The organism is Micromonospora sp. C31 (assembly GCF_018070575.1).
Classification (GTDB): domain Bacteria; phylum Actinomycetota; class Actinomycetes; order Mycobacteriales; family Micromonosporaceae; genus Micromonospora.
Genome location: NZ_JAGPXN010000015.1, coordinates 1 through 57,026, shown reverse-complemented (window position 1 = coordinate 57,026; position 57,026 = coordinate 1). Strand labels below are relative to the sequence as shown.

52 protein-coding genes and 1 pseudogene (1 of these 53 running past the window's edge) are annotated in these 57,026 nt (G+C 73.8%); 34 read left to right on the top strand and 19 right to left on the bottom strand.

Translation table 11 applies throughout. The features are described from left to right. The 5 genes from KBX06_RS19825 to KBX06_RS19805 all read right to left on the bottom strand — a co-directional run. A protein-coding gene (locus KBX06_RS19825) for an ABC transporter permease (RefSeq protein WP_210837261.1) crosses the window boundary here: on the bottom strand, nt 1–2,173 show its 5' portion. It extends 380 nt beyond the left edge of the window; the window shows 2,173 of its 2,553 coding nt (coding positions 1–2,173); it begins with the start codon at nt 2,171–2,173; the stop codon falls past the left edge of the window. Then, nucleotides 2,173–2,940: an ABC transporter ATP-binding protein gene (locus KBX06_RS19820; protein ID WP_210837259.1), complete on the bottom strand. Its 768-nt coding sequence runs from the start codon at nt 2,938–2,940 to the stop codon at nt 2,173–2,175. The genes KBX06_RS19825 and KBX06_RS19820 overlap by 1 nt, the downstream gene beginning before the upstream one ends. Before the next feature lie 342 nt (nt 2,941–3,282). Continuing rightward, the gene (locus tag KBX06_RS19815; RefSeq protein ID WP_210837257.1) at nt 3,283–3,969 is read right to left on the bottom strand and encodes a response regulator transcription factor; all 687 of its coding nucleotides are present in this window, start codon (nt 3,967–3,969) and stop codon (nt 3,283–3,285) included. A gap of 25 nt (nt 3,970–3,994) precedes the next feature. Further along, complete coding sequence (locus KBX06_RS19810) at nt 3,995–5,191, bottom strand: sensor histidine kinase (RefSeq protein WP_210837255.1); 1,197 nt, start codon at nt 5,189–5,191, stop codon at nt 3,995–3,997. A gap of 242 nt (nt 5,192–5,433) precedes the next feature. Then, on the bottom strand, nt 5,434–6,345 hold the full coding sequence (locus tag KBX06_RS19805) for a RecB family exonuclease (RefSeq protein ID WP_210837253.1): 912 nt from the start codon (nt 6,343–6,345) through the stop codon (nt 5,434–5,436). A 177-nt stretch (nt 6,346–6,522) separates the two neighbouring features. Between KBX06_RS19805 and KBX06_RS19800 the strand changes: the two genes are divergently transcribed. The 3 genes from KBX06_RS19800 to KBX06_RS19790 all read left to right on the top strand — a co-directional run bounded on the left by KBX06_RS19800 (nt 6,523) and on the right by KBX06_RS19790 (nt 9,224). Continuing rightward, nucleotides 6,523–7,581, top strand: coding sequence for a M50 family metallopeptidase (locus KBX06_RS19800; RefSeq protein ID WP_374225659.1), 1,059 nt, complete (start codon nt 6,523–6,525; stop codon nt 7,579–7,581). Beyond that, the gene (locus KBX06_RS19795; RefSeq protein ID WP_374225657.1) at nt 7,578–8,570 is read left to right on the top strand and encodes a tRNA (adenine-N1)-methyltransferase; all 993 of its coding nucleotides are present in this window, start codon (nt 7,578–7,580) and stop codon (nt 8,568–8,570) included. Before KBX06_RS19800 ends, KBX06_RS19795 begins: the two co-directional genes overlap by 4 nt. 81 nt (nt 8,571–8,651) lie before the next feature. Next, nucleotides 8,652–9,224, top strand: coding sequence for a hypothetical protein (locus KBX06_RS19790; RefSeq protein ID WP_210837249.1), 573 nt, complete (start codon nt 8,652–8,654; stop codon nt 9,222–9,224). Nucleotides 9,225–9,296: 72 nt separating this feature from the next. Here KBX06_RS19790 and KBX06_RS19785 read toward each other — a convergent pair whose 3' ends face one another. Continuing rightward, nucleotides 9,297–9,593 (bottom strand): ferredoxin, encoded by a 297-nt coding sequence (locus tag KBX06_RS19785; RefSeq protein ID WP_210837247.1) that lies wholly within the window; start codon nt 9,591–9,593, stop codon nt 9,297–9,299. A gap of 177 nt (nt 9,594–9,770) precedes the next feature. On the opposite strand from KBX06_RS19785, the gene arc reads away from it, so the two are divergent. The 9 genes from arc (at nt 9,771) to KBX06_RS19740 (ending at nt 18,532) form a co-directional block, all read left to right on the top strand. Further along, nucleotides 9,771–11,552, top strand: a complete 1,782-nt coding sequence (gene arc / locus KBX06_RS19780; RefSeq protein WP_210837244.1) for a proteasome ATPase — start codon at nt 9,771–9,773, stop codon at nt 11,550–11,552. A gap of 165 nt (nt 11,553–11,717) precedes the next feature. Beyond that, nucleotides 11,718–13,235 (top strand): depupylase/deamidase Dop, encoded by a 1,518-nt coding sequence (gene dop / locus KBX06_RS19775; protein ID WP_374225656.1) that lies wholly within the window; start codon nt 11,718–11,720, stop codon nt 13,233–13,235. A gap of 106 nt (nt 13,236–13,341) precedes the next feature. Beyond that, on the top strand, nt 13,342–13,557 hold the full coding sequence (locus KBX06_RS19770; protein ID WP_210837242.1) for a ubiquitin-like protein Pup: 216 nt from the start codon (nt 13,342–13,344) through the stop codon (nt 13,555–13,557). 248 nt (nt 13,558–13,805) lie between these two features. Continuing rightward, nucleotides 13,806–14,264, top strand: a complete 459-nt coding sequence (locus KBX06_RS19765; protein WP_307854687.1) for an endonuclease VII domain-containing protein — start codon at nt 13,806–13,808, stop codon at nt 14,262–14,264. Continuing rightward, the gene (gene prcB / locus KBX06_RS19760) at nt 14,183–15,022 is read left to right on the top strand and encodes a proteasome subunit beta (RefSeq protein WP_210837240.1); all 840 of its coding nucleotides are present in this window, start codon (nt 14,183–14,185) and stop codon (nt 15,020–15,022) included. Before KBX06_RS19765 ends, prcB begins: the two co-directional genes overlap by 82 nt. Before the next feature lie 61 nt (nt 15,023–15,083). Beyond that, on the top strand, nt 15,084–15,905 hold the full coding sequence (prcA, locus tag KBX06_RS19755) for a proteasome subunit alpha (protein ID WP_210837239.1): 822 nt from the start codon (nt 15,084–15,086) through the stop codon (nt 15,903–15,905). Nucleotides 15,906–16,176: 271 nt separating this feature from the next. Further along, the gene (pafA, locus tag KBX06_RS19750; RefSeq protein ID WP_210837237.1) at nt 16,177–17,535 is read left to right on the top strand and encodes a Pup--protein ligase; all 1,359 of its coding nucleotides are present in this window, start codon (nt 16,177–16,179) and stop codon (nt 17,533–17,535) included. Between the two features lie 68 nt (nt 17,536–17,603). Then, on the top strand, nt 17,604–17,789 hold the full coding sequence (locus tag KBX06_RS19745) for a hypothetical protein (RefSeq protein WP_210837230.1): 186 nt from the start codon (nt 17,604–17,606) through the stop codon (nt 17,787–17,789). A gap of 194 nt (nt 17,790–17,983) precedes the next feature. Next, complete coding sequence (locus tag KBX06_RS19740; protein ID WP_210837228.1) at nt 17,984–18,532, top strand: carboxymuconolactone decarboxylase family protein; 549 nt, start codon at nt 17,984–17,986, stop codon at nt 18,530–18,532. A gap of 78 nt (nt 18,533–18,610) precedes the next feature. Here the strand turns inward: KBX06_RS19740 and KBX06_RS19735 are convergent, their stop codons facing one another. Continuing rightward, nucleotides 18,611–19,696: a DUF3866 family protein gene (locus KBX06_RS19735; RefSeq protein ID WP_210837225.1), complete on the bottom strand. Its 1,086-nt coding sequence runs from the start codon at nt 19,694–19,696 to the stop codon at nt 18,611–18,613. Between the two features lie 248 nt (nt 19,697–19,944). Here KBX06_RS19735 and KBX06_RS19730 point away from each other — a divergent pair, with 248 nt between their 5' ends. The 7 genes from KBX06_RS19730 (at nt 19,945) to KBX06_RS19700 (ending at nt 25,788) form a co-directional block, all read left to right on the top strand. Then, entirely contained in the window at nt 19,945–20,943 is a 999-nt protein-coding gene (locus KBX06_RS19730) for a YafY family protein (protein WP_210837223.1), read from the top strand. Next, nucleotides 20,940–21,995, top strand: coding sequence for a YafY family protein (locus KBX06_RS19725; RefSeq protein ID WP_210837221.1), 1,056 nt, complete (start codon nt 20,940–20,942; stop codon nt 21,993–21,995). Before KBX06_RS19730 ends, KBX06_RS19725 begins: the two co-directional genes overlap by 4 nt. Before the next feature lie 10 nt (nt 21,996–22,005). Further along, on the top strand, nt 22,006–22,254 hold the full coding sequence (locus tag KBX06_RS19720) for a hypothetical protein (protein WP_210837214.1): 249 nt from the start codon (nt 22,006–22,008) through the stop codon (nt 22,252–22,254). Nucleotides 22,255–22,461: 207 nt separating this feature from the next. Continuing rightward, nucleotides 22,462–22,788 carry a Sec-independent protein translocase subunit TatA gene (gene tatA / locus KBX06_RS19715; RefSeq protein WP_210837212.1) on the top strand — a complete coding sequence of 109 codons (327 nt, stop codon included), beginning with the start codon at nt 22,462–22,464 and terminating at the stop codon, nt 22,786–22,788. An 18-nt stretch (nt 22,789–22,806) separates the two neighbouring features. Next, nucleotides 22,807–23,760: a twin-arginine translocase subunit TatC gene (gene tatC, locus KBX06_RS19710; RefSeq protein WP_210837210.1), complete on the top strand. Its 954-nt coding sequence runs from the start codon at nt 22,807–22,809 to the stop codon at nt 23,758–23,760. A 694-nt stretch (nt 23,761–24,454) separates the two neighbouring features. Further along, on the top strand, nt 24,455–25,060 hold the full coding sequence (locus KBX06_RS19705; protein WP_247686279.1) for a response regulator transcription factor: 606 nt from the start codon (nt 24,455–24,457) through the stop codon (nt 25,058–25,060). A gap of 149 nt (nt 25,061–25,209) precedes the next feature. After that, nucleotides 25,210–25,788 carry a response regulator transcription factor gene (locus KBX06_RS19700; RefSeq protein WP_210837205.1) on the top strand — a complete coding sequence of 193 codons (579 nt, stop codon included), beginning with the start codon at nt 25,210–25,212 and terminating at the stop codon, nt 25,786–25,788. Nucleotides 25,789–25,805: 17 nt separating this feature from the next. Here the strand turns inward: KBX06_RS19700 and KBX06_RS19695 are convergent, their stop codons facing one another. The 5 genes from KBX06_RS19695 to lanKC form a co-directional block, all read right to left on the bottom strand. Beyond that, the gene (locus KBX06_RS19695; protein ID WP_210837203.1) at nt 25,806–27,623 is read right to left on the bottom strand and encodes an ABC transporter ATP-binding protein; all 1,818 of its coding nucleotides are present in this window, start codon (nt 27,621–27,623) and stop codon (nt 25,806–25,808) included. Further along, nucleotides 27,620–29,350, bottom strand: a complete 1,731-nt coding sequence (locus KBX06_RS19690; protein WP_210837201.1) for an ABC transporter ATP-binding protein — start codon at nt 29,348–29,350, stop codon at nt 27,620–27,622. The genes KBX06_RS19695 and KBX06_RS19690 overlap by 4 nt, the downstream gene beginning before the upstream one ends. Nucleotides 29,351–29,424: 74 nt before the next feature. After that, nucleotides 29,425–29,544 (bottom strand): SapB/AmfS family lanthipeptide, encoded by a 120-nt coding sequence (locus KBX06_RS19685; protein ID WP_210837199.1) that lies wholly within the window; start codon nt 29,542–29,544, stop codon nt 29,425–29,427. 70 nt (nt 29,545–29,614) lie between these two features. Further along, the gene (locus tag KBX06_RS19680) at nt 29,615–29,734 is read right to left on the bottom strand and encodes a SapB/AmfS family lanthipeptide (RefSeq protein ID WP_210837191.1); all 120 of its coding nucleotides are present in this window, start codon (nt 29,732–29,734) and stop codon (nt 29,615–29,617) included. Between the two features lie 6 nt (nt 29,735–29,740). Next, on the bottom strand, nt 29,741–32,341 hold the full coding sequence (lanKC, locus tag KBX06_RS19675; RefSeq protein ID WP_307854686.1) for a class III lanthionine synthetase LanKC: 2,601 nt from the start codon (nt 32,339–32,341) through the stop codon (nt 29,741–29,743). A 223-nt stretch (nt 32,342–32,564) separates the two neighbouring features. On the opposite strand from lanKC, the gene KBX06_RS19670 reads away from it, so the two are divergent. After that, entirely contained in the window at nt 32,565–33,500 is a 936-nt protein-coding gene (locus KBX06_RS19670; RefSeq protein ID WP_307854685.1) for a diacylglycerol kinase, read from the top strand. A gap of 85 nt (nt 33,501–33,585) precedes the next feature. On the opposite strand, the gene KBX06_RS19665 is transcribed toward KBX06_RS19670, so the two are convergent. Next, nucleotides 33,586–34,293 (bottom strand): TetR/AcrR family transcriptional regulator, encoded by a 708-nt coding sequence (locus tag KBX06_RS19665; protein ID WP_247686278.1) that lies wholly within the window; start codon nt 34,291–34,293, stop codon nt 33,586–33,588. Between the two features lie 60 nt (nt 34,294–34,353). Continuing rightward, a complete protein-coding gene (locus KBX06_RS19660) occupies nt 34,354–35,127 on the bottom strand; it encodes an HAD family hydrolase (RefSeq protein ID WP_210837159.1) in 774 nt (257 codons plus the stop codon). Nucleotides 35,128–35,213: 86 nt separating this feature from the next. Here KBX06_RS19660 and KBX06_RS19655 point away from each other — a divergent pair, with 86 nt between their 5' ends. After that, nucleotides 35,214–38,069, top strand: a complete 2,856-nt coding sequence (locus KBX06_RS19655; protein ID WP_210837157.1) for an RNA helicase — start codon at nt 35,214–35,216, stop codon at nt 38,067–38,069. Nucleotides 38,070–38,269: 200 nt separating this feature from the next. On the opposite strand, the gene KBX06_RS19650 is transcribed toward KBX06_RS19655, so the two are convergent. Together KBX06_RS19650 and KBX06_RS19645 are read right to left on the bottom strand one after the other, a co-directional pair. Continuing rightward, entirely contained in the window at nt 38,270–39,211 is a 942-nt protein-coding gene (locus KBX06_RS19650) for a 5'-3' exonuclease (protein ID WP_210837149.1), read from the bottom strand. A gap of 51 nt (nt 39,212–39,262) precedes the next feature. Next, nucleotides 39,263–39,490, bottom strand: coding sequence for a hypothetical protein (locus KBX06_RS19645; protein WP_210837147.1), 228 nt, complete (start codon nt 39,488–39,490; stop codon nt 39,263–39,265). A gap of 114 nt (nt 39,491–39,604) precedes the next feature. On the opposite strand from KBX06_RS19645, the gene KBX06_RS19640 reads away from it, so the two are divergent. Continuing rightward, a complete protein-coding gene (locus KBX06_RS19640) occupies nt 39,605–40,693 on the top strand; it encodes a DUF4037 domain-containing protein (protein ID WP_210837146.1) in 1,089 nt (362 codons plus the stop codon). A 76-nt stretch (nt 40,694–40,769) separates the two neighbouring features. Here the strand turns inward: KBX06_RS19640 and KBX06_RS19635 are convergent, their stop codons facing one another. Further along, nucleotides 40,770–41,201, bottom strand: coding sequence for a glycosyl hydrolase family 18 protein (locus KBX06_RS19635; protein ID WP_210837144.1), 432 nt, complete (start codon nt 41,199–41,201; stop codon nt 40,770–40,772). 223 nt (nt 41,202–41,424) lie between these two features. On the opposite strand from KBX06_RS19635, the gene KBX06_RS19630 reads away from it, so the two are divergent. The 3 genes from KBX06_RS19630 (at nt 41,425) to KBX06_RS19620 (ending at nt 44,279) form a co-directional block, all read left to right on the top strand. Beyond that, nucleotides 41,425–42,540, top strand: a complete 1,116-nt coding sequence (locus KBX06_RS19630; protein WP_210837142.1) for a Xaa-Pro peptidase family protein — start codon at nt 41,425–41,427, stop codon at nt 42,538–42,540. After that, entirely contained in the window at nt 42,537–43,679 is a 1,143-nt protein-coding gene (locus KBX06_RS19625) for an acyl-CoA dehydrogenase family protein (protein WP_210837140.1), read from the top strand. The genes KBX06_RS19630 and KBX06_RS19625 overlap by 4 nt, the downstream gene beginning before the upstream one ends. Nucleotides 43,680–43,772: 93 nt before the next feature. Beyond that, the gene (locus KBX06_RS19620) at nt 43,773–44,279 is read left to right on the top strand and encodes an Lrp/AsnC family transcriptional regulator (RefSeq protein ID WP_210837138.1); all 507 of its coding nucleotides are present in this window, start codon (nt 43,773–43,775) and stop codon (nt 44,277–44,279) included. Here the strand turns inward: KBX06_RS19620 and KBX06_RS19615 are convergent. Both KBX06_RS19615 and KBX06_RS19610 read right to left on the bottom strand, forming a co-directional pair. Then, on the bottom strand, nt 44,209–44,820 hold the full coding sequence (locus tag KBX06_RS19615) for a histidine phosphatase family protein (RefSeq protein ID WP_210837438.1): 612 nt from the start codon (nt 44,818–44,820) through the stop codon (nt 44,209–44,211). The genes KBX06_RS19620 and KBX06_RS19615 overlap by 71 nt on opposite strands. Before the next feature lie 336 nt (nt 44,821–45,156). Next, nucleotides 45,157–46,563 carry a KamA family radical SAM protein gene (locus KBX06_RS19610; RefSeq protein ID WP_210837136.1) on the bottom strand — a complete coding sequence of 469 codons (1,407 nt, stop codon included), beginning with the start codon at nt 46,561–46,563 and terminating at the stop codon, nt 45,157–45,159. A 155-nt stretch (nt 46,564–46,718) separates the two neighbouring features. Here KBX06_RS19610 and KBX06_RS19605 point away from each other — a divergent pair, with 155 nt between their 5' ends. The 9 genes and pseudogenes from KBX06_RS19605 to KBX06_RS19565 all read left to right on the top strand — a co-directional run bounded on the left by KBX06_RS19605 (nt 46,719) and on the right by KBX06_RS19565 (nt 56,975). Continuing rightward, a complete protein-coding gene (locus KBX06_RS19605; protein ID WP_210837436.1) occupies nt 46,719–47,768 on the top strand; it encodes a zinc-binding alcohol dehydrogenase in 1,050 nt (349 codons plus the stop codon). 5 nt (nt 47,769–47,773) lie between these two features. Continuing rightward, a complete protein-coding gene (locus tag KBX06_RS19600) occupies nt 47,774–49,342 on the top strand; it encodes an amidohydrolase (protein ID WP_210837134.1) in 1,569 nt (522 codons plus the stop codon). Nucleotides 49,343–49,400: 58 nt separating this feature from the next. Continuing rightward, entirely contained in the window at nt 49,401–50,963 is a 1,563-nt protein-coding gene (locus KBX06_RS19595) for a lysine 5,6-aminomutase subunit alpha (protein ID WP_210837132.1), read from the top strand. Nucleotides 50,964–50,968: 5 nt separating this feature from the next. After that, entirely contained in the window at nt 50,969–51,733 is a 765-nt protein-coding gene (locus KBX06_RS19590) for an OAM dimerization domain-containing protein (RefSeq protein WP_374225658.1), read from the top strand. Further along, nucleotides 51,730–52,122: a hotdog domain-containing protein gene (locus tag KBX06_RS19585; protein WP_210837123.1), complete on the top strand. Its 393-nt coding sequence runs from the start codon at nt 51,730–51,732 to the stop codon at nt 52,120–52,122. Before KBX06_RS19590 ends, KBX06_RS19585 begins: the two co-directional genes overlap by 4 nt. Further along, nucleotides 52,119–53,459 carry a glutamate mutase L gene (locus tag KBX06_RS19580; protein WP_210837121.1) on the top strand — a complete coding sequence of 447 codons (1,341 nt, stop codon included), beginning with the start codon at nt 52,119–52,121 and terminating at the stop codon, nt 53,457–53,459. The genes KBX06_RS19585 and KBX06_RS19580 overlap by 4 nt, the downstream gene beginning before the upstream one ends. Nucleotides 53,460–53,867: 408 nt before the next feature. Next, nucleotides 53,868–55,545 (top strand): annotated as a pseudogene (gene lnt, locus KBX06_RS19575) (apolipoprotein N-acyltransferase); the annotation flags it as partial. A gap of 26 nt (nt 55,546–55,571) precedes the next feature. After that, the gene (locus KBX06_RS19570; RefSeq protein WP_210837432.1) at nt 55,572–56,360 is read left to right on the top strand and encodes a polyprenol monophosphomannose synthase; all 789 of its coding nucleotides are present in this window, start codon (nt 55,572–55,574) and stop codon (nt 56,358–56,360) included. Nucleotides 56,361–56,447: 87 nt separating this feature from the next. Further along, nucleotides 56,448–56,975 carry an FxsA family protein gene (locus KBX06_RS19565; RefSeq protein WP_210837118.1) on the top strand — a complete coding sequence of 176 codons (528 nt, stop codon included), beginning with the start codon at nt 56,448–56,450 and terminating at the stop codon, nt 56,973–56,975. Nucleotides 56,976–57,026: the final 51 nt, after the last annotated feature.

Genomic DNA, 57,026 nt, shown 5'->3' with positions numbered 1-57,026 from the left:
GGATCATCGTGAGCAGCCCGTCAAGCTGACCGGTCTGCTGCTCGATGAACGCCTCCCGGTCGGCCACCGACACCTCGGGGGAGTCGGCGAGCAGCGCCTCGATCCGCGGCTGCACGTCCGCCACCCGGGTGCCCGGCGCCAGCTGGATGAAGCCCTGGATCGGCTGCGGGATGGTGAAGCCACGCGCCGCCTCCGCCGGCAGCACCACCGGATTGGTGAGCTGGGAGGCGGCGTAGATGCCGGTCACGGTGTAGGTCCGCGCCTCGCCCCGGGACGTCTGCACCGGCACCTTCGACCCCACCGACAGGCCGCGGGCCGTCGCGGTGTCGGAGCTGACCAGCATCTCGTCGGGCGCCAGCCGGTCGATGTCGCCCGCCGTGGGCTCGGCCCCGAAGATCTGCCGCAGCGCGGCGATGTCACTGCTCGCCGCCACCCAGGTGCGTTGGCCGCCGACCATCGCCAGGTCGCCGTACTCGCCGTCGACCAGGCGCACCCCCGGGATCGCGGCTGCCTTCTCCAGCACCGCCGGGTCGAAACTCGGCGGCCGGGGGCCGCTCTGCGCCCCGGCGATCACCAGCTCCGCCTTCAGGTTGTCCTGGGCGAGCCCGCCGATGCTGCTCTTCGCCGAATCCAGGATCACCGTCACCCCGGTGACCAGGGCGATGCCGACCATCAGCGCGGCGGCGGTGATGGCGGTGCGGCGCGGGTTGCGCCCCGAGTTGAGCCGGCCCAGCTTGCCCGGCACCGACCAGGCGAAGACCGCGCCGAGCAGGCCCACCACCGGCCGGCTGATCAGCGGCGTCAGCAGGGCCACGCCGATGAAGGCGAACAGCACCCCGCCGAGGATGGTGGCCAGGGTGTTGCCCCCGGCGTTGCCGGTGAGCCCCAGGGCCAGCAGCGCGCCGCCCACGGCGGTGACGACCGCGCCGGCCACGGTGACCCTGGTCAGCGGGCGGTCGGGGGTGGCCACGTCCTGCATCGCGGCGATCGGCGGGATCCGCGACGCCCGCAGCGCCGGCAGCAGCGCCGCCACCACGGTGATCACGAGGCCGACGGCGAACGCGCCGACCACGGCGGAGAGCGGCACGCCGATCCCCGCCAGGGTCAGTCCGCCGGCGAAGGTGCTGAACAGGTACGCCAGCAGCGCGCCGATGCCGATGCCCGCGCCGAGGCCGAGCACCGAGGCGACCAGCCCCACCGCGACGGCCTCCAGCACCACCGAGCCGATGACCTGGCGCCGGCTCGCCCCGACGGCGCGCATCAGCGCCAGTTCCCGGGTGCGCTGCGCCACGATGATCGAGAACGTGTTGAGGATCAGGAAGGTGCCCACCAGCAGCGCCACCGCCGCGAAGCCGAGCAGGATCCGGTTGAAGAAGGACAGCGCCTCCTTCATGCCGGCCGCCGCCTCCTCCGACAGCTGCGTACCCGTCCTGACCTCGAAGTCGGCGCCCACCGCGGCGGCCACGGAGTCGCGCAGCGCCGCGTCCGACACCCCGCCGGCGGCGGTGACCGAGATGTTGCTGAAGGTGCCCGGCGTGCCGAGCATCAGCCGCTGCGCGACCGGCGTGGTGAACATGATCTCGTTGGCGCCACCGATGGAGTCCCGGCCGCCGCTGTAGCCGAACACGCCGACGATGGTGAACTCCTGCTTGGGCTGCAGGGTCAGCACACCGACCCGGTCGCCGACCTTCACCTTGCCGGCCGTCGCGAGCGCCCGGTTGACGACGATCTCGTCGTCGGCCTGCGGGGCCCGCCCCTCGCGCAGCTGCACCAGCTCGCTCTCGCCGGTCCAGTTCTCGCCCAGCTGGGGCGGACCGAACGAGGCGACCACCTTGCCGTTGGCGCCGATCAGCCGCGCCCCGTCGACGGCGACCAGGCCCGTGGCCTCGGCCACGCCGGGCACCGCCCGGATCTTCTCCAGGACGGCCGCCGGCACCGGCTCGGGCACCACCGGCATGCCCTCCGTCTCGCCGACGTCGATCTTCGGTCTGGCGGCGACGTTGACGTCCACCCCCTCGTACGCGTCGGCGAAGATCGCGTCGAACGAGCGGCCGAGGGTGTCGGTGAGCACGAACGCGCCGGAGACGAACATGACGCCCAGCACCACGGCCAGGCCGGAGAGGATCAGCCGGACCTTGCGGGCCAGCAGGCTCTTCAGGGTCGCGCGGAACATCAGCGCGTCACCTCGGCGGGGGTGTCGAGCTTCTTCATGGTGTCCAGCACCGTCTCGGCGGTCGGCTCGATCAGCTCCGAGACGATCTGCCCGTCGGCGAGGAAGACCACCCGGTCGGCGTACGCGGCGGCGGTCGGGTCGTGCGTGACCATCACGATGGTCTGCCCGTGCTCGCGCACCGAGTTGCGCAGGAAGCCGAGCACCTCCGCGCCGGCACGCGAGTCCAGGTTGCCGGTCGGCTCGTCGGCGAAGATCACCTCGGGGCGGGCGACCAGCGCGCGGGCGCACGCCACCCGCTGCTGCTGACCGCCGGAGAGCTGCGCCGGCCGGTGGTCCAGCCGGTCACGCAGCCCGACCGTGGCGATCACCGTGTCGTACCAGGCCTGGTCCGGCCTGCGCCCGGCGATCGACAGCGGCAGCAGGATGTTCTCCTTCGCCGTCAGCGTCGGCAGCAGGTTGAACTGCTGGAAGATGAAACCGACCCGGTCGCGGCGCAGCTTGGTCAGGCCCGAGTCGTTCAGGCCGGTGACCTTCGTCTCGCCGATCGACACCGTGCCACGGGTCACCGAGTCGAGGCCCGCGAGGCAGTGCATCAACGTCGACTTGCCCGACCCCGAGGGCCCCATGATCGCTGTGAACCGGCCGCGCTCGAACTCCGCGCTGACCCCCCGCAGCGCGACGACCTGCGCCTCGCCGCTGCCGTACACCTTCCACACGTCGCTCGCCCGGGCCGCGGCCTGCGCATGCTGGCCCACCGTCGCGGTCACGTCATCTACCTCTTCCGTCTGTCTTCGATCCGCGCCGCCCCCGCTGGTCCGGCGCGGCAGTCCCATCATCTGTGCTCGCCCGACCTGATCCGTCCGACTCCGGTCGGAGCCGTGGCGGACTTCGCGCTGCGGGTGTCCCCCATTGCCCACTCAGGGTTGCCCCTGAGTGAGGGGGCGGTCGGAAGCTTTTCCCACCGGCCCGGACCGATCCTGCACAGTGACGCCGCGCCAGGGTCAACCACGCGACGACGTCTGCGGTCACGGTAGGTGACGGCGGCAACAGTGCGGCCGTGCCAAGGCGCATCCGACGGTACGCCGCACCCCGCCACCGGCGACGAGGCGCTACGCCCGGGGGCGCACCAGCCCCGACTCGTACGCCAGCACCACGGCCTGCACCCGGTCGCGCAGCCCCAGCTTCGTCAGCACGTGCCCGACGTGGGTCTTGATGGTGGTCTCGCTGACCGACAACGCCCGGGCGATCTCGGCGTTGGACAGCCCTCGGGCCATCTGCACGAGCACCTCCCGCTCCCGCTCGGTCAGGGCGCTCAGCGCCCGGGGCGGCGCGGCGGCGGGATCGGGCAGCGCGTCGGCGAAGCGGTCCAGCAGACGCCGGAGGATCCGCGGCGCCACCACCGCGTCCCCGGCGGCCACCGTCCGGATCGCGGCCACCAGGTCGTCGGCCGGCACGTCCTTGGCCAGGAAGCCGCTCGCCCCGGCCCGCAGCGCCCCCACCACGTACTCGTCCAGGTCGAACGTGGTCAGGATCAGCACCCGCACCGGCAGCCGGGCGTCGACGATCGCCCGGGTCGCGGCGACCCCGTCCATCCGCGGCATCCGGATGTCCATCAGCACCACGTCGGGCAGCAGCCGGCGGGACAGCTGCACCGCCTCCAGACCGTCGGCGGCCTCGGCCACGATGTCGAGGTCGTCCTCGGTGCCCAGCACCATCCGGAACCCGGTACGCAGCAGCGGCTGGTCGTCGGCGAGCAGGATCCGTACCGGCCGTGCCGGCACCGTCGGGTCGCTCATCCGATTCCCCCGTCCCGATCCCCGGTCACGTCGCCGCCCCGCTCCGGGGTTCCACCGGGATCCTCGCCGACACCCGGAATCCGCCGCCCGGGCGGGCCCCGGTGCGCAGGACACCACCGTAGAGGGCCACCCGCTCCCGCATGCCGACCAGGCCGTGCCCGATCCGGTCACCGCCCGTCCCGGGGCCGCGCCCGGTGTCGGTGATCTCCACGTCGACCGTGCCCCCGTCGAAGGTCAGCCGCACCTGGGCGGTGGCCGCCCCGGCGTGCTTGAGCGCGTTGGTCAGCGCCTCCTGCGTGATCCGGTAGAGAGTCAGCGCCACCCCCTCCTCCAACGTCCCCGGAGTGCCGGCGACCCGCAGCGTCACCGGCAGACCGGCGTCACGTACCTGCTCCACCAGCGCCTCGATGCCGGCGAGGCCCGGTTGCGGAGCCAGGTCGGCGGCCGGCTCGGCGTCGGTACGCAGCACGTCGAGCAGCCGGCGCATCTCCCGCAGCGTCGCCCGGCTGGTCTCCTCGATGGTGGTGAGCGCCCCGTCGGCCGCGCCCGGGTCCCGGGGCAGAACGCGCCGGGCGCCCGTCGCCAGCACCCCCATCACGCTGACGTGGTGCGCGACCACGTCGTGCAGCTCCCGGGCGATGCGCCTGCGTTCGTCGGCGACCGCCCGCTCGGCCAGCGAGCGCTGGTTCTCCTCGGCCGCCCGGGCCCGCTCCCGCAGCGCCTCGGTGGAGGCCCGGCGGGCGTGCACGGCGCGTCCCACCGAGTACGACACCACCCCGACCAGCAGGTTGTCCAGCACCAGGTAGGCGGAGTCGACGTTCGCCAGCTCGCCAGGCGGCGGCGCGAGGACGCTGGTGACGCCGAGCGGGACCCACAGCACCAGCGCCGCCGCGATCGCCGTCCGTAGTGGCCCGGCGGCGGCTGCCGTGTAGGTGAGCACCATGAAGGTCATGCCCTGCGTGGCCGGCGTGGGACCGAGCAGCAGGGGCACCGCCAGCGTCGCCACCGCCGTCGCGACCGCCGGCCACGGCGCCACCCGCCGCCACGCCACCGGCACGGCGCACACCACGCTCCAGCCCAGCAGCGCCGGCAGGCTCCCCGGCCGGTACTCGCGGGGGGTCAGCGCGGCGAGCACCACCTCCGCCACGAAGAGCCCGCAGGCGAGGAGCGTGTCCGCGGCGAAAGGGTGCCGGCGCAACCACGCCCGGGGGCCCGAAGTCATACCGCGACGCTATCCGCCGGCACGCCCGATTGATCGTCGCCGGTGGTGAGCCCGGCCGCCTCCTCCCTCAGGAGGAGGAGAGCCACTCGTCCCCGCCTGGTGCCGGCCGCCTTCGGCGGTCCCGCTGCTCGCCGCGGCGGTGCCGGGGGCCGCGACGGTCCTGCTGCTCGCCGCGGCCGTGCCGGGGGCCGCGACCGCGGGGCGGGCCGACGGCGTGGCGCCGGCCGGGCGGACCCACCGGGTCACCCGTCGGCGCCCGGGGGCGTCGGGCGGGACCGGGCGTCGCGCAGCGGATCCGGTGCCGCCAGGGTCGGAAACGGCGGCGGTGTGCCCCCGAACGTCGGGCAGAACGCCTGGTGGCTGCACCAGTCGCACAGCCGGCTCGGCCGGGGGCGGAAGTCCTGCTGGGCGGTCGCCTGCTCGATCGCCCGCCACAACGCCACCACCGTGCGCTCGAAGCGCAGCAGCTCGTCGGCGTCCGGGGCGTAGTCGCAGACCTCGGAGTCCTTGAGGTAGAGCAGCCGCAGCACCCGGGGAACCACGCCCCGGGTGCGCCAGAGCACCAGCGCGTAGAACTTGAGCTGGAACAACGCCCGGGCCTCGAACGCCTCCCGCGGCGCGCCGCCGGTCTTGTAGTCGACCACCCGCAGCGCCCCGTCGGGCGCCACGTCGAGCCGGTCGACGTAGCCCCGGATCAGCAGCTCCTCGTCGACCACCGCCGAGATGAGGCTCTCCCGCTCGGCCGGCTCCAGCCGGCGCGGATCCTCCACCGCGAAGTAGCCCTCCAGCAACCCGGCGGCGGAGCGCAGGAACTCGGCCGCCCCGGGGGAGTCGCCGTCGGCGAACAGCGCCGCGAGCTCCGGCTGCTCGGTGACCAGCCGGTCCCACTGGGGGGCCACCAGATCGCCCGCCGCCGCCGGGGTGCGCCCGGTGGCCGGCAGGTCGAACAACCGTTCCAGCACCGCGTGCACCAGCGTGCCCCGGGCCTGCTCGACGGTCGGCCGCTCGGGCAGCCGGTCGATGCTGCGGAACCGGTAGAGCAGCGGGCAGGTCTTGAAATCCGCCGCCCGCGACGGCGACAGCGAGGCCCGCACCGTCGCGGGGACCTCGGCCGGGATCGAGGACTGCTGCGTGCTCACCGGTTGTGCCGTCATGCCCGGAAGGTTAGGGCACCGGTGTGACACCACCGCCGTCGCCGCACCGACCCATGATCCCCGCCGCGTAGCATCGATCCGATGGAGCAGACGAGGCGACCGCGCCGCCGGCCCGACGCGCGGGGCGGCCTGAGGGTGGGCCGGGTGTTCGGGGTGCCGCTGCACCTCAACAGCTCGATGGTGCTGCTCACCGTGCTGGTGACCGTGCTGTACGCCGAGTTCGCCCGCCGCCAGCTCGACCTGTCGCAGCTCGCCGGCTACCTCATCGGTTTCGGCTTCGTGGTCTCCCTGCTCGGCTCGGTGCTGCTGCACGAGCTCGGCCACGCCCTCACCGCCCGCCGCTACGGCATCGGTGTGCGCGGCATCACCCTGGAGCTGCTCGGCGGCTACACCGAGATGGACCGCGACGCCCCGACGCCCCGGATCGACCTGCTGGTCTCGCTCGCCGGCCCGGCCGTCTCCGCCGTGCTCGGCGTGCTCGCGGTCGCCGCCACCCTCGCCCTGCCCGACCGCACCCTGGCCAACCAGCTCGCGTTCCAGCTCGCCGTGAGCAACGTCATCGTCGCGCTGTTCAACAGCCTGCCCGGGCTGCCGCTCGACGGCGGCCGGGCGCTGCGGGCGGCGGTCTGGGCGCTGACCCAGGACCGGCACCGCGGCACCGAGGTCGCCGGCTGGGTGGGGCGTGCCGTCGCCGTCGGCACCGCCGCGCTGGTCGTCCTGCTCACCCTCACCCGCGACCTGGCGCCGCTGGCGTTGCCGCTGATGCTGCTCGTCGCGTTCACCCTGTGGCGTGGCGCCGGCCAGTCGATCCGGATGGCCCGGATCAGCCGCCGATTCCCGCTGATCGACCTGTCCCGGCTGGCCCGGCCCGTGCTCACGGTGCCCACCGGCACGCCGCTGGCCGAGGCGCACCGCCGCCGCGCCGACGGGGCCACCCCGGGCGCCGCCCTCGTGGTCACCGACACCGCCGGGCGGCCGGTCGCCCTGGTCGACCCCGCCGCCGCGCAGGCCGTACCCGTGGAACGCCGCCCGTGGCTGGCCGTCGACGCGGTGGCCCGCTCCCTGGCCAACCTGCCGGCGATGCCGGTCGGGCTCGACGGGGAACGCGTCATGGAGACCGTGCAGACCCACCCGGGCGCGCAGTACGTGGTGACCTCAGGCGAAGATGTCGTGGGCGTTCTGCACATCGCGGATCTCGCTCAGCTCCTCGAACCTAAACGGAAGATGAACACGTGACCGCAACTCCCCCCGCCGTCCCGGCCGACCCCGGCACCCCGGCGCTGCCCCCCGTGCACCGCGGCCCGTTCCGGCCCGGCGACCGGGTGCAGCTGACCGACCCCAAGGGGCGGATGCACACGGTCACCCTGGAGCCCGGCAAGGCCTTCCACACCCACCGCGGCATCCTCGAGCACGACGCGCTGATCGGCCTGCCGGACGGCAGTGTGGTCACCACCACCGGCGGCGGCACCGCGTTCCTGGCCCTGCGGCCGCTGCTGTCGGACTACGTGCTCTCCATGCCGCGCGGCGCCCAGGTGATCTACCCGAAGGACTCCGCCCAGATCGTCGCCATGGGCGACGTCTTTCCCGGGGCCAAGGTCCTCGAGGCCGGCGCCGGCTCCGGCGCGCTGTCCTGCTCGCTGCTGCGCGCGGTCGGCACCGGGGGCGAGCTGCACTCGTTCGAGGTGCGCGACGACTTCGCCCAGATCGCCCGGCGCAACGTCGAGGCGTTCTTCAACGGGCCGCACCCCGCATGGCACCTGCACGTCGGTGACGTCGCCGGCTGCGCCGAGACCGGCTTCGACCGGATCATCCTCGACATGCTCACCCCGTGGGAGACCCTCGACATGGTCGAGCGGGCCCTGGTGCCCGGCGGCGTGTTCATCGGCTACGTCGCCACCACCCCTCAGCTGTCCGAGCTGGTCGAGGCGCTGCGCGAGCGCGGCGGCTGGACCGAGCCGCGAGCCTGGGAGTCGCTGGTGCGTGACTGGCACGCCGAGGGCCTGGCCGTGCGACCGGACCACCGCATGATCGCGCACACCGCGTTCCTGGTCTCCGCGCGTAAGCTCGCCCCCGGCGTCACCGCACCGCCGCGGCGGCGCAAGCCCAGCAAGGGCGCCGAGGCGTACGCCGAACGTCGCCAGGTGCTGCGCGAGGCGGAGGCCGCCAGGCAGGCGGCGGTCGCCTCGGCCCAGCAGGCGGCGGCCGAGGACACGGAACGGTCGTGACGGTGCGGCGGGGCGACGAGGAGTGAACGGACGGATTCGGCCCGCCGGCGCGCGCCGGCGGGCCGGGCACGGGGAGGTGGAATGAGCCGGCCCGGCTTCGGCGGGGGCGACCTGCCGGCGGTGTTCCCGGACTGGTCGCCCTACCAGGACCTCGAGTCGGCGGCGCGGGCCTACCTGCGGGACCCCGACGTCGCGCTGGAGGCGCTCGGCGGGGTGCTGCGCGGCGCGTCGGTGCTCGGCTTCACCCTGGAACGCTTCGTCAACGAGGTCAACGGGGTGTGGCAGGAGGTCGTGGTCTGCGACGGCAGCCGCCTCGTCCTCTGGCACGGCGAGGACGTGCCGCCGGGGGAGGGACCACCGGGATCGATGACCTCGTCGCTGCGGGTGGTGCCGGTCTCCACCGTGACGGAGGTCGGCTGCCGACGCCGGCTGACCCGCGACGAGGACGGCGGGATCCGGGTCGACAGCATCGACGTCTATCTGCTGCTCACCTCGCTGGACGAGGCGCCGCCCACCGACGAGGCGACGGGTGGGCCCCGGCACGACGCGCTGCGCTTCGGCAAGACGCTCGACGACGGCGGCGCCGGACAGATCGCCCGGCTGGAGGAGTTCGCCCGCCTGGTCGCCTCGGTGGTCGGCCGCCCGATGCTCTGAGCCGTACGCCCGGCGTCTCCGCCGGTGGGTCGCGCGCCGGCTCGTCCTCCCGGCGAGGCGGAGGCCGGGCCCTCAGCCCTCCTCGGCCTCCGGGCCGGCCACCTCGACGCCGTCGCTGCCGCGCACCACGTGGATGCACTCGCCCGGGCACTCCTTCGCCGAGTCGATGACCTCGAGGCGCAGGTGCTCCGGCACGTCGACCCGGCTGCCCGGCGCCACCCGCAGCTCGCCGTCGGAGCCCTTGACGTAGGCCAGCCCGTCGACGTCGAACTCGAAGACCTCGGGCGCGTACTGCACGCAGAGCCCGTCGCCCGTGCAGAGATCCTGGTCAACCCAGACCTTCAGCTGATCCGTCACGACCTCCGCCACGGCGCACCCCCCATGTTCTCCCGTGCCACGCACCGACGGTACCCGAACGCGCGGACCGGCCCTCGGGGCCACCCTTCGCGATCAAGGTTCGGTGACGAGGGCGTTGCGTGGGACCGAATCGGCCTCATAGCGGCTAGTGTTAGGGCAGAACGTTCAAGCCCCCCGGGGAGGTGGGACGTGGCACGCAGCGACGACGCGGACTCGCGCGCCGCACGGTGGGAGAAGGAGGCCCACGATCTCTCCACGCAGGTCGCGTTCCTTCAAGAGGAACTCGCTCTGGTGCGGCGCAAGTTGACCGAAAGCCCCCGACACGTCCGGCAGCTCGAAGAGCGGCTGGCGGCCACCCAGGCACAGTTGGCGCGGCTGACCGAGAACAACGACCGGCTCGTGAGCACCCTCAAGGAGGCTCGCGCGCAGATCGTGACGCTCAAGGAGGAGATCGACCGCCTCGCGCAACCGCCGAGTGGTTACGGCGTCTTCCTCGCGCGGCACGACGACGGCACGGTGGACGTCTTCACCGGCGGACGCAAGCTCCGCGTCGCCGTCTCGCCCTCGCTGGACGTCGCCGAGCTGCGGCGCGGCCAGGAGGTCCTGCTCAACGACGCGCTCAACATCGTCGACGCGTTCGGTTTCGAGCGGGTCGGCGAGGTGGCGATGCTCAAGGAGATCCTCGCGGGTCCCGACGGCAGCCCGGGCGACCGGGCCCTGGTGGTCTCGCACGCCGACGAGGAGCGCATCGTGCACCTCGCCGACACCCTGATCGGCGCGCCGATCAGGGCCGGCGACTCGCTCATGATCGAGCCCCGTTCGGCGTACGCGTACGAGCGGATCCCGAAGAGCGAGGTCGAGGAACTGGTCCTGGAGGAGGTGCCCGACGTCGACTACACCGACATCGGTGGCCTGCACTCGCAGATCGAGCAGATCCGCGACGCGGTGGAACTGCCCTTCCTGCACGCCGACCTGTTCCGCGAGCACCAGCTCCGCCCGCCGAAGGGCATCCTGCTCTACGGTCCGCCCGGCTGCGGCAAGACGCTGATCGCCAAGGCGGTGGCCAACTCGCTGGCGAAGAAGATCGCCGAGCGGGAGGGCAAGGAGAAGCACACCAGCTTCTTCCTCAACATCAAGGGCCCGGAGCTGCTCAACAAGTACGTCGGCGAGACCGAGCGGCACATCCGGTTGATCTTCCAGCGCGCCCGTGAGAAGGCGGGCGAGGGCACCCCGGTCATCGTGTTCTTCGACGAGATGGACTCGATCTTCCGCACCCGCGGCTCCGGCGTCTCCTCCGACGTCGAGAACACCATCGTCCCGCAGCTGCTCAGTGAGATCGACGGTGTCGAGGGGCTGGAGAACGTCATCGTCATCGGCGCCTCCAACCGGGAAGACATGATCGACCCGGCGATCCTGCGCCCCGGCCGACTCGACGTGAAGATCAAGATCGAGCGACCGGACGCCGAGGCGGCCAAGGACATCTTCTCCAAGTACATCCTCTCCGGGCTGCCCCTGCACCCGGACGACCTGGCCGAGCACGGCGGCGACCCCCAGGCCACCGTCGCGGCGATGATCGACGCGGTCGTGCTGCGGATGTACTCGGAGACCGAGGAGAACCGCTTCCTCGAGGTCACCTACGCCAACGGCGACAAGGAAGTCCTCTACTTCAAGGACTTCAACTCCGGCGCGATGATCCAGAACATCGTCGACCGGGGCAAGAAGATGGCCATCAAGGAGTTCCTCACCTCCGGACGCAAGGGCCTGCGCCTGCAGCACCTCCTCGACGCCTGCGTCGACGAGTTCCGCGAGAACGAGGACCTGCCCAACACCACCAACCCCGACGACTGGGCCCGCATCTCCGGCAAGAAGGGCGAGCGGATCGTCTACATCCGCACGCTCGTCTCCGGCGGAAAGGGCACCGATGCCGGCCGGTCCATCGAGACCGCCAGCAACACCGGCCAGTACCTCTGACGGACACCGGCACTGGGCCCGTGACGCGACGCGTCACGGGCCCAGTGCCGTCCCGCGCCTGCCGCCGGGCCCCGTCGCCCGGTCCGCCGCGCCCCCTTCCGCCGCGCGGCCGACTACGCTCGACGTGACGGGGGACCGGGTCGGGCGAGCGAAGCGGGTAGGTCGATGAGCGTAAGACGGATCATGGGCACCGAGGTCGAGTACGGCATCTCCGTTCCCGGCCAGGCCGGGGCCAACCCCATGGTCACCTCCTCGCAGGTGGTCAACGCCTACGGGGCACGCCCGGAACTCAACCGGGGCGGCCGCGCCCGCTGGGACTACGAGGAGGAGTCGCCGCTGCGGGACGCGCGCGGCTTCACCTACTCCGGCGCCGCGTACGACCCGGCCGAGGCGCTCGCCGACGAGGACCTCGGGCTGGCCAACGTGATACTCACCAACGGGGCGCGGCTCTACGTCGACCACGCCCACCCGGAATACTCCACGCCCGAGGTGACCAACCCCCTGGACGTGGTGCGCTGGGACAAGGCGGGGGAGCGGGTGATGGCCGAGGCGGCCCGCCGCGCCGCCACGATCCCCGGCACCCAGCCGATCCACCTCTACAAGAACAACACCGACAACAAGGGCGCCAGCTACGGCTCGCACGAGAACTACCTGATGCGCCGCCAGACGCCGTTCGCCGACATCGTCGCGTACCTGACGCCGTTCTTCGTGACCCGGCAGATCGTCTGCGGCGCCGGCCGGGTCGGCATCGGCCAGGACGGCGGGCAGAACGGCTTCCAGATCTCCCAGCGTGCGGACTTCTTCGAGGTCGAGGTCGGCCTGGAGACCACCCTCAAGCGGCCGATCATCAACACCCGCGACGAGCCGCACGCCGACGCCGACAAGTACCGCCGGCTGCACGTCATCATCGGCGACGCGAACCTGTCGGAGATCTCCACGTACCTCAAGGTCGGCACCACGGCGCTGATCCTCACAATGATCGAGGAGAAGGCGCTCGGCGCCGACCTCGGCATCGCCGACCCGGTCAGCGAACTGCGCGCCGTCAGCCACGATCCGAGCCTGACGCACCGGATGCGGCTGCGTGACGGACGGCGACTGACCGCCCTGGACGTGCAGTGGGCCTACTACGAGCGGGTCCGGTCCTTCGTGGACGACCGCTACGGCACCGACGCCGACGAGCAGACTCTCGACGTGCTCGCCCGCTGGGAGCACGTGCTGGACAGGCTGGGCCGCGACGTCATGCTCTGCGCCGACGAGCTGGACTGGGTGGCCAAGCTGCGGCTGCTGGAGGGCTACCGGGAGCGCGAGCAGCTCGGCTGGGGCTCGCACAAGCTCCAGCTGGTCGACCTGCAATACTCCGACGTCCGCCCCGAGAAGGGCCTCTACCATCGGCTGGTCTCCCGGGGCGCGATGAAGACGCTGCTCGACGACGAGCAGACCCGTACCGCGATGACCGAGCCGCCGGAGGACACCCGGGCCTACTTCCGCGGCCGTTGCCTGGCCCAGTACGCCTCCGAGGTCGTCGCGGCGAGCTGGGACTCGGTGATCTTCGACGTCGGCCGGGAGTCGCTGGTGCGGGTGCCGATGATGGAGCCGGAGCGCGGCACCCGCAAGCACGTGGGTGCGCTCTTCGACCGCTGCCCCAGCGCGAAGGACCTGTTGGAGACCCTCACCGGCGGCTGAGGCGTCGTTGCCGATTGCCCGCCGTGTGCCGAAGCCGGCGCGCGGCGGGCTTTTCGTCGCCTGCGCGAGGTAAGTTGATCGCAGGGCGATCGTGGAGGAGGCAGCAATGGCCACTCGTGACAGCGGCGGGCAGTCGCAGTCGGGCAAGTCGCGTCAGGGCGAGGAGATCGAGGACGCCACCACCGAGGCGAACCCGGAGGTGGCGGAACGGCACGCCGAGATCACCGAGGACGTCGACGACCTGCTCGACGAGATCGACTCCGTCCTGGAGGAGAACGCCGAGGAATTCGTGCGCGGTTACGTACAGAAAGGGGGTGAATAGGTTCTACCTGGCATTTCGGGCATGTCTGGGCAGTGGGATGACCGAAACGGTGAGCGTCCCTGCCGCGACTGCGGCATGTGGAAGCCCTTAGCGGACTTCTGCGCCAACAGCAGGAGACCAGACGGTCGAGGCAGCTACTGCAAACCGTGCTTCAATGCGCGTTCGAAGGCCAGCTACGCGAAGCGCGCCCGGGAACGGGATGGGCGTGAGGTGCGTCAGCTATCGGCGGTGCCAGCGGGGTACCGCCGGTGTCCGGCTTGCGATGCGGTCAAGGTGCTGGCGGACTTTCCCCGCAACCGATCCGGGCGGGTGGCCACGGCCGATACTGCAAGCCCTGCCACAACGAGAAGGGCAGGGAGTCGCGGACGCGGCTCCACGGCGGCAGTCGTGAATACCACCTGCGGCGGCGCTACGGCATCGGGGAGAAGGAGTTCCAGGAGCTCCTGGCCGAGCAGGGCGGGGTCTGCGCGATCTGTGGCGGTGCGGACCCGCAACATCTCGACCACGACCATCGCACCGGGTGGGTGCGCGGGATATTGTGCTTCAACTGCAACGGTGGTCTCGGCCAGTTCCGTGACGATCAGTCGCGGCTGGCGGAGGCGATCACATATCTGAGAGGAACCACGTGGCAGCGGGTTTTGATCCATCCGGGCGTCTACCAGATGTGTTCACCAACGCGGGGACGTCCTCCTTCACCTCGTTCCTGAGCAGGGTGGCCCCCGAGATGCTGCCCGGCCGCCGGCCCCTGCCGCCGGGGATGGCCGCGGACATGGCGCCGCACGCGACGACCATCGTGGCGATCTCGGCAGCCGGCGGCGTCGTGATGGCCGGCGACCGGCGGGCCACCATGGGCAACCTGATCGCCCAGCGCGACATCGAGAAGGTGCACCCGGCCGACGCGCACTCCCTGGTCGGCATCGCCGGCACGGCGGGGATCGGCATCGAGCTGATGCGACTGTTCCAGGTGGAGTTGGAGCACTACGAGAAGATCGAGGGCGCGATGCTCTCGCTCGACGGCAAGGCCAACCGCCTCGCCTCGATGATCCGCGGCAACCTGGGCGCCGCGATGCAGGGTCTCGCGGTGATCCCGCTCTTCGCCGGGTTCGACCTGGCCGCGAAGGATCCGGCGCGCGCCGGGCGGATCTTCAGCTTCGACGTCACCGGTGGCCCCTACGAGGAGACCGGCTACGACGCGATCGGCTCCGGCTCGCTGTTCGCCCGGTCGGCGTTGAAGAAGCGCTTCCAGCCGGGGCTCTCCATCGACGAGGCGGTCCGGCTCGCGGTGGAGGCGCTCTACGACGCGGCCGACGACGACACCGCGACCGGCGGCCCGGACCTGATCCGGCGCATCTATCCGGTGGTCATGACGGCGACGGCGGAGGGTACCCACCGGCTCACCGACGAGGAGATGTCGGCGATCGCCGAGAGCGTGGTCTCCGGCCGGATGGAGAATCCGGGCGGTTGACCCGCTCGCGCCCGCACCAGTCAGCAGCCGTCAGCACAGCGCCCTAAGGAGAACCGCCGCCGTGGCCATGCAGTTCTACGCCTCGCCCGAGCAGATCATGCGCGACCGCTCCGAGCTGGCCCGCAAGGGCATCGCCCGGGGCCGCAGCGCGGTGGTCCTGAGCTACGAGGGTGGGGTGCTCTTCGTCGCGGAGAACCTCTCCAGCGCCCTGCACAAGGTCAGTGAGATCTACGACCGGATCGGCTTCGCCGCCGTCGGCCGCTACAACGAGTTCGAGAACCTGCGCCGCGCCGGGGTGCGGATGGCCGACCTGAACGGCCTGAGCTACGACCGGCGCGACGTCACCGGTCGGGCCCTGGCGAACGCGTTCGCGCAGACCCTGGGCGCCATCTTCACCGAGCAGTCGAAGCCGTTCGAGGTGGAGATCTGCGTGGCCGAGGTCGGCGCGACCGCCGAGGACGACGAGCTCTACCGGCTCACCTACGACGGCTCCGTCAACGACGAGCCGGGCCGGATGGCCATGGGTGGGCAGGCCGAGGCGATCACCGGTGTGCTGAAGTCGCACCACCGCCCGGACATGTCGCTGGGCGAGGCCGTCAAGGTCGCGATGCAGGCGCTGAGCAGCGTCGGGGGAGAGGGCGGCGCCGCCCGCACCATCGCCGCGAACCAACTGGAGGTGGCGGTCCTGGACCGGCGCCGGGTGGGGCGGACGTTCCGCCGTGTCACCGGGGCCGCGTTGACCGCGCTGCTCAACGGCGACAAGGCCGAGGAGCCGGTGTCGGCCCGCCCGGAGACGCCGACGTCGCCGAGCGAGGAGGCGAAGAAGCCCACCACGTCGGCCGGCTCGGCGGACCTGGAGGGCCAGGAGACCCCCGAGGCGTAGCGGAAGCGCGTGCCGGGCGGGCAGCCGGGGCGTCGACACGCCCGAACGACCGCCCGCCCGGATCCGCGCCCGCCGCCTGACCCTGCTCCGCCTCGCCCGCGTTCCGCCCTGGGCCGACAAGGGGCCGGCGGTAACCGGGGAGGCCTGGGCGTACGGAATTCAGGAGCGAGCCCGGGCGATCGGCCGCGCGGCGGGCTCTGCGGGACGGCCGGCGTGAGACGGGCGCGGTGTGCGCTGCCCATCTGGGGCCTCGGGCGGCTAATGTCTATTCATGGAGCGGCGAATCTTCGGCCTCGAGACCGAGTACGGCGTCACCTGCACCTACCGTGGGCAGCGGCGGCTGTCCCCCGACGAGGTCGCCCGGTACCTCTTCCGCCGCGTGGTGTCGTGGGGCCGGTCGAGCAACGTCTTCCTGCGCAACGGCGCCCGGCTCTACCTGGACGTCGGTTCGCACCCGGAGTACGCCACCCCGGAATGCGACTCGGTGGTGGACCTGGTCGCGCACGACCGGGCTGGCGAGCGGATCCTGGAGGGCCTGCTCATCGACGCGGAGAAGCGGCTGCACGACGAGGGCATCGCGGGTGACATCTACCTGTTCAAGAACAACACCGACTCGGCCGGCAACTCGTACGGCTGCCACGAGAACTACCTGGTGTCGCGGCACGGGGAGTTCGGCCGGCTGGCCGACGTGTTGATCCCGTTCCTGGTCACCCGGCAGTTGATCTGCGGGGCGGGCAAGGTGTTGCAGACGCCGCGCGGAGCGGTCTACTGCCTCTCGCAGCGCGCCGAGCACATCTGGGAGGGCGTGTCGTCGGCGACGACCCGGAGCCGGCCGATCATCAACACCCGCGACGAGCCGCACGCCGACGCGGAGCGCTACCGCCGGCTGCACGTCATCGTCGGCGACTCCAACATGAACGAGGTCACCACGCTGCTCAAGGTCGGCACCGCCGACATCGTGCTGCGGATGATCGAGGCGGGGGTGGTGATGCGCGACCTGACGCTGGAGAACCCGATCCGGGCGATCCGCGAGGTCTCGCACGACATCACCGGCCGGCGTAAGGTGCGGCTCTCCTCCGGCAAGGAGGTCAGCGCGTTGGAGATCCAGCAGGAATACCTGGCCAAGGCAACCGAGTTCGTGGAGCGGCGCGGCGGCGACCAGACCGCCAAGCGGGTGGTCGAGCTGTGGGGCCGGGTGCTGCGCGCCGTGGAGACCGGCGACCTGGAGCCGGTGTCGCGGGAGATCGACTGGGTGACCAAGCTGCGGCTCATCGAGCGCTACCAACGCAAGCACGACCTGCCGCTGTCGCACCCGCGGGTGGCGCAGATGGACCTCGCCTACCACGACCTGCGCCGGGGCCGGGGCCTGTACGGGCTGCTGGAGCGGCGCGGGGAGGTGGACCGGGTGGCGACCGACCCGGAGATCTACGAGGCCAAGGAGACGCCGCCGCAGACGACCCGGGCCCGGTTGCGCGGGGAGTTCATCCGGCACGCCCAGGAGAAGCGGCGGGACTTCACCGTCGACTGGGTGCACCTGAAGCTCAACGACCAGGCGCAGCGCACCGTGCTCTGCAAGGACCCGTTCCGGGCGTACGACGAGCGGGTGGAGCGGCTGATCGCCAGCATGTGACGGCGGACCCGGCCCGGTGCGGTGCCCAGCGCCGTCCGGGCCGGCGGGGCCGGTAGGCTGACCGCGCCATGACGACTTCCGAACCTCCCGAGAGCGGCCGGCAGAAGCAGAACTGGGCCGAGCGCCGCCGCGAGAAGATCCGCGCCGAGATCGAGCGCAACCGGCGCGGCGAGTACACGGTGCCCACCTGGGTGCTGGCGCTCGCGCTGGCGTTGATCGTGGGTGCCTGGCTGGCCCTGATCTTCCTGGTCTGAGCCGCTCCTGACGCGAGGCCGGCCCGGTCTGCCGACGCCAGTGGTGGCCGAGCCGGCGCGGTGGCCGGGCCGGCCCGGTGCTGCCGCAATCTCGAAGTTGTGCCGGCTCCGGTGCAGCTGGAACCGTCATGCCCGTCCGGCGTTTCCGGTGACCGGTCACGCACCCGCGTGACCGCGGCAGGGAGGGTGGCGGCATGGCGCACATCGACCTCGGTCTCGACGAGCGGGCGCATCCGGGCATCAGCGGCCCGATGCGGTTCCGCCCCGAGACGGCCAAGCCGCTCAACGAGCTGGCGGAGACGCTGCTGCGCGCCCCGCACCCGACGCTGACGCCCGGCGAGCGGGAGCTGATCGCGGCGTACGTGTCGGGGCTGAACGAGTGCCGGTTCTGCTGCGCGTCGCACTCGGCGTTCGCGGCGGCGCAGCTGCCCTCGGGCATGCGGCTGGTCGACCAGGTACGTGCCGATCCGGCGACCGCCGAGGTCAGCGACAAGCTGCGGGCGCTACTGGAGATCGCCGCAGCCGTGCAGCGCACCGGTCGGGACGTGACGCCGGAGCTGGTCAAGGCCGCCCGGGGCGCTGGCGCGACGGACCTGGAGATCCACGACACGGTCCTGATCGCGGCGGCGTTCTGCATGTTCAACCGGTACGTCGACGGGCTCGGCACGCTGGCCCCGGAGGACCCGGTGGTCTACGAGCGGACCGCCGAGCACATCGTGCGCTACGGCTACGGCACGAGCTGACCGGCGAAGGGCGGCGAGCCGACCCCGCTCCGCCCGCCGAGGAGCCGCTCTTCCCCCTCCCCGCGGGGCCGGGCGGGATCAGGGCAGCAGGCGTGCGGCGTGCCGGCCGGCCGCGGCGGCGGCCAGGAAGTAGGCGTGGTCGGCGTCGAGTCCCCGGCCCATGGTGGACAGCGGCGCGGGTGCGGCCCGCAGCGCGGCGTCGAGCCCGTCGGTCGGCACCCGGACGAGGGTGTGCCGTGCCGCGAGGGGCGCCAGCGCCGCGTCCACCTCGCCGGCCAGCGCCGGGGCCAGGCCGTCGGGCACGACCAGCTCGGCGGGGGCGAGGGCCACCCGGCCGTACGCGGTGAGGCTGTGGTGCGACACGCCCCGGTGCCGGGGCCGGGGGTCGACCTCGGAGATGCGCAGCGATCCGACCGGGCGTCCGCCCAGCGTGGCGACGGCGTTGACGGCCTCGCCGACGGCCACCCCCGAGAAGCCCCACCGGGTGCCGGTGCCCAGGTTGCCCGGCCCCTGGGCGACGATCGCGAGGTCGGCGCGCAGTACGTGCCGGGCGGCCAGCAGTCCGCTGTGCAGGGTGCTCGCCTCCAGGTCCCCGCCGAAGGACTGGCCGACGCTGACCGTGCCGACGAGGTGCTCGCGCAACCGGGCGAGGGTGCGGGAGAACCAGGCCGGCAGTGCCCCGCCGTCGGTCAGCAGGTACGCCACCCGGGCAGCGGGGGCGTCGGCGTGGATGCCGGCCAGGACGGCGGGCAGCGCCGAGTGCAGGTCGGCGGTGACGACGGGCAGGCCGGCCAGGTCGTCGGCGGCGGCCATGACCTCCCGGTGCGGGGACGCCTCCTCGTCGACGCCGAGCAGGATCGGCTGCAACGGGGTGTAGCGGGCCTTGACCAGGTGCCCGGCGTCGCGGCTGTCGAGGGCCTGCGGCGGGTCCGGCGGCAGCCGGTCGGGCAGCGCCACGACGAGGGCGTACCCGCCGGTGCCGAGGCCCATCAGCAGCGCGCCGGCGTTGAGCAGCACCCGGTCGCCGGGCTCGGGCCGGCCGACGAGCGCGGGGTAGGCCAGGGCCCGTACGGTGCCTCCGTCGGCCAGGTCGACGTCCAGTTCCACCGCCCCGGCCCACTCTCGCCGCAGCGCCGTCACCGTTCCCGACCGCCATCGCACCATGTCCGGCACGCTAGCGTCGCCGCCGCGGGCCGGCACGCCCGGGGCGGTCGGCCGCCGGGGCCGCCCTGCTCCGGGCCGTCGCCGTGGGGCCGGTGGTGCGAGTCGGGGGAGGACGTGGCGCACGTACGGTGGCGGGCGGTGCGCCGCGTGCCGATCCGCCGGACGCCGGGCCGGCCGGTCGCGACGGGCGGCCCGTCCTGCCCGCGTGGGTGCACGGGCGCGGCGGGTGGGCTGCTAGCGTCTACCGCGTGTCGCGGACCCGCACCGAACGCCTGGTCAACCTGGTTATCTGCCTGCTGTCCACGCGGCGGTTCCTGACCGCCGCGCAGATCGCCGCGACCGTGCCCGGCTACGAGCACGATCCGGACGACGCGCGTGACCACGAGGCCTTCCAGCGCAAGTTCGAGCGGGACAAGGCCGAGCTGCGCGAGCTGGGGGTGCCGCTGGAGACCGGGACGGCGAGCGTCTTCGACGCGGAGCCCGGTTACCGGATCGCCCACCGGGAGTACGCGCTGCCCGACATCCCCCTCGAGCCGGACGAGGCCGCCGCGGTCGGCATCGCCGCCCGGCTGTGGCAGCACGCCGGCCTGGCCGCTGCCGCCTCCTCGGGGTTGGCGAAGCTGCGCGCGGCCGGCGTCGACGTGGATCCGCAGGCCACGCTGGGTCTGGAGCCGATGGTGACGGTGGACCCGGCGTTCGCGCCGCTCACCGCGGCCGCCCGGGACCGGCGCGAGGTCAGCTTCGACTACCGGGTTCCCGACCGCGACGAACCCACCCGCCGCCGCCTCCAGCCGTGGGGGGTGGTCTGCTGGCGGGGCCGCTGGTACGTGGTCGGGCACGACCTCGACCGGGCGGCGACCCGCTGCTTCCGGCTGTCCCGGGTGGTCGGCACGGTCCGGGCGACGGGGGTCCCGGGGGGGTACGAGCCGCCGGCCGGGGTGGACCTGATCAGCCACGTGGCCCGTTGGTCGGGTCCGGCGGAACGCACCGGGCGGGCCATGGTGCTGGTGGCCGCCGGTCGCGCCGCCGGGCTGCGCCGCTGGGCGGTCGGCGTCACCGCCGGGCCCGACGGCGACCGGCTCGTCCTGCCGTACGCCGACGTGGACGTGCTCGCCGGGCAGCTTGTCGGCTACGGCCCGGACGCGCGGGTGCTCGATCCGCCGGAGGTGCGCGACGCGGTGATCCAGCGGCTCAAGGAGATCGCCGCGCGGCACGACGACCTCGCGGTCGCCGGGGGTGTCCGGTGACCCGCCCGGCTGCCCGTGGCGGCTCCCGCGCGTCTGCCGACCGGCTGGCCCGGCTGCTGAACCTGGTGCCCTACCTGCTGGCCCGGCCCGGCATCGAACTGGCCGAGGCGGCCGGTGACCTGGGCGTCACGGAGCGGCAGCTGCGCGAGGACCTGGAGCTGTTGTGGGTGTGCGGGTTGCCCGGTTACGGCCCGGGTGACCTGATCGACATGGCCTTCGACGGCGACCGGGTGACGATCACCTACGACGCCGGCATCGACCGGCCGCTGCGGCTCACCCCGGACGAGGCCCTCGCGTTGGTGGTGGCGTTGCGGATGCTCGCCGAGACGCCCGGGGTGACCAACCGGGATGCCGTCGAGCGGGCCCTCGCCAAGATCGAGCACGCGGCCGGTGACCTGGTGGCGGCGCCGGTGGAGGTCCGACTGCCCGCCGACACCCGGCGGGTGGAGGAGCTGCGGTCGGCCGTCGAGAGCGGCCGGGCGCTGCGCATCACCTACTACACGGCCGCCCGGGACGAGACCACCGAGCGGGTCGTCGATCCGCTGCGGATGCTGATGGTCGGCGGGCGGGCCTACGTGGAGGCGTGGTGCCGTCGGGCGGAGGCGGTGCGGCTGTTCCGGGCCGACCGCATCGACGCGGTCACCGAGCTGGGCGAGCGGGCCGTGGTGCCGCCGCAGGCCCGCCCGCACGACCTCACCGCGGGCGTGTTCCGCCCGTCGCCGGACCTGCCACTGATCACTCTGCGGATCGGTCGGGGGGAGCGGTGGCTCACCGAGTACTACCCGTGCGAGCGGGTCGAGGCCGGCGGCGGTGACCACTGGCTGGTGTCGTTGCGGGTCACCGACCTGGGTTGGGCCCGCCGCTTCGTGCTGGGTCTGGGCCCGGGTGTGACCGTGGTCGCCCCGGCCGAGCTGGCCGAGCAGGTCCGGTCCTCGGCGGTCGCGGCCCTCGACGCGTACGCCTCGCCGGTGCCGGCCGCACCCCGGGGGCCGGACACCCCGCTGGCGGTGGTGTCCCCGGTCGACCCGGCGGTGCCGGCGGGCACCCAGTAGGCTGGCTGCCGTGGTGAAGTGGATCGTGCTGGCGGTGGTGCTGTTCGCGCTCGTCGTGTTCGTCCTGGCCCTGCGGCCGGTGCTGACGCGGCTGCCCCGGCTGCGTCGCGCGGCCGTGGCTCTGCAACGCCGGGCGGGCGAGGCGGAGTCGCTGCGGGCGACCGCCGAGACCCTCCAGGCGCGGGCGGAGGCCCTCCAGGAGCAGCTCGACACCACCCAGCGGCGGCTGACCGTGATCAAGGCGAAGCGCGGCGGGTGATCGTCGGTGCCCGGTTCCTGCGCGAACCGGCCCGGTGGCACGCGGCAGTGATCCTGCGGCCGGTGGTTGACGGGACGTCCCGCGTTGGTCAAGACTTCACCGGCCGGGACGAACCACCACCGCCCGGCGGGTGGCAACGGCCGTCGGCGCACGTACGATGGGCTGCGGTACACCCCTCACGACGACACAGAGCGACTGGAGCTTCCCATGGGTGCCCTCAAGCCGTGGCACATCGCCGTACTCGTGGTCGTGCTGATCCTGCTCTTCGGCGCGAAGCGGCTCCCCGACGCGGCCCGCTCGCTGGGCCGGTCGCTGCGGATCATCAAGGCTGAGACCAAGAGCCTGCACGACGACGACCGCGACCTCGCCGAGAAGGCCGACGCGCAGTCCGGCTACCAGCCGCTCCCGCCGCAGACCGTCCAGGGCCAGCCGTACGCACCGCCGCCCGCCGGACAGCAGCCGCACGTCGCCCCGCACCAGCAGCCGTACGCTCCCCCGGTCAACGACCCGGTGCAGCGCGTCCGCGACAACTGACCGAAGGGCCCGAGACCCGTGGCCTTCGCCCTCAAGAAGCGCGGCCCGAGCAACTTCGCCCGGGCCGCCGACGGCTCGATGACGCTTGTCGAGCACGTCCGCGAGCTGCGCACCCGGCTGTTCAAGGCGTCCCTGGCGATCCTGGTCGGCTTCGGCGTCGGCATCTGGCTCGCCGGGCCAGTCCGGATCCTGCTCTCGAAGCCGTACTGCGACCTGCCGGCGTCGATCGATCCCGTCAGCGGCAAGTGCAAGTTCGTGCAGCTCGGTGTCGCGGACGTCTTCCTGCTCAATCTGAAGATCGGGCTCTGGGTGGGCTTGATCATCGCGGCCCCGGTCTGGCTCTACCAGCTCTGGGCGTTCATCGCGCCCGGCCTGCACCGGCACGAGCGGCGTTACGCCTACGTCTTCACCGCGCTGGCCGCGCCGCTGTTCGCGGCGGGTGCCGTGCTGGCGTTCTTCGTCACTACCAAGGGCCTTGAGTTTCTGCTCGACATCTCCGGTGACGACATCGCCACGAACCTCGAGGTCACCCGCTACATCTCGTTCGTCACCAACCTGATCCTGCTGTTCGGGGTGGCGTTCGAGTTCCCGCTGCTGGTGTTGATGCTGAACTTCGTCGGCATCGCCAGCGCGAAGCGGCTGCTCAGCTGGTGGCGGATCGCGGTGTTCGTGTTCTTTGCGTTCTCCGCCGTGGTCACGCCGACCCCCGATCCGTTCGGGATGACCGCGCTGGCGCTCTGCCTCTGCGCGCTCTACTTCGCTGCGGTCGGTGTCGCGTTCCTCAACGACAAGCGCAAGGGACGCGGCAAGGAGGTCTACGCCGGCATCGACGACGACGAGGTCTCGCCGCTGGAGTTCGATCCGGAGCCGGTGGAGGCCGGGCAGCGGGTGGACGCGAGCGCGCCGATCATCGCCCCGGAGCCGGTCGCCGCGCCGGCGCCGATCGACCGCCGCTACGACGACATGACCTGACCGCCGGTCGTCCTCGTGCCGCACGGAACAAGCCCTCCCTCGCCGGGGGGCTTGTTCCGTTGGCACCCCCGGTTGCCACCGTGACGCCCTTAACGCACGCCGCGCCAGCCGTCAGCCCTCAGTCGGCAATCCGTCACGGGGCATCCACGAGTCGCAATCGGGTAAGCGCATCTTTACGATGTGTCGACGTGTCCGACGAGGGAGGTCGCTATCCAGTGCGTCGCCCGACGTTCTGTCGTCCACCCGTCGCCGTGGCGGGGGACACCGCCCGGCGGCACGGTGTCCCCGACGCCTCCGGCCCGCCAGGCGCCCGGACCGATCCGACGCCGTGCGGCGGCCATCCGGCCGCAGCCGTGGCACCCGACCGTCGCGCCGCACAGGGTGAGGCCGTCCTCGCGGCCACTGCGGACGGCGGCCCGGCGCCGCACGGGCGCCGGGCCGAGGCGGGCGCCGACGGCGCTCCGCTGGCCGCTCCGGGCGGCCGGTTTCGTGGGGTGAGTGCCGGCCCCGGCTGAGCCCGGCGGGCCCGCCCGCGCGGTCGGCCGGTCCCTGCGGCTGCACCGCCCCGATATCCCTGACCGTCCGATCGTCGTTGTCGCGCTTCAAGATCCAGATGACCCCTCCGGCCGGCCTCCGTAGTCCCGTCAACGGGACTCAACCGCCGTCCCGCACCCCCCAGAACGGAGCAAACGCATTGATTCGCGTCGTCGTTGTCGAGGAGATGGGACTACTGCGCACCGCCCTGTGCGCGGCACTGTCGAGCGAGCGGGACATCGAGGTCGTCGCCGAGGTGACCGGGGTGGCGGAGCTGATCACCCTGGTGCGTCGGCACCGGCCGGACGTGGTGCTGGTGGACCTGGCGCCGGACGCCCCGCACCCGGTCGAGGTCGTCGCCGAGATCACCGAGGCGATGCCCGACACCGCCGTGCTGGCGATGGGCCGGCAGTGGAGCCAGCGGATCGTCGGGGACCTCCTGGCCGCCGGCGTACGGGGCCTGGTCGGCAAGGACGCCTCCCTGGAGGCGTTGGTCGACGCCGTGCGGGAACTCGCCGCCGGCGGGAAGGTCATCGACGCCGACGCCGCCGTGACGGCGCTGCGGCCCGTGTCGAGCCGGCTGACGCGCCGGGAGGTGGAGGTGCTGCGGGTGGCCGCGGAGGGCCTGCCGCTCAAGGAGATCGCCCGCCGGCTCTACCTGGCGCACGGGACGGTGCGCAACCACCTGTCGGCGATCATGCGCAAGACCGGCGCCCGCAACCGGATGGAGGCGGTGTGGCGCGCCCGACGCGACGGCTGGATGTAGCGGGCCGGCGCCCGACCGGACCCGCAGCCGCCGGCCTTCCCGGTGTCCGGGTTCGACGGTGGTCGGCCGCCCGGCGAGCGGAACCCGTCGGCGCGTGTTTGAATTCTTACGGTCCGTGATCTGTCTGACGACGTTCCGGAGGGTCATCGGTGATCCGTACGTTGCTCGCACTCGACGGTGCCCTGGTCCGTGGCGCCCTGTCGCTCGTCCTCGCCGCCGAGGCGGACATCAGCGTCGTGGCGGAACTCGACCGGGGCGACGCGCTGCCGCCGGCGGTCCGGACGCAGCGCCCGGACGTCGCGGTCGTCGACCTCGACCTCATCGGCGAGGCGGGCCTGGCGGGGCAGTGCCCGTTGCTGGTGCTCGCCGACCGGCGCCGGGCCCGCAGCCTGCACCGGGTCTTCGTGCCGGGGCGCACCGTCGGGATCCTCGGCAGCGACGTCTCCCCGCACCGGGTGGTGGACGGCATCCGGCGGGTGGCCCGCCGCGAGTCGGTGGTCGACGCCGACCTGGTGATGGCGGCCCTGAGCCGCGACAGCCCGCTCACCTCACGGGAGACGGAGGTCCTCGACCTGACCGCGGCCGGGGCACCCGTCGTGGAGGTGGCCCGGGCGCTCGGGCTCGCCCCGGGTACGGTGCGCAACCACCTCGGCCGGATAACCCGCAAGGCGGGCGCCCGTACGAGGGTGGAGGCGGTGCGGGTCGCCCGCGAGGCGGGCTGGATCTGACCAGCGCCCCCAAGCGGTCAGGACCGGGCGAGCGGTACGCGGGCCGGCGGCGCCACGTCTTCCCAGTGCCCGACCAGCTCACGGTAGGTGGGCGAGCGGAGCAGCAGCTCGTCGTGGGTGCCGACGAGCGGCCGGTCGCCGTCGAACACCACCACCCGACGGGCCCGGGTCGCCGAGCTGATCCGGTGCGCGATCACCATCAGGGTGCCGTGCCGGCGGGCGAAGGCGTGCTCGACGGTCGCCTCCAGGGTCGGGTCCAGGTGACACGTCGCCTCGTCGAGGATCACCAGCGGCGCGGGAGCCAGGTAGGCCCGGACCGCGGCGACGAGCTGGCGTTCCCCGGCGGAGAGGGCGGCGGGGTCGATCGCGGCGTCGAGGCCGCCGAGGCGGGCCACCAGGGGCCCGGCGCCGAGGGCGTGCGCGGCGGCCAGGACCGTCGCGTCGTCGATGTCGGGGTGCAGGTAGCGGAGGTTGTCGCCGAGGGAGCCGGTGCGCACGTACGCCTCCTGCGGCACCAGCACCCGCAACCGGGCCAGCGCATCCGGCGCGGTGCCCGCGACCGGCACGCCGGCCAGGCGGACGGTGCCCGACTCCGGCGGCACCAGCCCGGCGACCAGCGCGGCCAGGGTGGACTTGCCGGCCCCGCTCGGCCCCACCACGGCCACGTGGTCACCGACGGCCACCGTCAGGGTGAGGTCCGCCAGGACGGGGCGGGCGTGCGGGCCGTACCGGAAGGTCAGCCCGCGCAGCGCGACCGCCGGCGGGCCGCTGCCGGCGCGGGCATCCCCCGCCGGACCGGTGCCGGCCGAGGCGGCGGCGACGGGTGCCGACGCGGCGGCGTTGGCCGGCGCGTCGGTGTGCGGCAGGGGAGCGGGCCCCGGGGGCGGGCTGGTGCGCAGGATCCGGTCCAGGGTGACGGCGTAGCGCAGCCCGCCGCCGCCGACGCCCTGCACCACCGCGTGCAGGGCGGGTTGCAGCCCGGTCGTGACGTAGACCAGCGCACCCAGCACGGCCCCGGCGCTCAGCCCCTGCCGGACCAGCCACGGCGCGGCCAGCACCAGCACCACCACGGGCAGCCAGCCGCCCACCCCCAGGCTGAGGCTGCGCAGCGCCGCCATCCGGGCCAGCGTCCGCTCCGCGTCGGCCTGCGCCGTGACCCGCCGGTCCACGTCGGACACCACGCGCTCCTGCGCGCCGCAGGCGACGACGTCGCGGTGCCCGGCCAGCGCCGACGCCGCCGACCGGCCGAGCCGTTCGCCGGCGCTCACCTGCGCCCGCTGGTGCGCCACCATGGCCGGTAGCGACGCGGCGAACACGGCCAGCCCCACCACCAGCGGCGCGGCCACCGCACCCGCCAGCGGCGGGGCCAGGGCGAGCAGGCCGAGCAGCGCCGCGCCGGCGGTGAACAGGAACCCGCGGACCACCAGCACCAGCCCGCCGAACGTGTCCCGGACCACCTCGACCTGGTGGGTCAGCCGGGCCACGGTGGCGGTGTCCGGCCGCCCGCCCGCCCGGGTGGCGTCGCGGAGCGCCCCCCACACCACCCGGGCGGCCAACTCGTCGCGGAACGGTTCCACCACGGCCCCGAGGCTGCGGTACACCTGCCCCGTCGCCGCCGCCCCGACCAGCACCGCCACGGCGAGGACGGACAGCCAGGCCAGGCCGGTGCCGAACTGGCCGGCCAGGAAACCCCGGTCCACGGCCCGGGCCACGAGCACCCCGCCGAGCAGCGCCGGCAGGGCCTCGACCGCCGACCAGGCGGCCAGCCGGCCCACCGCCCGGCGACGGGCCCGCAGCGCCGCCCAGGTGGTCCGGCGTACGCCGGGGCGGCTCATCGGGCGTCCCCGCCGGGCGTGAAGACCGCCCGGTAGGCCGGGTCGGACCAGAGCTGCCGGTGCGGCGCCACGGCCCGCAGCCGCCCGCCGTCGAGCCACGCCACCAGGTCGGCCGCCGCCGCCGTCGTCGCGCGGTGGGTCACCACCAGCCGGGTACGCCCGCCTGCGCCGGTCGCCACCGCCCGGGCGATCCGGTGCTCGGTGGCGGTGTCCAGGCTGGACGTCGCGTCGTCGAGGACGAGCAGCCGTTCGGCGGGGAACGCGCGGGCCAGCCCGAGGCGCTGCGCCTCGCCGCCGGAGAACGGCGCGTCCGCCAGCCGGGTGCGGAAGCCCTCGGGCAGCCGGGCGACGACGTCGGCGACCTGCGCCGCGCGTGCCGCGGCCAGCACGGCCGGGGTGGCCGGGGCGGCGTCGGCGGGCGGCCGCGCCGATCCGGCGGGCAGCCCGAGCCCGATCGCGTCGTGCACCGTCTCGCCGACCAGGACGGGCCGGTCGAAGGCGTGCCCGACGGCCCGGCGCAGCGCGGGCGGGTCGTACCGGCGCAGCGGCACCCCGTCCAGCAGCACCTCGCCGGTGTCCGGGTCGTGCAGCCGGCCGGCCACCGCGGCGAGGGTCGACTTGCCGGCGCCGGAGCGGCCGACGACGGCCACCGTGGCGCCTGACGGCACGGTCAGGTCGATGCCGTCGAGGACCGCCCGCCCGTCCTGGGCGCGTACGCCCACTCCCCGAAGGCACAACTCACCCCGCCCGGGCGGCAGCGGCTCGGTGCCGTCGGGGCGTACCGGGTGGGCCAGCGGCTCGGCGATCCGGCTGGCCGCCGCGCGGCTGCGCACCAGCCGGTTCAGGGTGGCCAGCACCGCGCCGAGCCCGGCACCGAGGGCCGCGTACTGCACGGCGGCGACGAGTTGGCCGGGGCTGAGCCAGCCGACGGTCAGCGCGTACCCGCCGACGGCCACGACGGCCACCTGGAGCAGCGGCCCGACGGCGGCGGTGCGGGCGCCCGCCCTGGCCAGCAACCGCCAGCCGAGCAGGCCGTACCCGCGCAGTTCCGGCAGGGCCGCCAGCACCCGGTCGCGTTCCCGCTCGACGGTCGCCGCGGCGGCGATGGTGCGGGCGCCACCGAGAGCCTCCAGCAGCCGCCCGGCGATGTCCCCCAGCACCCGCTGGTAGCCGGACACGGCGGCGGAGGCGTCCGTGACGAAGGCGCGCATGAGCAACGTGAGCAGGGCCAGCCCGGCGAGCAGGGTGACGCCGAGCAGCGGTTCGAGCAGGGTGAGGGCCACGACGCTGCCGACCGGGGGGAGCAGCGCGACGACGCCCAGGACCACGGCGGTACCGGCCTGCCCCGCATCGGCGGCCTGCGCGACGAGTCGACCGACCAGGTCGCCCACCGGATGGCGGCGGACGGTGCGGATGTCGCAGGCGAACAGGTGCCGCAGCAGGCGCCGGCGCAGCCGCCCGGTGGCCCGGGCCGCGCCGTATCCGCTGGCCACGTCGCCGAGGATGTCGGTGAGCATGAGGGCGGCGATCAGGGCGCAGGCGGCGGCCGGCCACCGGGCGTCGCCGTCGCCGGCGACGGCGGCGTCGACCGCGAGCCCCAGCGCGGCCGGCAGGGCGAGTTCGGCGGCGGCGCCGGTGAGCGCCACCGCGCCGAGCAGGATCGTCCAGCCGCCGCCGTCGCGGACCACCCGCCGCAGCAGTTGGTCGGAGCCGGTCGGCGTCCGCATCGGTCCTCCCGTAGAAGACGTGCGGCCCTGGGCGGACACGTTCGTCCGCCCAGGGCCTCGCGTGACGACCTGGATCAGTTGCAGGTCGTGACGGACAGCGAGCTGTCGCCGCAGAGCAGCAGGCTCGCCTGGCTGCCGCCACCGGTGCGGTCGGCGGGGGCCATCTCCATGCCCTGAAGGTCGAGAAGCGCCATGTCGATCATCTCCTTCTGTGCTGATCGGTCGGATGGTCGTGCCCTGCATGTCGCCGGTGAAGGCGAAGGATCAGTTGCAGGTCGTGACGGACAGCGAGCTGTCGCCGCAGAGCAGCAGGCTCGCCTGGCTGCCGCCACCGGTGCGGTCGGCGGGGGCCATCTCGAGGCCCTGGAGGTCCAGAAGCGCCATGTCGTGTCACCTCCTTCCGTGCTGGTCGGACGGATCGGTCGCCCTCGCCGAGGCGAGGGAGTCGGGGGCGCCCGCCAGGGGCGCGAGGAACGGCAGGCTCACCGGGTCGTCGGGCCGTGCCGTGGCCAGGGCCAGCAGCACGCCGGCGGTGCCGGTGCCGAGGTCCATGGACAGCCGCAGCAGTTGCTCGCCCGGGAAGGCGGTCCCGTCGCCGTAGGGCAGGGCGTGCCAGGCCAGCCGGGCCACCTGGGCGTCGCGTTCGCGGCGGCGCTGCGGATCGTCGGGGTCCGCCGCAAGGTAGGCCACGACGCCGGCGCGTCCGGCGAAGAGGCCCGACTGCGCGTAGAACGGGGACCGGGCGGCGCGGCGTACACCGGCGCTGGCCTCCGCGAACCGCTCGTCGGCGCGGTGCCGCAGGTACGCATCGAGCACCAGGCCGATCCCGATGCTGCCCTGACCGAGGTAGGGCATGGTGCGCCAGCCCTCGTTGACCTGCAGCGTGCCGTCGGGGCGTACCACGCAGCGGCGCAGGTCCTGGCGCAGGGCCGTGGCGGCGTGGTCCAGCAGGGACTCCTCGCCGGTGAGCTCGTGCAGTCGCACCAGCAGCAGCGCCGGGCCGGTCCGGCCGCGCAGCAGCCCGGCGTACGGGTTGCGCCCGCCGCTGATGTCCGGCCCGGGGTCGTCGGCGAGCTGGTCGATCACCCGCTCGACGGTCCGCCAGGCCGCCTCGCGCAGGGCCGTCTCACCGGTGCGCCCGGCCAGCTCGGCCAGGTTGAGCGCGATGCCGGAGAGGCCGTTCGCGAGGCTGTGGTCGAGGCCGTCCAGTGGCTGGCGCAGGCAGATGTCGAGCACGTCGAGGGCGTCCTGCCGGCGGCCGAGCGACTCCAGGGCGTACGCGACGCCGTGCAGGCCGTCGTAGAAGCCGCACCGGGTGCCGGAGGCGGGTGCCGTGGCGTGGCGGACCAGCCACTGCTCGTGTTCCGGCCACCGCCCGGCGCCGCTGACGTGCAGGGCGTACAGGACGCCGGCCGCGCCGTGGGCGAGGTTGAGCCCGCCGCTGCGGAACTGCTCGATGTCGCCGGGGAAGAGCCGGTCGTCCCGCTGGGGTGTCGCGCTGGCGAGGATCGCCCGGGCGAGGCGGTCCCGGTGGGCCGGTCCGACGTCGACGGTGAGGTCGGGTGCCGGTTCGGCGTCCGCCGCCTCGGGCCCGGTGATCTCGCGTACGGAGGCGTCGAGGAGGTCCCTCGGCACCGGGAACTGGGTGGCGATCACGTCGGCGACGTGCGCGGCCTTGGCCGGCGCCAGGCGGAACAACTGGGTCAGCGGCAGGAACAGCGCCAGCCGCAGGCAGGCCAGGGCGTACCGGTCCACGGCGGGACCGGAGCGGTCCCGAGGTGCGGCGAAGCCCTGGTTGCGCAGTCCGGGTCGGCGGTGCCCGTCGATCGGCGCGGCGACCTCGAAGTCGACCAACGCGATCCGGTCGTCCGGGCGGACCATGACGTTGAACAGGTGCAGGTCGCCGTAGACCAGGCCGCGGTCGTGGATGGCCGTGACGACCTCCTCGACCTGCCGGTGCACGTCCAGCGCCCACCGGGTGTAGTCGGCGCGGTCCGCGTCGGTGGTGTCGGCCTCGATCAGCGGGTAGCGGTCGACCAGGACCTTGTTCAGCGGACGGCCCTCGATGAACTCCAGCGCGAGGAACCGGTGCTCGCCGATGGCGAACTCGTCGTGCACCCGGGGCACCTGTGGCAGGTCGGCGAGCCGGCGCAGCGCATCGGCCTCCCGGGCCAGGCGGGCGACCGCGTCGGTGCCGTCGGCGTCGAGGCCGGCGTGCGGCCGGGCCTCCTTCAGCACCACCTGGGTGTCGGTGCGCACGTCCCGGCCGACGTAGAGGCCGCCGCCGTTCGAGAAGTGGATGACCTTCTCGATGCGGTACGGCACCTCGTCGGTGCTGGTGGCGTTGCGGGCGGCCAGGTGCGGGCCGAGGAAGTCGGGCAGCGTGACCCAGGACGGCACGTGGAACACGGGATCGCGACGGTCGGGCACCAACGTGCCCGTGTCGTCCTCGATCGCCGGGACCACCTGGCCGTCGGGGGAGTGGCAGTAGCGGGCGGCGAAGCCGCCGTAGCGCACGTGCACCGGGCCTGCGCCGTGGCGCAGGTCGCTGAGGATGTACGGGCCCGGCTCGCCGGCGATCAGCTCGTCGAGCTCCTTGCAGACCAGCTCCAGCTCCGCGTCGTCGTGCGGGTAGACCGTGACGAACTTGCCGCTGGCCGCCCGGGAGGCGTACTTGGAGTTGCGCAGCAGCAGGGTGCGCGGGCCGCGCAGGAACTTGAAGGACAGGCCACGCGGTACGCAGTAGTCCCAGACGGCGTCCAGCACCCGCTCGGCGTTGTCGAGCGTCGCCGACACGTGGATCTTCCAGCCCTGCTGGGGCAGCTTGCCGCCCTCGGGGGCGTAGATCAGCCAGTCGTCGAGCGGCTCGGAGCGCCAGCCCTCGGGTGCGGGTCGCTGCGCCGCCGCGAAGGTGGGCTGCTCGACCGCCCTGCCGAGGGAGTCGTAGAAGAGCCGGTCGGCGGCGCAGTAGCTGTCGTAGCGCTCGTCCACGGTGACCACTCCCTCCGCTGTTCGGTCGATGTCTTCGTCCTGCTGATGGAGATGAGTCTGTCCGTTCGGGCCATGGCGATTCCAGTGCGTTCAGTCATGACGACGAATGCGTGCCGCACGGTCGGCCATGACAAAAGTCAGTTGTGCCCGGGTGCGCGGTGCCCCGCCGCGGGCCGCCGGCCGTGGAGCGTGCGGGGCGCCGGCCCGGCCCGGGGGCGGTACGGTGCTCGCCGTGACCGCAGACGATCACTCCTCCGTCGCCGTCGACGGGCCCGTCGCCGTGCTGGCCAACCCGACCGCGGGCCGGGGCCGGCACCGGGGGTTGCTGCCGCAGGTGCTGCGTCGGCTCGCGGCCACCGGCCGCCCCGTACGCCCGCTGCGCGCGCACACCGCCGACGAGGCCGAGGCGGCCTGCCGCGCGGCCGTGCGTGACGGCGCGTCGGCCCTGGTCGTGGTCGGCGGCGACGGGACCGTGCACCGCGCGGTGCAGGCGTTGGCCGGCACGGGCGTGCCGTTCGGCCCGGTGCCCGCCGGCACCGGCAACGACTTCGCGGCCGACACCGGCTTCCCGGCCGACCCGCTCGCCGCCGTCGACGTCATCGCGGCGGCGCTGCGCGACGGCCGCACCCGCGCGGTGGATCTGGCGCGGATGACGGGGGCCGACGGCGCGCGTCGGTGGTACGGGGCGGTGCTCGCGGCCGGCTTCGACGCGATCGTCAACGAGCGCGCCAACCGGATGCGCTGGCCGAGCGGTCCCCGCCGCTACGACCTGGCGGTCCTGGTGGAACTGGCCCGGCTGCGCCCGCGCCGCTACACGCTGCGCCTCGACGGCGTGCCGCACGAGGTGGACGCCGTCCTGGTGGCGGTGGGCAACTGCGCCAGCTACGGCGGCGGCATGCGGATCTGCCCGGACGCGGACCCTACCGACGGCCTGCTCGACGTGGTGGTGGGCGGCGCGTTCGACCGGCGCACCCTGATGCGGGTCAAGCCGCGCATCTACCGGGGCACCCACGTGGCGCACCCGCTGGTGCGCAGCTACCGCGCCCGCACGGTCGAGCTGGGCGCCGAGGGCATCACCACGTACGCCGACGGCGAGCGGGCCCTGCCCCTTCCGCTGACCGTGACGGCCACCCCCGCCGCCCTCCACCTCCTGTGCTGACCGCCTCCCGCCCCCGCCTTGCGCAGCGACGCCGCGAACACCGCCAGCAACGCCGAGCCGAACCCGATCGCCCGGCCCACCGCGGTCAGGGGCTGGTCCGGGCCATGCGGTCGAGCCATTCGGCCAGCAGGGCGCGTTCGGCGGTGCTGAGGTCCGTGGTGAGGGTGTCCAGGGCGGCGCGCAGCGCCACCGCGTGCCGGAGCGGACGGTCGGCCCGGGAGGTCGCCCGGGCGGCGGCGGAGTCGGTGACCAGGGCGGCGAGCACCGCCTCCCGGGTGCGGGTCGACAGGGTCGGGTCACGCTGCGGGAGCGGGGTCCGGATCAGGGCGAGGGTGACCCCGCAGGCGGTGGCGTGCAGCATCTCGGTCGCCTCGGCGACGCCCGTGCGCAGCCGGCCCGCCTCGGCCACCCGGTGCACGAGCTGACGCAGGATGTCGGCGGCGACCCGGGTCGCGGTCGGGGTCTCGCCCGGGCGCGGGTCGGCGTACATGAGGGCGTGGAACGCCGGGTTGGCCACGCCGAAGCCGACGTGCAGGTCCCAGCCCCGGCGCAGGTCGTCGACCGGGTCGCCGACGAGGTCGCCGGCCGCCTGGGCGTGCAGGTACGCGGCGAGCCCGTAGCTGGCCGCGGCGTCCAGCAGGCCCCGCATGTCGCCGAACTGGCGGTAGATGGTGGGTGCCTGCACCCCTGCCGCCCGGCCGACCGCGCGGGTGGAGACGGCCTCCCGGCCGCCCTCGGCGAGCAGCGCGGCGGCGGCCCGCACGATCCGGTCCCGGGGCGTCTCGGTGATCATGGCAGCGACGATAACGTCTTCGCGTTAGCGTCGTGCGTTAACGGCGCTGTCGAGGTGCTGTTAGCTCTGATCGCCGACCCCGGCCAGGTCGAGCACCGCACCCAGGCCGTTGACCCTGCCCGCCTCGGCGGCCGGCAGCACCAGCACCGCGCACCCGGCCGCGACGGCCCCCGCGTCGGCCGGGGTGTCGCCCACCATCAGCGTCCGCTCCGGGTCGACGCCGAGCATCCCGCAGGCGCGCAGGAAGATCCCCGGGTCCGGCTTGCAGCGCCCCACCTCGTACGACAGCACGAACGCGTCGACCAGCCCGGCCAGCCCCCACGCCTCGAAGTGCGGCCGGATGTCGAAGCCGATGTTGCTGACCACGGCCACCCGGACGCCCCCGGCCCGCAGCGCGGCCAGGGTCGGGGCGGTGTCCGGGTAGGGCAACCAGCCCTCGGGCACCAGCACCCGCTCGTAGAGCGCCTCGGCGAAGCCCTCGATGCCCGCGTCCACGGTCTCGGCGAGCCCCGTGTAGGCGCCCCGGTGGGCGTGCGGGTAGAGATCCCGGTCGGCCCAGAGTTCGGTCAGCCGGGGCGGCACCCGGGTCGGCAGCGGTCCGCCCGCCCGCCCGGCGGTCAGCAGCCGGTCGGCCAGCGCGGTGGCCCGCATCCGTTCCAGCGTCACCCCGCAGGCGGCCGCGGCGGCGAGCACCCACTCCCGGGGCTCCTCCACCTGGGCCAGGGTGCCGTGGAAGTCGAACAGGACCGCCTCCACCGGCCGGCGGGACGGACCGGGGCGGACGGCGTCGTCGGCGCCGTGCGGGACGTGGGGCGGTTCGGCATGATCCGGCACGTCGTGCACCCTACCGACCGCCCCCGACCCGGCTGCCGGTTGGCCTTGTCCGGTGGCTGTCGGCAGCACGCATTAATCTTGGAGGCATGTCGAGCCCCGCCGAGCGGTACGCAGCGGCGCGCCGCCGGGCCGCGCAGGCCTCACAGTTCCCGGCACTCAACGAGTTCGCCCTCGACCTGGGGTTCGACCTCGACGACTTCCAACGGGAGGCCTGCCAGGCGTTGGAGCGGGGCAGCGGCGTGCTGGTCTGCGCCCCGACGGGCGCCGGCAAGACCGTGGTCGGCGAGTTCGCCGTACACCTGGCGCTGCGCGGCACGCCGACGCCCGCCCCCACCGGCGACGCCGCGCCGGTTCCCGCGACCGGCGGCGCCACGGCGGCCGATCCCACCACCGGCGGCGGGGCAGCCCCGCCCCGCCGGCGCAAGTGCTTCTACACGACCCCGATCAAGGCCCTGTCGAACCAGAAGTACCACGACATGGTCGACCGTTACGGCGCCGAGCACGTCGGGCTGCTCACCGGCGACAACGCCATCAACGGCGACGCCCCGGTGGTCGTGATGACCACCGAGGTGCTGCGCAACATGCTCTACGCCGGCTCGGCCACCCTCGACGGCCTGGCGTACGTGGTGATGGACGAGGTGCACTACCTCGCCGACCGCTTCCGCGGCGGGGTGTGGGAAGAGGTGATCATCCACCTGCCCGCCTCGGTCACCCTGGTCTCCCTGTCGGCCACCGTGTCCAACGCCGAGGAGTTCGCCGACTGGCTGGTGACCGTGCGCGGCGAGACGGCCGTGGTGGTCAGCGAGCACCGCCCGGTCCCGCTGTGGCAGCACATGCTGGTCGGCAAGCGGATGTTCGACCTGTTCCACGACGCCGACGCCGCCCGCAAGCACGACGTGCACCCCGAGCTGCTGCGCTACACCCGCGACACCATGCGCCGGCTGGAACTGGGCGAGGGCCGCAGCGCCGGCCCCGGCGCCGGGCGGCGCGGACCGCGCTGGCGCGGCCCGATGCGCCCCGACATCGTCGACCGGCTCGACCGGGAGGGTCTGCTGCCGGCCATCCTGTTCATCTTCAGCCGCGCCGGCTGCGCCGCGGCCGTGCAGCAGTGCCTCGCCGCCGGCCTGCGGCTGACCTCCCCGGAGGAGCGGGCCGAGATCCGCCGCGTCGTCGAGTCGCGGGTCACCGCCATCCCCGGCGAGGACCTGACCGTCCTCGGCTACTGGGAGTGGCTCGACGGCCTGGAGCGCGGCCTGGCCGCCCACCACGCCGGCATGCTGCCGGTTTTCAAGGAGGTCGTGGAGGAGCTGTTCGTCCGGGGCCTGGTCAAGGCGGTCTTCGCCACCGAGACCCTCGCCCTGGGCATCAACATGCCGGCCCGCTGCGTCGTGCTGGAACGCCTGGTCAAGTACAACGGCGAGGCGCACGTCGATCTGACGCCGGGGGAGTACACCCAGCTCACCGGCCGCGCCGGCCGGCGGGGCATCGACGTCGAGGGGCACGCTGTCGTCGTCTGGTCCCCGGAGACCGACCCCCGGCACGTGGCCGGTCTCGCCTCCACCCGCACCTACCCGCTGCGGTCCAGCTTCCGGCCGTCGTACAACATGGCGGTCAACCTGGTCGGCACGGTCGGCGCCGAGCCGGCGCGCGCGCTGCTGGAGTCCTCGTTCGCCCAGTTCCAGGCGGACCGCTCGGTGGTCGGCCTGGCCCGCCAGGTGCAGCGCAACACCGAGACCATCGAGGCGTACGGCGCGGAGGCGGCCTGCCACCACGGCGACTTCGACGAGTACTTCGCGCTGCGGGTGGCGATCGCCGACCGGGAGCGGGCCATCGCCCGCCAGGGGCAGAGCCAGCGCAAGGCCGCGGCGGTGGCCTCGCTGGAGCGGCTGCGGGTCGGTGACGTGATCCGGGTGCCGTCGGGCCGTCGGGCGGGTCTGGCCGTCGTGCTCGACCCGGCCACCGGCGGGTTCGGCGAGCCACGGCCGTTGGTGCTCACCCAGGACCGCTGGGCGGGCCGGGTCGGCCCCGGCGACTTCACGACCCCGGCCGAGGTGCTGGCGCGCATCCGGGTGCCGAAGCGCTTCAACCACCGCTCGCCGGCGGCCCGGCGCGACCTGGCCGCCGAGGTCAGCGGCACCGGGCTGGACCGGCACGGCGGTCGGCGGGGCGGCCGCTCCCGGCAGGCGGTCGGCGACGACCACCAGCTCGGTCAGCTCCGCACCGAGCTGCGCCGGCACCCCTGCCACGCCTGCACCGACCGCGAGGAGCACGCCCGCTGGGCGGAGCGGCGTCGCCGCCTGGAGAAGGACACCGAGGAACTGCGGCAGCGGGTGGCCGGTCGGACCGGGTCGCTGGCGCGTACGTTCGACCGGATCGTGGCCCTGCTCACCGCCCGGGGCTATCTGACGCCCGACGCGACCGTGACCGACGCCGGTCGGATGCTCGGCCGGATCTGGACGGAGGCGGACCTGTTGGTCGCCGAGTGCCTGCGGCGTGGGGTGTGGGACGGGCTCTCCCCGGCCGAGCTGGCGGCGGCGGTCTCCGTGGTGGTCTTCGAGGCCCGCCGCGACGTCGACGAACGGGCGTCGCTGCCGCGCGGCCCCGTGGCCGACGCGGTCGACGAGACGCTCAAGCTGTGGAGCGAGATCGAGGCCGACGAGGCGGCCCGTGGCCTCACCGCCACCCGGGAGCCCGACCTCGGCTTCGCCTGGCCGGTCTACCGCTGGGCGCGCGGCGAGGCGCTCGCGAAGGTGCTGGGCAGCGGCCACGAGATCGACGGCGACATGCCGGCCGGCGACTTCGTCCGGTGGGCGCGGCAGGTGGTCGACCTGCTCGGCCAGCTCGCCGACTCCGGCGGCGCCTCGGCGGAGCTCAGGTCGACCGCGCGGCAGGCGATCGGCGCCGTGAACCGGGGCGTGCTGGCCTACCACGCCCCAGCCTGATCGTCACCGTCGGTCGCCGTCGACATCGGTCTGGCCATCGTCGGCACCGGACGGTTCTCCGCCGGACGGCTGCTCGCCGGGGGCCTGTCCACCGGCGCGGGGGTCGCCGCCATGCATTCACCGGCATGAGTGCCGTGTCGGTGCACCCGCACACCCGGCAGGGCGAGGTGACCGGCCGGACCGTGCGGCCGCCGACCGGGCTAGGGCCCCGTCGGGGCGGGCTGGGCCCGCTGGGCGAGGGCGTCGACCAGGCGGCGTGTCGAGCCGGCCAGGTTCCACTCGCTCGCCAGCTCCAGCAGCCGGTCGGGGTCGGCCGGAGCGGTCGGCAGGGCGGTGGGCAGCTCGGGCAGCGGCACGTCGAGGGCGACCCGGACCACCTTCGGCGCGACGGTCAGGTAGTCACGCGCGGCGGCGAGCCTGGTGCGCAGCCCGGGGGCGAAGCCGGAGCCCGGCGCGTCCAGGGCGGCGAGGATGCCCGCGACGTCGCCGTAGCGCTCGATCAGCCGGGCGGCCGTCTTCTCGCCCACGCCCGGCACGCCGGGCAGCCCGTCGCTGGGGTCGCCCCGCAGGGCGGCGAAGTCGGCGTACCGGTCCGCCGGCACCCCGTAGCGGGCGCGCACCGCGGCGTCGTCGCAGTCGTCGAGCTTGGCCACACCCCGCCCGACGTAGAGCAGCCGCACGGGGCGTGCGTCGTCGACGAGCTGGAACAGGTCCCGGTCACCGGAGACCACCTCGACCGGGGCCGGCTGCGTCACCGAGAGGGTGCCGAGCACGTCGTCGGCCTCGTAGCCGGTCGCGCCGACGTGGGTGATCCCGACGGCGTCGAGCACCTCCAGGATCAGCGGGACCTGCGGGCTGAGCGTGTCGGGCACCACCTCGCCGCCCTCGGGGGCCACCCGGTGCGCCTTGTAGGACGGCAGCAGCGCCACCCGCCAGTCGGGCCGCCAGTCGTGGTCCATCGCGCAGACCATCCGGTCGGGCCGGCGGGTGCGGATCAGGCTCGCCAGCATGTCGAGGAAGCCGCGCACCGCGTTGACGGGGCTGCCGTCGGCGGCCCGGGCCGCCGACTCGGGAATGCCGAAGTAGGCCCGGAAGTAGAGACTGGGCGCGTCGATGAGCAGGATCGGAGGTCGCTGTGCCACGCCCGACAGCCTGGCACACGCCACCGACGCCCAGCGGCACGGCGCGGCGGGTCAGGGACGTTCGTCGTGGCGGTACAGCGTCTCGCGGCGGGCCACGTGCTGCAGGCCGTAGCTGGTGAGCAGCAGCACGATCGCGACCGCCACCTCGAACCAGGCCGCCGTGCCGTCGGCGACGGTCAGGCCGACGGCCAGCAGCACCAAACCCGCCACCGCGAGGAGGCCCGCCCAGAGCAGCCGGCGGCGTCGGGTCGCGGCGCGCTCGGCGTCCGTCGTTGCCACGGCGGTCGCTCCTCTCCCTCGGCGACCTGTCCGCGCCCAGCCTATCGGCGGGTACGGCCGCCGACGGCGGAACAGGGCTGCGCGGCCACCGGCCGCGGGCGCAGACTGGCCGGTGTGACGTTCGTTGCGGGCCTGACGCTGGGCCGCCGGTTCCACGACGAGGTGCTGGCCCCCATCCTGCGTCGACGCCTTCCCGGTCTGCGCTACGCGGCCGGCCTGCTCGACGGCGGCTCGGAACTGCTCGGCCTGGACACCCCGCGCTCCACCGACCACGACTGGGGGCCCCGGGGGCAGCTCTTCGTCGCCGCGTGTGACGCGGCGCGGGTCCCGCACCTGCGCGCGACGTTGGCCGCCGACCTGCCGGCGGAGTTCCTCGGCTGGCCGACCCGCTTCACCGGGCACGGCAGGCTCGGGGTCGCCGACCGGACGGGCAGCCGGCACGGCGTCACCATCCACGAGCTGGGCGGCTGGTGGCACGACCGGCTGGGCTTCGACCCGGCCGCCGGCGTCAGCGCGGTGGACTGGTTGGCCACGCCCACGCAGCGGCTGGCCGAGGTGACCGGCGGCGCGGTATTCCACGACGGCCTCGACGGCGCGTTGAGCGCGGCCCGGGCGACGTTGGCGTGGTATCCGGACGACGTGTGGCGGCACGTGCTGGCCGCCGCGTGGACCCGTGTCGCCCAGGCCGAGCACCTGCCCGGCCGCTGCGCCGAGGCCGGCGACGACCTCGGCAGCCGGGTGGTGACCGCCGGGCTGGCCCGGGACCTGATGCGCCTCGCCCTGCTGCTGCACCGCCGCTGGCCCCCGTACGACAAGTGGCTGGGCACGGTGTTCGCCCGGCTGCCCGACGCGGCGCCCGTCGCCGGCGCCCTGGCCGACGCGCTCGGCCCGGGCGACTGGCGGGTACGCGAGGAGGGGCTGGTCCGGGCGCTGGAGGCGGTCGCCGCCTGGACCGACGGCACCGGCCTGGCGGCGCCGGTGCGCGCCCGGCCACGGCCGTTTCACGCACGGCCGTTCCTGGTCCTGGACGCCGGGCGGGTCGCCGCCGCACTGCGCGCCGCCATCACCGACCCGGCCCTGCGCGAGCGTGCGCCGTTCGGCGCGGTCGACCAGTACGTCGACAGCGTGGACGTGCTGACCCACGCGCACCGGGTCCGCCGGCTCGCCGCCGCGCTGCCGCCGGTGCTGGACGGCCCCGACTGACGGGAGCCGCCGACGGCGTCGAGGGACGGCGACGGGCCCCGTCCCGCCGGGGCGACGACGGGGCCGCACGCGCCGCTCAGGCGGGCAGCCGCCAGACCTGGTTGGCGCCGCCGAAGCGGTCCCAGATCTGCAGCCGGGTGCCGTCGGCGAGTGCCTCGAAGGCGGAGTCGTCGCCGTTGTTCCAGCCGCCGATCGCGATCGACACCTTGACGTTGCCGGCGTGACCGCGCGAGACCAGTTGGGAGAGCTTGGCGGGGTTCTCCACCGGGCGCAGGGTGCCGTCGCCGTTGGGCAGCACGAACGCGTAGTTGACGTGGGTGAGCTTGCCGTACGGCACGGCGTTGACGTCGCCGCTCCACGACGGCAGGTAACCGACGCTGCGGAAACCGCCGGGCAGCTCGGCGGCCTGCGCGGGGGCGGGGACCAGGGCGAGGGTGGCGGCGGTGCAGGCCAGGGTGAGCAGGCCGGCGGCGAGGGCCGACCGGAGGCGGGGCGACGATGAGGGCATCGGGGGCCTTCCCGTGGGCGGGTCGCGGCGGCCGTGCCGCCCGCGTCGGCGACCGGGCGCCGGGGTGCGGGCGTACGGGGTGGGGACGGGGGACATCCTCGAGGCAGCCAAGTCCCAAGGAGTGTTGACCGTGCCGTCAGCGACGACCTCCGATGCGCCGGAGAGCGCTCCCCGCGTGCCGGGCGGGCTGGGGCGATGCCCGAACGACCGTTAAGCTGGCCGGGTGGGACCCGACGAGCTGTACCCGCCCCGGCGGCTGGCCGACGCCCAGCGCGCCACCGCCGCCGCCGGCCTGGACGCGCTGCTGCTGACCCCCGGCTCCGACCTGCGCTACCTGACCGGCTACGACGCGCACGAGGGGGAGCGGCTCACCTGCCTGGTGCTGCCCGCACAGGGCGAGGCGACCCTGATCGTGCCCGCCCTGGAGCGGCCGGCCGCCGAGGCGTCCCCGGCCCCGGCCACCGGCGTACGCATCGTGGAGCACGCCGACGGCACCGACCCGTACCCGCTGCTCGTCGCCGCCCTCGGCGGACCGGTGGCGGCGGTCGGGCTGGCCGACCGGATGTGGGCCGAGCAGGTCCTGGCCCTGCGTACGGCGCTGCCCGGCGCCGCCCAACGGCTGGCCTCGGAGGTGCTGCGCGAGATGCGCGTGCGCAAGTCCCCGGCGGAGGTCGCGGCGCTGGCCGAGGCGGGCGCGGCGATCGACGCGGTGCACGGGCGGATGGGGGAGTGGCTGCGGCCGGGCCGCACCGAGGCTGAGGTGGGCGCCGACATCGCGGCGGCCATCCTTGCCGCCGGCCACGTGAGCGTGGACTTCGTGATCGTCGCCGCCGGCCCGAACGGCGCCAGCCCGCACCACGGCACCTCCGAGCGCCCGATCGGTGCCGGCGAACCGGTCGTCGTGGACATCGGCGGGACGATGCCCTCGGGCTACCGCTCCGACTGCACCCGCACGTACGTCGCGGGCGCCCCGGCGCCGGCCGAGTTCGTCGACTACTACGCGGTGCTGCACGCCGCCCAGCGGGCCGCGGTGGCCGCGGTCCGCCCCGGGGCCACCGCCGAGGACGTCGACGCGGCGGCCCGCGAACCGATCGTCGCCGCCGGCTTCGGCGCGGCGTTCCTGCACCGCACCGGCCACGGCATCGGCCTGGACGGCCACGAGGACCCCTACGTGGTGGCCGGCAACGCCCGCCCGCTGGAGGCGGGGATGACGTTCTCCGTCGAACCCGGCATCTACCTGGCGGGCCGCCACGGCGCCCGCATCGAGGACATCGTCGTCTGCGCCACGGACGGCGTGCAACGGCTCAACACCACCCCCACGGAGCTCATCGCGCTATGACTGTCGACCGGATCCTGCCCACCGACGAGGCCCACGACCTGCTCGACCTCGCCACCGAACTCGCCGACCGGGAGCTCGCGCCGCGCGCCGCCGGGTTCGAGGAGCGCGCCGAGTTCCCCCGCGAGGTGCTGCGCACCCTAGGGCGGGCCGGCCTGCTCGGCCTGCCGTACGCCGAGGAGTACGGCGGCGCCGCCCAGCCCTACGAGGTGTACCTCCAGGTGCTGGAGATCCTGGCCAGCCGCTGGCTCGCGGTCGCCGAGGCGGTCAGCGTGCACACCCTGTCCTGCTACCCGCTGGCGCAGTTCGGCACCGACGAGCAGCGCAAGCTGCTGCCCGACATGATCGGCGGGGAACTGCTCGGGGCGTACTGCCTGTCGGAGCCGCAGGGCGGCTCGGACGCCGCCGCGCTGACCACGAGGGCGGTACTCGACGGCGAGACCTACGTGGTCGACGGCACCAAGGCGTGGATCACCCACGCCCAGGTGGCGGACTTCTACAACATCTTCTGCCGCACCGGCGGGCCCGGCCCGAAGGGCATCTCCTGCCTGCTGGCCGACCGCGACACGCCCGGCATCGCGCCGCAGGCCGCCGAGCGCACGATGGGGCTGCGCGCCTCCCCGGTGGCGCAGATCGCCTTCGACTCGGCCCGGGTGCCGGCCGAGCGGCTGATCGGCGGGGAGGGGGCGGGCTTCTCCATCGCGATGTCCGCGCTCGACTCGGGTCGCCTCGGCATCGCCGCCTGCGCGGTCGGGCTGGCCCAGGCTGCACTGGACTACGCGGTCGGCTACGCCCGGGAGCGCCAGCAGTTCGGCAGGGCGGTCATCGACTTCCAGGGGCTGGGTTTCACGCTCGCCGACCTGGCCACCCAGATCTCCGCGGCCCGGGCGTTGATGCTGGCCGCGGCCCGGCTGCGCGACGCCGGCCGGCCGTACTCGATCGAGGCGGCGAAGGCGAAGCTCTTCGCCACGGACGTGGCGATGCGGGTGACCACCGACGCGGTGCAGGTGCTCGGCGGCGCCGGCTACGTGGCCGACCACCCGGTGGAGCGCTACATGCGCGAGGCCAAGGTGCTGCAGATCGTCGAGGGGACCAACCAGATCCAGCGGCTGGTCATCTCCCGGGCGCTGGCGAAGGGCTGACCGACGCGTCCCGCCGGCGTGGCAGGTGCGCCGCGTCGCGTCGGCGGGAGCGCGTCGTCGCCGCCGGGCGGTTTTCCCGGTAGGTTGCACGCCGTGGAGGAGATCGACCGCGCCATCATCGCCGCCCTGACCGCTGACGGTCGGCTGTCGTACACGGATCTGGCGGCTGGGGTCGGCCTGTCGGTCTCCGCCGTGCACCAGCGGGTGCGCCGGCTGGAGCAGCGGGGCGTGATCAAGGGGTACGCCGCGCGGGTGTCCTTCGAGGCCCTCGAACTGCCGTTGACCGCGTTCGTGGCGATCCGGCCGTTCGACCCGTCGCAGCCCGACGACGCGCCGGAGCGGCTGGCCCACCTGCCCGAGATCGACTCGTGCTACTCGGTGGCGGGGGAGGACTTCTATCTCCTGCTGGTGCGGGTGGCCAGCCCGGCCGGCCTGGAGCGGCTGCTCCAGGAGATCCGGACGGCGGCGAACGTGACCACCCGCACGACCGTGGTGCTGTCGACGCCCTACGAGAACCGGCCGCCGAAGATCAGTGTCGAGCCCCACGTTCGGGTGCGTGCCCGGGCGTCGGGGGAACCGGCTGGTTCCACCGCAGAATGACCCGCCGGCCGTGCTCGTGGCCGAGCACGCTGACGGTGGCGGTGTCCAGTCGCAGCAACCCGCCGGCTGAGGGCGGCAGGCCGACCCAGCGGGCGCCGAGCACGCGCAGGCTGTGGGCGTGCCCGACGAGGGCGACGGTGCCCCGGTCGAGCAGCGGGTGGACCCGGGCGAGCACCCGGTCGAGGCGCTCGCCGACCTGGTTGGGGGACTCACCGCCGGGGCAGCCGTCGGTCCAGATCGACCAGCTCGGGTGGTCGTCGCTGATGTCGGCGGTGGTGCGCCCCTCGTAGTCGCCGTAGTTCCATTCGGCGAGGTCGTCGATCGTGCCGGTGACGGTGAGGCCGGCCAGCCGCGCGGTGTGCAGGGCCCGGGCGCGGGGGCTGGTGAGGACGGCGGCGAAGCGCCGGCCGGCGAGGAACCGGCCGAGGGCGCGCGCCTGCCGCTCGCCGTCGGGGGTGAGCTCGAGGTCGGTGTACGAGGTGTGCCGGCGGCTGGCGCTCCAGGTGGTCTCGCCGTGCCGGATCAGCAGGATCTCTCCCATTCCAACAGTCAACCAGACACTCCTACCCACCGTTCACCTAGTGTCCTAGGATGCCTTAGCGGGTGTGCGATCACCCACCGGGACAGGGACAGAAGCCAGCAAGGCCCGAAAAGGAAGACGACCGACCCGGGCGTCCAGAAGGGGGCGGCAGGGGGCCACGAGCGGGCCGGCCCTCGCGGATGAAGGCGGCGGTGGCCAGCGCCGGATCGAGCCGTGCGAGCCGTCGGCGACCCTGCCCCGGGGCCGGGGGAGGGGTTCACGGGACGGCTGGGACCTGGAACCACGTCACCCCCGGAGCCGTCCACCGGCCCGGGGGTGACGTGGTTACGTGCGGGTTCAGTCGTTGCGGTGCTCGGCCCACCACTGCTGCCCGGCCTCGGGCAGGGTGTCGATCGGGTCGTAGTAGGCGTGGCGCTTGTTGAGCGCCTCGGCGTCGGCGGACTCGATGGAGGTGCGGTAGTTCTTCGTCCAGTACGAGATGCCACGGTCGCGGTCGTACTCGGTGAGCATGTGCACCCAGCGCTTGCCGACGAAGGGGACGTCGCAGACGATGCGTGGGGTGGCGTAGCCGGGCAGGTAGCCCATGATGTCGTGCTGGAGCTGCTGGGCGTGCCAGACCGGCACCCGCCAGTGCTCGGCGTTGGGGATCATGTCGCACATGTAGAAGTAGTACGGCAGGATGCCCGCCTCGCCCTGGAGGGCGAAGCAGAGGTCGAGCAGGTCGGGGGCGGTGGCGTTGACGCCGCGCATGAGCACACCCTGGTTGCGGACGTCGCGTACGCCCACGTCGAGGGCGGTCTGGGCGGCCCTGGCGACCAGCGGGGTGAGCGACTGGGCGTGGTTGACGTGGGTGTGGATGGCGAGGTTGACGCCGCGGCGGGCGGCGGTGCGGGCGACGCGTTCGAGGCCCTCGACGACGTCGGGCTGCAGCCAGTGCTGGGGCAGGCCCATGAGGGCCTTGGTGGCGAGCCGGATGTCGCGGATGGTCTCGATCTCCAGCAGCCGCATCAGGTAGGACTCGAGGTTCTTCCACGGCACGTTGGCCACGTCGCCGCCGGAGACGACGACGTCACGGACGCCGGGGTGGGCCTTGAGGTAGCCGATGTGGGCGTCGTAGCGGTCGACGGGCTTGAGGGTGAGCTTGAGCTTGTCGACGGCGGGGGTGGAGTTGCCGACGAGGTCCATGCGGGTGCAGTGCCCGCAGTACTGGGGGCAGGTGGAGAGCAGTTCGGCGAGGACCTTGGTGGGGTAGCGGTGGGTGAGGCCCTCGGCGACCCACATGTCGTGTTCGTGCAGGGAGTCGCGGCTGGCGTACGGGTGGGAGGGCCAGTCGGTGCGCCGGTCGGAGGCGACGGGGATCATGTAGCGCCGGATGGGGTCGGCGAGGAACGCCTCGGTGCTCATCGGCGCGAACGGGACCATGGTGTTGACCATCTGTGGCGGCACCAGCATGGACATGGTGGCCAGGGCCTTCTGGTCGGCCTCGAGGTCGGCGTAGAAGGACTCGTCGACCGCGTCGCCGAGGACGGTGCGCAGTTGCTTGATGTTCTTGACGCAGTTGACGCGCTGCCACTGTGCGTTCTCCCACTGGTCGCGGGTGACGTGGCGCCAGCCGGGGAAGCGGGTCCAGTCGGGTTCGACGAGGGGAGCGCGGCGGTATTCGTAGGGCTGTCCCGCGGTGGGGACCGCGACCGGCGCGGGGCGGGGCGGGGGCAGGGTCTCCACCGGTTGGGTCTGGGTCACGGCCCCTCCTCGATGTGGTGCGGTTGATCAGCAATCCCGAAGGCTACTGGAAAATATTCGGTGAAGAAATTAGTCTGCCGGAAGTTTTCCCGCTACGCGAGTCCTGGCCGGGGCTTCGAGCGGTACGAACAGGGGGAGGTCGTGTGACGTCACCGGTGGGTCTGCACCGCGTTGTCGAACCGGCGGGGGTGCTGCCGCAGGCCGCGTGGCGGCTGGACGCGAGCCCGGAGGTCGCGCCGAACGAGGTGCGTATCCGGGTGGAGCGGTTGAACCTGGACGCGGCGAGTTTCCGGCAGTTGTGGGAGAAGCACGGCGGCGACGGCGACGCGGTCCGGGCCGAGGTGCTCCAGATCGTGTCCGCCCGGGGCAAGATGCAGAACCCGGTGACCGGGTCGGGCGGGATGTTGATCGGCACGGTGGAGGAGGCGGGGCGGCGTTCCCCGCTGGGGCTGCGGGCGGGGCAGCGGGTGGCGACCCTGGTGTCGCTGACGTTGACGCCGCTGACGATCCTCGACGGGTTGGCCCGTTGGGACGGGCGCAGCGAGCAGGTGCCGTGTGACGGGTACGCGATCCTGTTCGCCCGGTCGATCGCGGCGGTGCTGCCGGCGGATCTCGATCCGCAGCTGTCCCTGGCGGTGCTCGACGTGTGCGGGGCCCCGGCGTTGACGGCGCGGGTGGTGTCGCGGTACGTGGCGGAGCGGGAGCGGGCGGGGGATCCGACGCCGGTGCGGGTGGCGGTGGTCGGGGGCGCGGGCAAGAGCGGGTCGTTGTCGTTGGCCGCGGCGCGGCGGGCGGGTGCCGCCCGTACGGTCGGGGTGGTGCCGGTGGTGGCGGAGCGCGACTCGTTGGCGGCGGTGGCGTTGGCGGACGCGGTGGCGTTGGCCGACGCCCGGGATCCGGTGGCGTTGTCGACGGCGGTGACGACGGCGTTGGGGGCGCCGGCGGACGTGACGGTGGTCTGCGTGGACGTGCCGGGCTGTGAGCATGGTGCGGTGCTGGCGACGGCGGACGGCGGCACGGTGGTGTTCTTCTCGATGGCGACGAGTTTCGCGGCGGCGGCGTTGGGGGCGGAGGGCCTGGCGGCGGACGTGACGATGCTGGTGGGCAACGGGTACGTGCCGGGGCACGCGGAGTTCGCGCTGGGTCTGCTGCGGTCGGAGTCGGGGGTGCGGGCGTTGTTCGAGGCGCGTCTGGCGGCAGACTGATGGTCATGACGAACCCCTCGACTCTGTACCGCGGCGGGACGCTGCACTGCCCGGCCGATCCGAGCGCGACGGCTCTGCTGGTGACCGATGGCCGGATCTCCTGGTTGGGGGTGGACGCGGACGCGCCGGCCGCCGATCGGGTGGTGGATCTGGACGGGGCGTTGGTGACGCCGGCGTTCGTGGACGCGCACGTGCACGCCACGGACACGGGGTTGGCGTTGTCGGGGCTGGACCTGTCGGGGGTGCGGTCGGCGACGGAGCTGCTGGACGCGGTGTCGGGGTTCGCGGCGGGGTTGCCGTCGGACGCGGTGGTGCTGGGGCACGGGTGGGACGAGTCGTGCTGGCCGGTGCCGCAGCTGCCGGATTCGGTGCTGCTGGACCGGGCGGCCGGGGGGCGGCGGGTCTACCTGTCGCAGGCGTCGATCCATTCGGCGTTGGTGTCGGCGGCGTTGCTGGCGGCGTGTCCGCGGGTGGTGTCGGCGGCGGGTTATGACGCGTCGGGTTGGTTGCGGCGTGACGCGCACCATGTGGTGCGGGCGGCGGCGTTCGCGTCGGTGACGCGGGCGCAGCGGGTGGCGGCGCAGCGGGCGGCGTTGGGGCACGCGGCGTCACTGGGGATCGCGGCGGTGCACGAGTGTGGGGGGCCGGAGATCTCCGACGAGGAGGACTTCACGGGTCTGTTGGCGTTGTCGGGTGACGGCGTGGCGGAGGTGTACGGGTACTGGGGTGAGTTGCTGGGTGCGGCGCGGGCCCGGGAGCTGGGTGCGGTGGGGGCGGGTGGTGACCTGTTCGCCGACGGGGCGTTGGGGTCGCGTACGGCGCACGTGTCGCGGGACTACCTGGACGGTGACGGGGGTTGCGGGCACGGTTATCTGAGTGCGGAGCAGGTGCGGGAGCATCTGTTGGACTGTGCGGCGCACGGTGTGCAGGGTGGTTTCCACGCGATCGGTGACGCGGCGATCGCGACGGTGCTGGAGGGCTTCGCGGGGGCGGCGGAGAAGCTGGGCACGGATCGGGTGCGGGCGGCGCGGCACCGTGTCGAGCATGCGGAGATCATGAACAAGCGGTTGATCGCGGGGTTCGTGGAGTACGGGATCGTGGCGAGCATGCAGCCGGCGTTCGACCGGTTGTGGGGTGGTGCGGGTCGGATGTACGAGTCGCGGCTGGGTCTGGCGCGGTCGTTGGAGTCGAATCCGATGGGTGCGATGCACGCGGTGGGGGTGGCGTTGGCGTTCGGGTCGGATTCGCCGGTGACGCCGTTGGATCCGTGGGGTTCGGTGCGGGCGGCGGTGTGGCATCACAGTCCGGCGCAGCGGATGAGTGTGCGGGCGGCGTTCGCGGCGCACACCCGTGGCGGGTGGCGGGCGGTGCGGCTGGACAGTGAGGGTGTGTTGGCGTTGGGGGCGCCGGCGACGTTCGCGGTGTGGTCGACGCCGGCGGGGGTGGAGCGGGGGTTGCCGGTGTTGTTGGCGGCGGATCCGGAGGCGCGTGGTCCGCAGGATCCGACGCCGCTGCCGGTGTGTCGGCGCACGGTGTTGCGCGGTGACGTGATCTTCGAGGGAGGGGCTTCGTGAGCGAGCGGTCCATCGGTACGGCGTGTGGCGCCGTCGTGGGGCAGGGTGGGGTGACGGTGTGACGGGCAAGCTTGAGCTGGATCCGCGGCTGGTGGCGCGGGCGCGGGAGTTGGCGCGTCGGGCGGGGCAGCCGGTGGTGGATCTGGCGCGTAGCCATACGACGGTGTCGGTGGAGCGGGCGGTGTTGCGGCTGGCCGGGGTGGCCGGTGCCGATCCGGACGGGATTCCGTGGGTGAACCGGCTGGTGGACGCGGTGGTCGCGGACGTTGGGTTGGGGCACGGGGTGGCGGTGCCGGTGTTCGACGCCCTGCTGCGCGAGCAGGTCGGGGATGTGACGTTGCTGGCGCAGAAGGCGGCGGCCGGGTCGGTGCGCTTCGGGGTGCCGACGGGTAAGGCGGCGACGGCGGCGCGGAAGGCGGCGCGTAGGGCGGTCGGTGCGGGGATCCGGGCGATCGACCGGCGGCGGGTGGAGCGGGACCGGTTGGTGAAGCGGTTCGGGGATCCGAAGCAGCGGCCGTGGATCTATCTGATCGTGGCGACGGGGGACATCTACGAGGACATTCCGCAGGCGCAGGCGGCGGCGCGGGCGGGCGCGGACGTGATCGCGGTGATCCGGTCGACGGGGCAGTCGTTGTTGGACTATGTGCCGGAGGGTGCGACGCGGGAGGGGTTCGCGGGTACGTATGCGACGCAGGAGAACTTCCGGTTGATGCGGGCGGCGTTGGACGAGTCGTCGCGGGAGTTGGGTCGGTATGTGCGGTTGACGAACTACGCGTCGGGTCTGTGCATGCCGGAGATGGCGGCGTTGGCGGGCCTGGAGCGGCTGGACATGATGTTGAACGATTCGATGTACGGGATTCTGTTCCGGGACATCAATCCGGTTCGTACGTTCGTGGATCAGCGGTTCTCGCGGCAGGTGCACGCGCGGGCGGGGATCATCATCAACACCGGTGAGGACAACTATCTGACCACTGCGGATGCGGTGGACGAGGCGCACACGGTGACGGTGTCGCAGTTGCTCAACGAGTTCTTCGCGCACGAGGCGGGGTTGGCGGACTGGCAGTTGGGGTTGGGGCACGCGTTCGAGATCAATCCGGATGTGCCGGAGTCGTTCCGGTTGGAGTTGGCGCACGCGATGTTGGCGCGGGAGTTGTTTCCGGACGCGCCGTTGAAGTGGATGCCGCCGACGAAGCACATGACCGGTGACGTGTTCCGGGGGAATCTGCTGGACGGGTTCTTCAATCTGGTGGGGACGATGACCGGTCAGGGGATCCTGCTGGTGGGGATGATGACCGAGGCGGTGGTGACGCCGTGGTTGTCGGATCGGGACATCGCCTTGCAGAACGTGCGGTACGTGTTGGGTGCGGCCGGTGGGTTGCACGAGGACTTCGTGCCGGCGCCGGGTGGGTTCATCCAGCAGCGGGCGAATCGGGTGCTGGGTGAGGCGGTCGACCTGCTGGAGCGGATCGGTGAGCAGTCGTTGTTGACGGCGATCGCCGAGGGCACGTTCGGGATCATGAAGCGGCCGGCGGATCGGGGCAAGGGGTTGGCGGGGGTGGCCAAGCACGAGGCGGACTACTTCAATCCGGCGACGGAGATCCTGGAAGGGGCGGCCGCGTGAGCGCGGTGGAGGCCGGTGGGGATGCCGGGAAGAGGATCGTGCGGCCGTACGGGGACACCACGGGTGACGGCATGGTGCAGGTGTCGTTCACGTTGCCGGTGTCGCACGACAAGCGGGCCGAGGGCGCGGCGGTGCAGTTGGCGAACAAGATGGGCATCGACCCGGCGATGCTGGTGCACGCGAAGCCGATGAGCGACGGGTTCACGTTCTTCGTGGTGTACGGGCGGGTGAACCATCTGGTGGACCTGTCGGCGGTGCAGGTGGTGGAGCGTGACTTCCCGCTGTTGTCGGCGAAGGAGGTCAACGCGGTGGTGAAGCGGCGGTTGCGGCGCAAGTTGTCGGTGGTGGGGGCGTGCATCGGCACGGACGCGCACACGGTCGGTATCGACGCGATCCTCAACGTGAAGGGCATCGCCGGGGAGAAGGGCCTGGAGTACTACCGGGAGTTGAAGGTCACGAACCTGGGGGCGCAGGTGAGTGTGCCGGAGTTGGTGGAGGCGGCCCGGGTGGAGCGGGCGGACGCGGTGCTGGTGTCGCAGGTGGTGACGCAGCGTGATGCGCATCTGCACAACACGCGGGAGATGTCGGCGGCGTTCCGGGAGGCGATGCCGGCGGGGCGTCGGCCGTTGCTGATCGTGGGTGGGCCGCGTTTCGACGAGACGATGGCCGGTGAGTTGGGTGTGGATCGGATCTTCGGCCGGGGGACGACTCCGGGTGAGGTGGCGAGTTTCCTGGTGCACGCGTTGATCGAGAAGAAGGCGAAGGCATGAGTGATTCCCGGGTGGGTCTGACGGTGGTGCACCGGCGGTATGTGCCGTATTCGCACGCGCACTACGCGGGCAACCTGGTCGACGGGGCGTACGCGTTGGGGTTGTTCGGGGACGTGGCCACGGAGGTGTGTATCCGCACCGATGGTGACGAGGGGTTGTTCGCGTCGTATTCGGATGTGCAGTTCCGGGCGGCGATGAGGGCGGGTGACGTGTTGGAGGTGACGGCGACGGTGACGCGGGTGGGTACGCGCAGCCGCACGATCGACTTCGTGGCGGCGGTGGTGTGTCGGGGGCGGCCGGATCGGGGTGGGTCGGCGGCGGAGGTGCTCGACGTGCCGGTCGTGGCGGTCACGGCGACCGGCACGGTGGTCGTTCCGCCTGCGGCGTGAGGTACGCGGTCTGCGCCGACGTGGGGTCCACGTACACGAAGGTGGCGGTGGTGGACCTGGACGTCGGCGCGTTGGTGGGGGCGGCGTCGGCGCCGACGACGGTGGGCACGGACGTGCTGCACGGCCTGGACGCGGCGGTCGGTTCGGCCACGGCCGGGTTGGCTGGTGTGCGGGATGCGCCGTGGTTTGTGTGTTCGTCGGCCGGTGGTGGGCTGCGGTTGGCGGTGATCGGCTACGAGCGGCTGGTGACGGCGCAGGCGGGGCGGCGGGTGGGCCTGTCGGCGGGCGCGAACGTGGTGCACGTGGCGGCGGGGCGGCTCGGCGCGGCGGAGTTGGCGGCGTTGCGGGCGGCCCGCCCGGACGTGGTGCTGTTGGTGGGTGGCACCGACGGCGGGGACGCCGAGACGTTGACGCACAACGCGACGCGGTTGGCGCGGGCCCGGTGGCGGGTGCCGGTGGTGTTGGCCGGCAACGTCGACGTGCGCGACGAGCTGCACGCGGTGCTGGCGGCGGCGGGGGTGCCGGTGACGGTGGCCGACAACGTGCTGCCGCGTATCGGGGTGTTGGCGCCGGCGGGGGCGCGCTCGGCGATCCGGGAGGTGTTCCTGCGGCACGTGATCGGCGGCAAGCGGTTGTCGCGGGGGTCGCGGTTCGCGCGGCTGGTGCGTGCGGCCACGCCTGACGCGGTGTTGACGGGGGTGGAGGTGCTGGCCGACGCGCTGGGTGGTGATCTGGTGGTGGTGGACGTGGGGGGCGCGACCACGGACGTGTATTCGGTGTTGACGCCGGACGAGCGGGCGACGGGGCCGGGGCGGGAGGTGGCGGGGTCGCTGTGGCGGGCCCGTACCGTCGAGGGGGACCTGGGCATGCGGTGGAGCGCGCCGGGGGTGGTGCGGGCGGCCGTGGAGGAGCGGTTGTTGACCGACGGGCAGGGCGACGCTCTGGCGGTGGGGGCGGTGGCGCGGGCCGCCGACCCGGGGTTCCTGCCTGATGGGGACGCGGAGCGGGTGGTGGACGCCCGGATCGCGGCGTTGGCGGCGACGGTGGCGTTGCGGCGGCACGCGCGGGGGGCGGCGACGGGGGAGCGGGCCGGGCGGGATCTGCGTGACGTGCGGCTGCTGGTGGGTTCCGGTGGGGTGTTGCGGCATGCCGCGGCGGCGGATGCGGCGGGTGTGCTGGGTGCGGTGCTGGCCGATCATGCCGGCGGGTGGGCGTTGCCGCGGGCGGCGCGGCCGGTGGTCGACTCCGACTACGTGTTGGCCGCCGGTGGGTTGCTGGCCGCCGAGCATCCGGGGGCGGCGGTGGCGTTGCTGCGCGGGCACCTGGGCACGTATTGAGACTCGCCGACGCGACACGCCGTGGTGCATCACACGACAGGCCCGGGTGGGTTGACAGCGGCGGGGGTCTACGCCGTACCGTCTTTGAGTCCTACTATGGGAAGCGGCTGTTGTTCGCTTCGTCCCTTCGTCCGCTGGCCGAGCGACATGTGAGCAGTGCGTCGCGGCGGCCAGGTCCAGCGGGCGGGGGTCGGCGGGGCGGCGCGAACCGGCCGCGGTTACCGGTGTACGGGCAGGGTGAGGTGCACGGCCAGTAGACAACGGCCAGGCGGGGGCAGCCAGTCCGCGTCGGGTCGGTCCGAAGGTCGGCGTAGCTCATTCTCGCCCCACCGGCCGGGAAGGGCCTGGGAGCATCGGGGCGCGGCGCGAGCCGCGCCCCGATTTGTGTCTCGGCTTCCCCTTGCGGGTGTGTGCTCCGGTGGGGCGGCATCTGGTTGGCGGGTAGCCTTCGGCCCGTGATCGTGGGGATGGTGCCGGCGCCGGCCGGGGACGACAGCGGGCCGCCTGCCGGGCGGGCGGTTGTGCCGCGGGCGCTGCCGTTGCCGGTGGCGGCGCCGATGGCGGTGGCGGCCGGCCTGGCGTTGCTGGCGGCGTTTCCGCCGTACGGGCTGTGGCCGCTGGCGCCGCTGGGGGTGGCGTTGCTGGCCGTGGCGACGCACCGCCGTCGGGTGCGTGCCGGCGCGGGGCTGGGTCTGCTGGCCGGGGTGGCGTTGTTCGCGCCGTTGTTGAGTTGGACGAACCTGCACACCGGCTACCTGCCGTGGGTGTTGCTGTCGCTGTTGCAGGCCGGCTACCTGGCGCTGCTGGGCGCGGCGGGGGCGTTCGTGTCGCCGCTGGCGGACCGGGTGCGGTGGAGTTGGCCGGCGGTGACCGGGGTGCTGTGGGTGGGGCAGGAGGCGCTGCGCGACCGGACCCCGTTCGGCGGGTTCCCGTGGGGGCGGCTGGCGTTCAGCCAGGGCGACTCGCCGCTGCTGCGGCTGGCCGCGTGGGGTGGGGCGCCGCTGGTGACGTTCGCGGTGGCGCTGGCCGGTGGGCTGGTGGGTGCGGCGCTGTGGCGGGCGTGGGAGTCGCCGCGGCGGCGGGCGCCGATCGCGGCGCTGAGCGCCGCGGCGGTCGCGGTGCCCGTGGTCGGGCTGCTGGTGCCGGTGGCGGCGGCCGGAGGCGGTGCGGGCGTGACGGTGGCGATCGTGCAGGGCAACGTGCCGCGGCTGGGCCTGGACTTCAACGCCCAGCGGCAGGCGGTGCTCGACAACCACGTCGACGCCACGATCGAGCTGGCGGGGCAGGTGGCGGCCGGGGTGCGGCCCCGCCCCGAGCTGGTGGTGTGGCCGGAGAACTCCAGCGACATCGACCCGCTGCGTGACACCGCCGCCGGGGCGCGCATCTCGCGGGCCGCCGACGCCGTCGGCGCCCCGATCCTGGTCGGTGCGGTGCTGCGCGGCCCCGGCGAGGGTCAGGTCCGCAACGCCGGCATCCTGTGGCGGCCCGGCAGCGGGGCGGATCTGGGCCAGTTGTACACGAAGCGGCATCCGGTGCCGTTCGCCGAGTACGTGCCGATGCGTGATCTGGCCCGGATGGTCAGCAGGCAGGTCGACCGGGTGCGCGCCGATTTCGTGCCGGGCAGTGAGCCGGGGGTGCTGGACAGCGGGGCGGCGGTGCTCGGCGACGTGATCTGCTTCGAGGTCGCCTACGACGAGGTGGTGCGCGACACCGTCACCGGCGGGGCGCAGTTGCTGGTGGTGCAGACCAACAACGCGACGTTCGACGTGGCGGAGGCGCAGCAGCAGTTGGCGATGGTGCGGCTGCGGGCGGTCGAGCACGGCCGGCCGGCGTTGATGGCCTCCACGGTCGGGGTGTCCGGGTTCGTTGCCCCGGACGGGCGGGTAAGCGACGCCACCGGGTTCAACACCCGCGCGGTCGTGGTGCGGCAGCTGCGGCTGGACGACGGGCGCACCCTGGCCACCCGGGTCGGGTTGTGGCCGGAGGTGGCGCTGGCCACCCTGGCCGTGGCGGCCCTGGTCGGCGCGGGCGTGCTGCGCCGCCGGCACCACGGCGGGTGAGACCAGCCGGTACGCCGGCGGAGGGGGAGCGACGGTGGGCGAGACGACCGGCATCCGAGCGGACACCGGTCAGCCGGGGGTGGGTCGGGTGCTCGTGGTGATTCCGACCTACAACGAGGCCGACAACGTGGCGCAGATCGTGGGGCGGGTGCGTCGCGCCGCGCCGGCGGTGGAGATCCTGGTCGCCGACGACAACAGCCCGGACGGCACGGGCGCGCTCGCCGACGCCCTGGCCGGCGCCGACGGTCGGGTGCACGTGCTGCACCGCGAGGGCAAGCAGGGCCTGGGTGCGGCGTACCTGGCGGGGTTCTCGTGGGCACGCGAGCGTGGTTTCGATGCGGTGGTGGAGATGGACGCCGACGGTTCGCACGCCCCCGAGGACCTGCCCGCGTTGCTGTCGGCGGCCCGCGACGCCGACGTGGTGATCGGTTCGCGGTGGACCGTCGGCGCGCGGGTGGTGAACTGGCCGTTGCGGCGGCTGTTGTTGTCGCGTTGCGGCAACCTGTACGCGCGGCTGGCGTTGGGCATGCCGCTGTCGGATGTCACCGGCGGCTTCCGGGTGTACCGGCTGGCGGTCCTGGACGAGATCGACCTGGCGTCGGTGTGTTCGCAGGGTTACTCGTTCCAGGTGGAGCTGTCGCGGTTGGCGCACCGCTGCGGGGCGCGCATCGTGGAGGTGCCGATAACGTTCGCCGAGCGGGAGCGGGGCAGCAGCAAGATGAGCCCGTGGATCGTGGCGGAGGCGCTGTGGCGGATCACCGCGTGGGCGGTGCAGGACCGGCGGACGGCGTTGCGGCGGGGTCTGCACGGCACCCCTACCGGTCAGGTCCGGTGGCCCTGAGCGGGGGCGTGTCATGCTGGACGGGGTGCTGGCGCCCGCGTGGGGGTGACCCGCGCCGGGGGCGTCGCTGATGGTGAGTGGGGTGAGATGCGCCGAGGTCTGAGGTTTGTGCCGTTGGCCCTGTTGGCGGCGGTGCTGCTGGAGTTGGTGGTGTTCGTCGCGGTGGGCCGGGCGATCGGGTTCGGCTCGGCGTTGCTGGCGGTGTTCGCGGCGTCGCTGCTGGGGCTGGTGCTGCTGCGGCGGGAGGGGATGCGTGCCTGGCGGGGTTTCAAGGCCTCCGCGCAGGCCGGTCAGCCGCCGGGTCGGCAGGTCACCGATGGTCTCGTCGGGCTGCTCGGTGCGCTGCTGCTGGCGTTGCCGGGCCTGCTCAGCGGGCTGGTGGGGTTGTCGTTGCTGGTGCCGCCGGTGCGCCGGTTGGCTCGCGGCGGGGTGCAGCGGGCCGCGGAGCGGCGGGTGTCGTCGATGGTCGCCGGTGACCTGTTCGGGCCGCGTCGGGTGCGGGTGCGTCGGGGCGCGGCGCAGCCGGCGGAGCCGCAGCCGGCTGCTGAGCCGACCGTCGTGGTCGACGGGACGCGGGCCATCGAGGGTGAGATCGTCGAGCCAGGCCGCAACTGAGGCGGACACGTCGGGGCCCCGGGCGCGGGGGGGGGGGGGGGGCCGGCGGGG

What these genes read in the sequence shown, in the direction of transcription:
- KBX06_RS19815 (WP_210837257.1), bottom strand. Translation starts at nt 3,969, where the DNA reads ATGAGCGACCCGACGGTGCCGGCACGGCCGGTACGGATCCTGCTCGCC.
- KBX06_RS19810 (WP_210837255.1), bottom strand. Translation starts at nt 5,191, where the DNA reads ATGACTTCGGGCCCCCGGGCGTGGTTGCGCCGGCACCCTTTCGCCGCG.
- KBX06_RS19805 (WP_210837253.1), bottom strand. Translation starts at nt 6,345, where the DNA reads ATGACGGCACAACCGGTGAGCACGCAGCAGTCCTCGATCCCGGCCGAG.
- KBX06_RS19800 (WP_374225659.1), top strand. Translation starts at nt 6,523, where the DNA reads ATGGTGCTGCTCACCGTGCTGGTGACCGTGCTGTACGCCGAGTTCGCC.
- KBX06_RS19790 (WP_210837249.1), top strand. Translation starts at nt 8,652, where the DNA reads ATGAGCCGGCCCGGCTTCGGCGGGGGCGACCTGCCGGCGGTGTTCCCG.
- dop (WP_374225656.1), top strand. Translation starts at nt 11,718, where the DNA reads ATGAGCGTAAGACGGATCATGGGCACCGAGGTCGAGTACGGCATCTCC.
- KBX06_RS19770 (WP_210837242.1), top strand. Translation starts at nt 13,342, where the DNA reads ATGGCCACTCGTGACAGCGGCGGGCAGTCGCAGTCGGGCAAGTCGCGT.
- pafA (WP_210837237.1), top strand. Translation starts at nt 16,177, where the DNA reads ATGGAGCGGCGAATCTTCGGCCTCGAGACCGAGTACGGCGTCACCTGC.
- KBX06_RS19745 (WP_210837230.1), top strand. Translation starts at nt 17,604, where the DNA reads ATGACGACTTCCGAACCTCCCGAGAGCGGCCGGCAGAAGCAGAACTGG.
- KBX06_RS19740 (WP_210837228.1), top strand. Translation starts at nt 17,984, where the DNA reads ATGGCGCACATCGACCTCGGTCTCGACGAGCGGGCGCATCCGGGCATC.
- KBX06_RS19735 (WP_210837225.1), bottom strand. Translation starts at nt 19,696, where the DNA reads ATGGTGCGATGGCGGTCGGGAACGGTGACGGCGCTGCGGCGAGAGTGG.
- tatA (WP_210837212.1), top strand. Translation starts at nt 22,462, where the DNA reads ATGGGTGCCCTCAAGCCGTGGCACATCGCCGTACTCGTGGTCGTGCTG.
- KBX06_RS19695 (WP_210837203.1), bottom strand. Translation starts at nt 27,623, where the DNA reads ATGAGCCGCCCCGGCGTACGCCGGACCACCTGGGCGGCGCTGCGGGCC.
- KBX06_RS19690 (WP_210837201.1), bottom strand. Translation starts at nt 29,350, where the DNA reads ATGCGGACGCCGACCGGCTCCGACCAACTGCTGCGGCGGGTGGTCCGC.
- KBX06_RS19685 (WP_210837199.1), bottom strand. Translation starts at nt 29,544, where the DNA reads ATGGCGCTTCTCGACCTTCAGGGCATGGAGATGGCCCCCGCCGACCGC.
- KBX06_RS19680 (WP_210837191.1), bottom strand. Translation starts at nt 29,734, where the DNA reads ATGGCGCTTCTGGACCTCCAGGGCCTCGAGATGGCCCCCGCCGACCGC.
- KBX06_RS19665 (WP_247686278.1), bottom strand. Translation starts at nt 34,293, where the DNA reads ATGATCACCGAGACGCCCCGGGACCGGATCGTGCGGGCCGCCGCCGCG.
- KBX06_RS19655 (WP_210837157.1), top strand. Translation starts at nt 35,214, where the DNA reads ATGTCGAGCCCCGCCGAGCGGTACGCAGCGGCGCGCCGCCGGGCCGCG.
- KBX06_RS19635 (WP_210837144.1), bottom strand. Translation starts at nt 41,201, where the DNA reads ATGCCCTCATCGTCGCCCCGCCTCCGGTCGGCCCTCGCCGCCGGCCTG.
- KBX06_RS19625 (WP_210837140.1), top strand. Translation starts at nt 42,537, where the DNA reads ATGACTGTCGACCGGATCCTGCCCACCGACGAGGCCCACGACCTGCTC.
- KBX06_RS19615 (WP_210837438.1), bottom strand. Translation starts at nt 44,820, where the DNA reads ATGGGAGAGATCCTGCTGATCCGGCACGGCGAGACCACCTGGAGCGCC.
- KBX06_RS19600 (WP_210837134.1), top strand. Translation starts at nt 47,774, where the DNA reads ATGACGAACCCCTCGACTCTGTACCGCGGCGGGACGCTGCACTGCCCG.
- KBX06_RS19585 (WP_210837123.1), top strand. Translation starts at nt 51,730, where the DNA reads ATGAGTGATTCCCGGGTGGGTCTGACGGTGGTGCACCGGCGGTATGTG.
- KBX06_RS19565 (WP_210837118.1), top strand. Translation starts at nt 56,448, where the DNA reads ATGCGCCGAGGTCTGAGGTTTGTGCCGTTGGCCCTGTTGGCGGCGGTG.